This window comes from Glycomyces sp. L485, assembly GCF_022548875.1.
GTDB lineage: Bacteria > Actinomycetota > Actinomycetes > Mycobacteriales > Micromonosporaceae > Glycomyces.
Genome location: NZ_JAKZEW010000001.1, coordinates 264 through 56,237, shown reverse-complemented (window position 1 = coordinate 56,237; position 55,974 = coordinate 264). Strand labels below are relative to the sequence as shown.

Sequence of the window (55,974 nt, the reverse complement as noted above, 5' to 3'; positions counted from 1 at the left end):
CGCTGGATGTGGATGCGGTCGGCCACCTCGAACACCTGGGGCATGTCGTGCGAGATCAGAATGACCGGGACGCCGCGGTCACGCAGGCCCGCGATCATTTCGAGGACCTGGCGCGATTCGCGCACTCCCAGCGCAGCGGTCGGCTCGTCGAGCACGACGACTTTGGAGCCGAAGGCGGCCGCCCGGGCGACCGCGACGGCCTGCCGCTGGCCGCCCGAGAGATTCTCTACCGGGACGGTCACGTCTTGGAGAGTGCTGATGCCCAGGTTGGACAGCTCCTCCTTCGCCTGCCGACGCATCCGCTTCTTGTCGAGCGCGCGCAGGACCGTGCCCAACGGTCCGGGCTTGCGCAGTTCACGGCCCAGGAACAAGTTGGCGGCCACGTCGAGCGCGGGAGCGACGGCGAGGGTCTGGTACACCGTCTCAATGCCGTGCGCTCGGGAGTCTTGGGGACGCTTGAAGTGGACCCGCCGCCCCTCCAGCCGGATCTCGCCCTCATCGGGGACCTCCGCGCCGGTGAGGCATTTGATCAGGGTCGACTTGCCGGCGCCGTTGTCGCCGATGACTGCCAGCACCTCGCCGGGGTACAGCTCGAGGCTCGCCCCGTCGAGGCCGACGACCCGGCCGAAAGTCTTGACCAGGCTGGTCGCCTCCAGGATCGGTGCGTCGCGGCTGGTGCTGTCGGTGCTCATTTGCGCCCCTTCCGGATCCACTGGTCGACTGAGACGGCGACGATGATGAGGACGCCGACCGCGAAGGTCTGCCACAGCACGTCGACCCCGGCCAGGGACAGCCCGTTGCGGAACACGCCGACGATGAGCGCTCCCAGGAGCGTGCCCCAGACGGTGCCGCGCCCGCCGAACAGGCTCGTCCCGCCGATCACGACCGCGGTGATCGAGTCGAGGTTCAGGTCGATGCCGATGTTCGGCGAAGCGGCGTTGGACCGCCCGATCTGGATCCACGCCGCAACGGCGAGGATCGCCCCGGCCGTGAGGTAGACGCTCGCCAGGACCCGCTTAACGCTGATGCCCGCCAGACGAGCCGCCTCCGGGTCGTCCCCGGCGGCGTACACATGCCGACCCCACGCCGTCCCCTGGAGGATCACGGCCAGCGCGACGTAGAGGACCAGCATCATCACCACCCCGACGGTGATGTTCACTCCGCCGACGGCGAAAGTCTCGCCGGTCAGCGTCAGCAGGCCCGGCATGTCCCCGCCGCGCACGGTCGCGCCACCGGAATACAGCAGCGTCAGCGCGAGGAAGACGTTGAGCGAGCCGAGCGTGACGATGAACGGCGGCAGGTTCAACCGGGTGACCAGGAAACCGTTCACCGCGCCCGCGCCGAGCCCGATGGCCAGGCCGAGCCCGATCCCGACCGGCGCCGGAAGTCCGTTCTGGACGGTCGCCTGCGCGATGACCATGGAGCTGAGCACCATGACCGCACCGACCGACAGGTCGATCCCGGCGGTCAGGATGATGAGGGTCTGGGCCAGTGCGAGCGTGCCGACCACCGCGACCTGCTGGCTCACCAGTGACAGGTTCGATGGTTCCAGGAAGCGGTCGTTGAGGCTGCCGAAGACGGCGATGGCCGCGATCAGGACGATGGCGGGGCTGATAGCCGGATAGCGGTGCAGAAGGTAGCGGATCGTGCTCAGCGGAGTGGAGCGGTCGAGGAACTCCTCGGCCAGGTCGTGCTCCGCCGCCGGCGCATTGGCTTGCTTACTCATGTGTGCTCCGTTGTTGTCGAATCGCCCGGGGACTAGCCCCAGCAGACGTCGGCCGCTTCACTCGAGGTGATCGAATCGATGCCTTCGTGCGGCTGGTCGGTGACCAGTTCGACGCCGGTGTTGAAGAAGTCGAGTCCTTCCGAGGTCTCCGGAGCCTCGCCGGTGGCGACCAACTGCGCGATCGCTTCGACTCCGAGTTCTGCCATGCGGACCGGGTACTGCTGGCTCGTCGCCGAAATGATCCCGTCGGACACCGCGTCGATGCCGGCGCAGCCGCCGTCGACCGACACCATGATGAGGTCATCGGTGGCGCCGGCGGCGTCGAAGGCCTCGTACGCGCCGTATGCGGCCGGTTCGTTGATCGTGTAGACGACGTTGATGTCGGGGTTGATCGACAGCAGGTTCTCGGCGGCGATGCGGCCGCCGTCCTCGGCTCCTTGGGAGGCCTGATGGCCGACGATCTCGTATTCGCCGCCGGAGTACTGGCCGATGACGGCCTCGTCGCCGTATTGGTCGGGGTCGGCCAGGTCGATGCCCATGCCGTCGAGGAAGCCCTGGTCGCGTTGGACGTCGACCGAGACGATCTTGTCGTCGAACAGGTCGATCATGGCGATGACGGCGCGTTCGCCGTCGAGCTGGGCGGCGGCCCATTCGCCGATGCGCTGGCCGGCCAGGAAGTTGTCCGTGGCGAAGGTGATGTCGACCGACTCGGGATCGGACGGTGGAGTGTCGAGGGCGATGACGTACAGTCCCGCGTCCCTTGCCCGGATGAGCGCGTCTTCCACGCCCGGCCCGTTGGGGGTGATGAGAATGCCTTCGTCGCCGCGCGAGATGGCGTTCTCGATCGCCTGGATCTGGGAGTCCTCGTCGCCGTCCTGGCGGCCCGCCGCGAGAGTCAGCTCGACTCCGGACTCCTCGGCGGCGGTCTCGGCGCCCTCCTGCATGGACACGAAGAAGGGGTTGGTGTTGGTCTTGACGATCAGCGTGACGCCGACGGTGTCCTCGTCGGATCCGCCGCCGGAGTCGCACCCGGTCAGTGCGAAGGTCGCGCTCGTGGCGAGCGCGCTTGCGGCCACGAGGGACCGGCGGAGGGCGCGGTTGCGATTCATCGGTGAATCTCCTCTGAAGGGTCGGATATCGCCGCCGATTGACAACGATGTCACGACTATCTTTAGAGGATATGAACGCAAAGATTCAAGTTAAACCAACCGTGGAGACCAAATCGTGACATCGTTGTCAAAGCCTGATCCGGGCACCAGCGCCCGCCCCACCATGCGCCAGGTCGCGGAACTCGCGGGAGTCGCGGTCAAGACCGTCTCAAGGGTCATCAACGGTGAACCGAACGTCGCTCCCGCGACCGCCCGTCGGGTGCTCGACGCTGCTCGATCCCTCGACTACCAGCCGGACCTGCACGCCGGGAACCTGCGCCGCTCCGACCGTCGCACCAGGACACTCGGCCTGCTCGTCAGCAGTGTGGACAACCCCTTCGCCGGGGCCGTCCACCGAGCGATCGAGGACGCCGCGGTCGGGCGCGGGGTGGCGGTGTTCGCTTCCAGCCTCGACGACGATCCTGACCGCGAACGCGAGGCGGTTGCCGCGTTCCTGCGGCGGCGGGTCGACGGGCTCATCCTCACCACCGCGTCCGCGAACCAGGCCTACCTGGAGCCGGAACTGCGTCGCGGCACCCCGATCGTGTTCATCGACCGGGAGCCGTCGGGAGTCGAGGCCGACTCGGTGGCCAGCGACAACTTCGGGGGTGCCGCTCGGGCGGCCGAGCATCTGCTGGCCCGCGGCCACCGACGCTTCGCCTACCTGGGCGACCTCCACAGCATCCAGACCGCCCGCGAGCGCCGCCGCGGATTCCTCGATACGCTCGGAGGCAACGGCATCCCCGTCGACGACGTCCCGGCGATACAGGACCTCCACGACCCTGAACGCGCCCGCCAAGCGCTGCTGCGGCTGCTCGACGGCCCGAACCCGCCCACAGCCGTGTTCAGTTCTCAAAATCGCGTCACCGTCGGCGCGCTGCACGCCCTGCGCCAGCGCGGACACCATCGAGACACCGCCCTGGTCGGCTTCGACGACGTCGAATTGGCCGACCTACTGGAACCCGGGGTGACCGTGGTGGCCCAGCATCCAGAGGACATCGGCCGCATCGCCGCCGAACGAGTGTTCGCGAAACTGGACGGCGACGCCTCCCCTCCCCAGCGCGTCGTCGTGAGCACAACACTCATCACGCGCGGCAGCGGCGAAATCCCGCCTCCAGCGGTGTAAGAAAGATTCGGCAGAAGTGGGTGCCAAGCGAAAAGACCTGCCTGTCGGTGACGACCGAGCACTCTTCGCGCTCAGCCAGGGACGGTGCTATCGCCCTGGATGCAGAGTTCGAACCTTCCAGAAAGTAAACGGGCCTTTGGAACATCAGCCCCGGCAACCTGATGTCCGGCCCCGAACTGGCCGACGCCCTCCGGCACCTGGAAGACACCCACTCGGACCGGACGCGAGGGGGCACGGACCAGCCCGCACCCGTTGCCCTTGACCTACTTGGACCCCGCCCCGGCGACGTGGCCCAGCAGGGTCAGGCGTCTGTTCCGCGGGGGGTGCGGATGATCGTTGTTGCGGGTGCGATGAGGGCGACGTATCGGCGAGCGGACACCCAGTCCTTCCAAGGGCGTGGAGCGTGCGCTCCAACGGTCTCTCCCTGCAACAGTTCCAAGATCCATTCCCGTTTTATCACGGGCACAGCCAACACAGTGAACACCGCGCGGTAGTTCTGGAACCTTCCGTCTCGGGAGCAGATTCGCGTTGGTACATGAGCGGATGAAACTTGAAGCCACCCTCACAGATCGGAACGGTTGCCACCATGCCCGAGCGGGAGCTCGTGATCGCCGCTACGAGAGCGATGACGCAGGCCTCGATCATCCCGTACGCAGTCAGCATCGGCGACGGCACCTAGACCCAACCTGCCAGGTTTTAGGTGACTTAGGACACATGGCAATGCACAGAGCTGACGATTATCGTCAGGAATTGACGTGGCGTCCCACGGACGAACCACGGACGAAATTGGATCTTGGAGTGTTCCAGGCCAGAGGCTGAGCCTCTGACCTGAAGATTTGGTCGGGTTGACAGGATTTGAACCTGCGACCCCCTCGTCCCGAACGAGGTGCGCTACCAAGCTGCGCCACAACCCGATATTCAATTGGGCGCGAACGCACCGAAGCGTTCACACCGAGATGAAATGCTACCCGAGTTCAGAGAGCTGTGTCGAACGGGGTCCGGCCGTGCCGGGCCCCGTCACAGTCGGCGTCTAGAACTCGGCCGGAATGAACGTCAGCAGGCTCGCCTCGGGCGCACAGGCGAAGCGCACCGGCGCGTACGGGGACGTGCCCAACCCCGCCGAGACGTGAAACCACATGTCGTCCCACGGGTGCAGGCCCTTGACCCGCTTGCGGTCGATCCCGCAGTTGGTCACCAGGGCTCCGACCCCGGGCACGCACACCTGTCCGCCATGGGTGTGACCAGCGGCCACGAAGTCGTAGCCGTCGCGCGCGAAGTCGTCCAGCACGCGCGGCTCCGGCGAGTGCGTCAGGCCGATCGACAGGTCGGCGCTCTTCGGAACCGCGCCGGCGACCAGTTCGTAGTCGTCGAGGTCGAAGTGCGGGTCGTCGACGCCCGCGAAGTGGATGTTCAGGCCCGAGACCACCGCGTCGGCCGAGGCGTTGTTCAGGTCGGTCCACCCGCCGTCGACGAGGACCTTGCGCAGCTCCTCGGTCGGCAGCGGCTCGCCGTACTTGTGCTCGTGGTTCGGGTTGAAGTACTGCATCGGGTTCTTGAACACCGGCGCGTAGTAGTCGTTCGAGCCGAACACGAACGCTCCCGGGGCCTTGAACAGGGGCCGCAGCGTGCGCGACACCAGGTCCAGGGCCTCCGGGTGGGCGATGTTGTCCCCGGTCAGCAGGACGAGGTCCGGATCGAGCGCGGCCAGTGACGCCACCCAGTGCGCCTTCCTGAACTGCCCCGGCGTCATGTGGAGGTCGGAGATGTGCAGGACTCGGATCGGTTCGGCCTCTGGCGGCAGCACCGGCACGGCGAAGTGGCGGAGCGTGTACTGGACCCGCTCATAAAGGGACGCGTACGCGAGCGCCAGCGCACCGGCGCCAACGCCGATTCCGGCTGCTGCGGCAAGGCCACGGCTGATCTTCATACCCCAACGGTAGATTGTCGAGATATGAGTGAGGTAAAGACCCAGTTGGAAACTGATATGCGAGTCGCTCTCAAGGCGCGGGACAAGGTGACGCTGGGCACGTTGAGGATGGTCCTGGCAGCGATCCGCAACGAGGAGCTCGCCGGCAAATCCGCGCGCGAACTCGACGACGCCGAGGTCCTCAAAGTGCTCGTCAAGCAGGCGAAACAGCGCCGCGAGGCCGCCGAGGCGTTCCGCGAGGGCGGCCGCGAGGAGTCGGCGGAGGCCGAGCTGGCGGAAGAGGCCGTCATCAAGCGCTATCTTCCCGAAGAGCTCAGTGAGGCCGAACTCACTGAAATCGTGCGGGCGGCGATCGCCGAGGGCGGCCACTCCGGCCCGAAGGACATGGGCAAGGTCATGAAGGCGGTACAGCCCAAGGTGGCGGGCCGTGCCGACGGGAAGGTCGTGGCCGGGGTCGTGAAGGCTGAATTGGCCGGGTAAGGGGGAAACACGCTCCTGCCCGGGGGGTGAAGCGTGGCGCCCGGGCCCTCGGGCTTCGGGCGGGTGCCAGGCGTGCGGCGCGCACGGCGCCCGTTCGGGTGCGTCTCGGAACGCCGGTGGTGTCATTCACGGCTATCGTTGAGCGTCGGGCCCGATCCGATCTCGTCACATCCTTGAGGAATGCATGTCCAGCCAAATCACGGCCGAATCCGCTCGCCGTCGCACCTTCGCGGTCATCTCCCACCCCGACGCCGGCAAGTCGACCATCACCGAGGCACTCGCCCTCCACGGCCAGGCCATCTCCTCGGCCGGCGCCGTCCACGGCAAGGGCGGCCGCAAGGGCGTCGTGTCCGACTGGATGTCCATGGAGCAGGACCGCGGCATCTCGATCACTTCGGCTGCGCTTCAGTTCGAGTACCGGGACTGCATCGTCAACCTGCTCGACACGCCCGGCCACGCCGACTTCTCCGAGGACACCTACCGGGTCCTGACGGCCGTCGACGCCGCCGTCATGCTCCTCGACGCCGCGAAAGGCCTCGAACCGCAGACGCTGAAGCTCTTCGAGGTCTGCCGGGCTCGCCGGATCCCCGTCATCACGTTCATCAACAAGTGGGACCGGCCGGCGAAAGACGCCCTCGAGCTCCTCGAGGAGATCGAGAACCGCATCGGCATCAAACCCACTCCCGTGACCTGGCCGGTCGGCATCGGCGGCGAGTTCCGCGGCGTCATCGAGCGCATCGCCATCGACGGCAAGCAGGCCGAGGGCATGGTCCGCTACGAGCGCTCCCCCGGCGGGCAGCAGTTGGCCGTCACCGAAGTCCTCGCCACCGACGAGGCCGAATCGCAGTTCGGTGAGGACTTCACCCGGGCCCTGGAGGAGTCGGAGCTGCTCGGCGAGGTCGAGGCCGACTTCGACCAGAAGTCCTTCGAGGCCGGGCAGACCACCCCGACGCTGTTCGGCGCCGCGCTGGTCCACTTCGGCATCGGTCAGCTGCTCGACCTCCTCGTCGACATCGCCCCCTCGCCGTTCGCCCGCGAGGACGTCGGCGGCGAGCCCCGCGAGATCGAATCGGGCTTCTCAGGCTTCGTCTTCAAGTCCCAGGCGAACATGAACGCCTCGCACCGCGACCAGCTCGCCTTCGTCCGAGTCTGCTCCGGCCGCTTCGAGCGCGGCATGCAGGTCACTCAGGCCCAGGGCGGGCGCACCATGTCCACCAAGTACGCGCAGACCATGTTCGGCGCCTCGCGCGACACGGTCGAGGAGGCCTGGCCGGGCGACATCGTCGGCCTGGTCAACGCCTCAGGCCTGGCCGTCGGCGACACCATCTACGCCGGCAAGTCCGTCGAGTTCCCGCCGCTCCCGGCGTTCGCACCCGAGCACTTCGGCGCCCTGCGGATGCACGACACCTCCAAGGCCAAGCGGTTCCGGCGCGGCATCTCCCAGCTCGACGCCGAGGGCGTCGTCCAGGTCCTCTACTCCGAGCGCCGCGGCGAGGCGACGCCGGTCATGGCCGCGGTCGGTCCGCTCCAGTTCGAGGTCACGCTCGCGCGCCTCGCCGCCGAGTTCGACGTCCCGGCCACCATCGACCACCTGCCGTACCAGTTGGCGCGTCTGACCGACGCCGACGGCGCCAGAAAGCTCCTCACCGCCCCCGGCATCGAGGTGTTCACGCGCCCCCGCGACGGCGCCCACCTGGTCGCCCTGCCGAACAAGTACCGCATCCAGACCCTCGCCAACGACTACCCGGGCCTCAAGCTCGAACCCCTCCTGGCCGGAGGACAAGGCTGACATGGCCCGACTGCTGACCTCGGGCGACATCCGGACGCTCACGAAAGGCCTGGGCATCCAGCCCACGAAGAAGTGGGGCCAGAACTTCGTCGTCGACGCCAACACCGTGCGCCGCATCGCCGCGACGGCCGGGCTCGACGCCGACGACGTGGTGATGGAGGTCGGCCCCGGGCTGGGTTCGCTCACGCTCGCGCTCATCGAGACCGCCCGCCGCGTCATCGCCGTCGAGATCGACCCGAAGCTCGCCCTCGCCCTGCCCACGACGGTCGAGCACCGCGCCCCGGAGGAGCACGGGCGCCTCACGGTCGTCGAGACCGACGCCGCCCGCCTGAAGGCCGACGACCTGCCCGAGCCGCCCACCGCGCTCGTCGCGAACCTGCCCTACAACGTCGCCGTCCCGGTCGTGCTCAACTCCCTGGAGACCTTCCCGACGCTCCGGAAGGGCCTGGTGATGGTCCAGAAGGAGGTCGCCGACCGGCTCACCGCCTCACCGGGGTCCAAGATCTACGGCGCCCCCAGCGTCAAGATGGCCTGGTACACCAAGGCCAGACGCGCCGGCTCGGTCTCACCCAACGTGTTCTGGCCCGTGCCCAACGTCGCCAGCGGCCTGGTCGCCTTCGAGCGCGTCGAGTCCCCGGAGGCGAACCGCACTCAAGTCTTTGCCGCCGTGGACGCCGCGTTCGGCCAGCGCCGCAAGATGCTCCGGCAGGCCCTCAAGGGCTGGGCCGGCTCGGTCGCCGCGGCCGAGGAGATCATGAAGCGCGCGGGGATCGAACCCACCAGGCGTGGTGAATCGTTGGACATCGCAGAGTTCATCGCTCTCGCCGACGCCAAGGAGGCCGCCCATGAATGAGTCCGGCAGTGGACAGACCGCGCCCGCCGCACGCAGCACGTCCGTCTCGGTCGACGTGCCCGCCAAGATCAACCCGCACCTGGGCGTGGGAGATGCCCGCGCCGACGGCTTTCACGCGCTCTCGACGGTCTACCAGGCGATATCGCTGTACGACACGGTCACCGCAGAACGCGGCGACGAGTCCGGCGTCAAGCTGACGATCTCCGGCGAGGGCGCTGGCGTCCTGCCCACCGGCGAGGACAACCTGGCCGTCAAGGCCGCCAAGCTCGTCGCGATATATGGAGGTGTGGAACCAGACGTCCGCATCCACCTGAACAAGCGCATCCCGATCGCGGGCGGACTGGCGGGCGGCTCGGCCGACGCCGCGGGGACGCTCGTGGCGTGCGCACGCCTGTGGGAGGTCGAGATCGGCGATGCCGAGCTGCACCGGCTCGCCGCCGGGCTCGGCTCGGACGTCCCGTTCTGCCTCAAGGGCGGCACGGCGGTCGGCTCCGGGCGGGGTGAGGAGTTGACGCGCGTCGCGGCGAAGGGCCCCTGGCACTGGGTCGTCGCCACCACGGACACGCAGATCTCGACCCCCGAGTGCTTCAAGGAGGTCGACCGGCTTCGCGAGGACGGCATCGGACGGTTCTCATCCGATGTGGATGCGATCGTGAGGGCGTTCGAGTCAGGTGTCGGCGCCGACAAGTTGGCGCACCTGCTGGTCAACGACATGGAGGCCGCGGCCGTCAGCCTGCGCCCGCAGCTGGCGTCGCTCATGCACGGGGGCCTGGAGGAAGGTGCGCTCGCCGCGCACGTCTCCGGTTCGGGCCCGACGGTGCTGTTCCTCGCCTCCGACGTCAAGCACGCGGTGGCGCTGGCACGGCGCATCCGGATGCGGGGCGGCGCGCGGAGCGTGCACATCGCCGAGGGGCCGGTGGCCGGACCGGCCGCCTGATCGAGTCGGCGGGGGCCTTGCTCGCTCAGGCGTTGCGGTCGAAGATCATCCTCAGGCCGTGGAGGGTCAGGTTCGGCTCGTAGTGCGTCACCGTCTCGCACTGCTCGATGACCACCGGGGCGAGGCCACCGGTGGCGACGACGGCTGTGGGGTCGGCGTCGAGCTCGGCGGTGATGCGGCGGACGAGGCCGTCGACCTGCGCCGCCGTGCCGTACACCATGCCCGACTGGAGGCACTCCACCGTGTTCTTACCGATCACACTGCGCGGCTTGACCAGTGGGATCTTCAGCAGGTTCGCGGCGCGCGAGGCGAGCGCGTCGATCGAGATCTCGATGCCCGGCGCGAAGGCCCCGCCGAGGAAGTCGCCGTGTTCGGAGATCACGTCGATGTTCGTCGACGTCCCGAAGTCGACGGTGATGCACGGCCCGCCGTAGAGGTGGAAGGCCGCATGCGTGTTCGCGATGCGGTCCGGACCGGCCTCCTTCGGGTTGTCGATGCTCAGCCGCACCCCGGTGCGCACTCCCGGTGCGATGGCCACGAAGTGCGCGTGCGGGTAGTACCGCTGCGCCATCTTCCCGATCTCCGCTGCCTGCTGGGGCACGGTGGAGGACAGGGCGATCCCGGTCAGGTCGACGCCGTCGCCGTCGAGCAGCGCCCGGAACGTGATCCGCAGTTCGTCGGCGGTGGCGTGCGGGTCGGTCCTGATGCGCCATGAGTGCTTCAGGTGCTCGCCTTCGAAGACGGCGAGGACGGTGTTGGTGTTGCCGATGTCGACGCACAGAAGCACGTGCTACTCCTCGAAGTCCAGCCCGATGTCCAGAATGGGCGATGAGTGCGTCAGGGCGCCCACGGAGACGAAGTCGACTCCGGTGGCGGCGTATTCGACGGCGTTGGCCAAGGTGATGTTCCCGGTCGCCTCCAGTTGGGCGCGGTCGCCGACAGCGTCGACCACTTCGGACAGTTCCTTCGGGCTCATGTTGTCGCACAGCAGGAACGTCGCACCAGCGGCGACGGCCTCCATGGCCTCGTCGATCGTCTCGACCTCGACCTGTATGTCGACCTCGGGTTCGGCCGATCGGACCGCGTGGAACGCGGCGGAGACCGACCCGGCCGCCTCCTTGTGGTTGTCCTTGATCATGGCGACGTCGTAGAGCCCGAACCGCTTGTTCTCGCCGCCGCCGACGCGCACCGCGTACTTCTCCAGGGCCCGCAGGCCCGGCGTGGTCTTGCGGGTGTCGAGGACGGCCGTGTTCCAGTCGGCGAGCAGGTCGGCGAAGCGCCGCGTGTGCGTGGCGATGCCGCAAAGGCGGCACAGGAGGTTGAGCGCGGTGCGCTCGGCGGCGAGCAGGTCGCGGGTCTTCCCGGCGACGCGCGCGAGCACCTGGCCTTCGCGGATGCGCGCGCCCTCCCCGGCGAGGTAGGTGAACTCGATGTCGCCGGGCATGGCCTCGAAGACGGTGTGGGCCACCGGGAGCCCGGCCAAGACGCCGTCCGCGCGGGCGGCGATGACGACGACGGAGCCGTGCTCGGGCCCGAAGATCGACTCGGAGGTCACGTCGCGCCGATCGGACGAGAGGTCCTCGTCGAGGTAGTCCTCGACGGCGGCGAACACGTATTGCGGGTCGAGGCCGCCGGCCACGAGCCTCGCGGCGGCGTTCCAGTCCTCGCTCATGCGGACTCCCAGGTGGTGTCGAGCTCCCCGTCGGGGCTGATGGAAAGGTGGAGGTGGCCGAGCCATTCGTCGGACGCCTCGGGGAAGTCCTCGCGCCAGTGGCTGCCCCGGGTCTCGCGGCGGCGATGGGCCGCGGCGGTCAAGGCGGTGGCGACGGTCAGGAGGTTCGTGGCCTCCCAGGTGGCCGGGCGGGGTCGTCCGGACACATTGTCCCCCAAGGCGGTGAGCGCCTCGGCGGTGGCTTCGAGGCTGTCGGCCGAGCGCAGCACGCCGGCGCCGGCGGTCATCGCCTCCTGGAGGGGGGTGCGGGAGGTCGTCGAGCACACCCGGCCTTCGGACTCGGGCGCCTCGGCGATCCCGGGGCTCGGCTTGTTCTCGGCCAGGTCGGCGGCGATGCGGTGGGTGAACACGAGCGCTTCGAGCAGCGAGTTCGAGGCGAGCCGGTTGGCGCCGTGCAGGCCGGTGCAGGCGGCCTCCCCCGCGGCGTACAGGCCGGGGACGGTGGTGCGGCCGCGCAGGTCGGTGCGGACGCCGCCGGAGGCGTAGTGCGCGGCGGGAGCGACGGGGATGAGGTCGGTGACCGGGTCGATGCCGACCGACCGGCACGAGCCGGTGACAGTAGGGAAGCGCTCTTCGAGCATGGTGCGCCCCAGGTGGCGGGCGTCGAGCCACACGTGCGACTCGCCCTCGGCGCGCATCCGCGCGGTGGCGGCCTTCGCGACGACGTCGCGCGGCGCGAGTTCGGCGAGCTCGTGGAACCCGACCATGAACCGTTCCCCGCCGTGGTCGAGCAGGTGAGCCCCTTCGCCGCGTATCGCCTCGGTGACCAAGGGCTGTCGGTCCCCCTCGTTGCCGTTCAGGTACATCGCGGTCGGGTGGAACTGCACGAATTCGAGATCGGTGACGTCGGCTCCGGCGCGCAGCGCCAAGGCCACACCGTCGCCGATCGACACCGAAGGGTTGGTGGTCGACTGGAAGATCTGTCCCATGCCGCCGGTGGCGAGCACCACCGCGCGGGCCTCGACACCGCCGACGCCGTGCTCCACGCCCTCGCCGAGGACGTGGAGACTCACCCCGGCCGCGTGGCCGGAGGCGTCGGTCAGCAGGTCGAGGACCATGGCGTTCTCGATGATGCGAATCCACGGGTCCCGCAGCACTGCTTGGTGAAGCGCGCGCTGAATCTCGGCGCCTGTGGCATCGCCTCCCGCATGGACGATGCGGCGCGCGCGGTGACCGCCCTCGCGGGTGAGCTGGAGCGAACCGTCGGGGTGCCGGTCGAACTCGGTGCCGGCGTGGATGAGGTCGGCGATGCGATCGGGGCCTTCGGTGACGGTCACCTCGACCGCGGCCGGGTCGCACAGGCCCACGCCCGCGATCTGAGTGTCGCGGGCGTGCGCCTCGGGCGAGTCGAGCGGGTCGAGCACGGCGGCCACGCCGCCCTGCGCCCACCGCGTCGAGCCGTCGTCGATGTGGACCTTCGTGACCACTGTGACGTGGAATCCGGCATGGCGGAGGTTGAGGGCGCAGGTCAGGCCCGCGACGCCGGAGCCGATGACGCACACGTCGGTGGTCTCGGTCCAGGACGGGGCCTCGGCCCGCAGCCGCCGAGGAAGCCTCGGCAGCTGCGGCAGCGGCGCGGTCTGCGGTGTCACCGGTTCGATGCTCTCCCTACGAAGTCGGCCAGGTCGGCCGACTGCTGGACGCGCGAAGGCTCGTGCACGTACATCATGTGCCCGGCCGGGTAGCTCTTGGTCTCGATCCGCTCGCGCGCTTCGAGCGGGATCTCCAAGTGGTCGAGCGTGTACTCGATCGCCTCGATCGGGACGCCGCCGTCGTAGCGGCCCATCGCGACGTGGACCTGGAGCGCCTGGTTGACGCGCATGGCGTTGCCGAGCTTGTCGATGACGTCCACCGCCTTGCCCTCGAACTCCTTGAACGACCAGTTCTCGATGACTCTCGAAATGGTCTCGTAGACGGCGTCGTTCTCGTATTCGAGCTCGGCGTGCAGGTAGTACTGGAGGGCGGCCGTGTAGGGGCCGCCGATGGCCGGCATGAACGGGTCGTACGGCATCTGCTCGTGGATGTGGTGGTCGGCGGGCCCGGTGAAGCGGGTGTCGAGGCGGCCGGTCACGAGCTTCTTGTGCCGCAGCAGCTCGGCGTAGTACCGGGTGTGTTCCAGACGCAGGTTCGCGCGGTCGACGTACTCCTCGCTGACGCCGGCGAGCGAGGCGATCTTCGCGACCGCGGCCGCCCGCTCCTCGGGTGCCAGGTTCTGCCCCTTGGCGAGGACCGAACGGTACTCGTCGGTGTAGTCGCGGGCCTCTGCGACGAGCTCGTCGAGTTCGCGGCCCTCCTGGAGGCCGTGGTAGTGCGAGGTGGCCGCGTACGTCGGCAGAAACAGCGGGTCCGGCACGTCGGAGCGCTTGGCGAGGTACAGCGCCTCGAGGTTGAACGCCGGTGCGATGAACATGACCCCGTTGAGGAACATGCCGTAGCGGTTCTGAAGGTAGTCGGCCAGGCCCGCGCCGCGGGTGCCGCCGTAGGACTCGCCGATGATGAACTTCGGCGACAGCCAGCGGTTGTGCCGTGTCGTCCACAGCCGGATGATCTCGGCGACGGACTCGATGTCGCCGGTGAAGCCGTGGTAGTCCTTCGCCTTCTCGCCCTCCACGGCGCGCGAGTAGCCGGTCGAGACCGGGTCGATGAAGACCAGGTCGGAGTGCCGCAGGAGCGTCTCCTCGTTGTCGAGCAGCCCGTACGGCGGCGGGGTGGGGTTCCCGGCGTCGCCGGAGTCGACGCGGCGGGGCCCGAGCAGGCCCATGTGCAGCCAGACCGAGGACGATCCGGGGCCGCCGTTGAAGGCGAACGTCACCGGCCGGGAGGTGACGTCGGCGCCGTCGAGGACGTAGTAGGTGACGGAGACCTCGGCCTTGGGCTTGCGGCCGTTGTACTTCTCTTCCTCCGTGACCTCCTCGCGCAGGACGATCCGCCCCGTGGTGGCGGTGTAGGAGAGGTCACCGAGGGTGTGGTGGGTGGTCTTGAGGTCGTCCGAGGGTTCGGGTTTGTCGCCCTGCTTGCCCTCGTCGGCGGCCTCGTTCTTCTTTTCTTCGGTCATGCTCAAGAAACTTACCGCTCGGCTAGTGGGGATGCCACCGCGTTGCCCGCCGTCCCCGGCGCGGGCGCGGCCTTGTCGCCGTTCACCTCGATGATCGCATTGCGCTCGTCCACGTGGACCACACGAGGCGTGAACGCCTTCGCCTCGGCGTCTTCCATCTGGGCGTAAGAGATGAGGATCACCAGGTCGCCGGGGTTCACCAGGTGCGCGGCGGCCCCGTTGATGCCGATGACGCCGCTGCCGCGCTCACCGGCGATCGTGTACGTCTCCAGGCGTGCGCCGTTGGTGATGTCGACGATCGCGACCTGCTCGCCGTCGAGGATGTCGGCGGCGTCGAGCAGGTCTGCGTCGACGGTCACCGAGCCGACGTAATGGAGGTCGGCCTGCGTGATCGTGGCGCGGTGGATCTTGGACTTGAACATGTTCCTAAGCATCGGGGTCTCCGATCTGCACGGGGGCGTTGTCGATCAGGCGGGTGGCGCCGGCGTTGGCGGCGATGAGGAGTCGAGCTGGGCCCGAGTCGGGGGCCTCGCCGAGGTCGCCCGCGCGGACCGTCACGTAGTCCACGGCCAGGCCCGGCTCGGCGGCGAGCACCTTCTCTGCCGCCGCGAGCGGGTCGGGCGAGTCCTGGGCCGCGCGGACGGCGTGCGGGATCGCGAGCGCGGCGGCCCGCTCGATCTCCGAGAGGTAGACGTTCCGGCTCGACAGGGCGAGCCCGTCGTCCTCGCGTACGGTCTCGACGGCGGCGATCTCGATGCCGAAGTCCAGGTCCCGGACCATGCGGCGGACCAGGGCGAGCTGCTGGAAGTCCTTCTCGCCGAAGCAGGCGACGTCGGGCCGGGTGAGGTGGAACAGCTTGGCGACGACGGTGAGGACGCCGGTGAAGAACCCGGGCCGCGAGGCCCCTTCGAGGATCTCGCCGTCAGGTCCTGCGTGGACGGTGGAGAGTCCGGTGCGGCCGTTCGGGTACAGCTCGGATTCGACGGGCGCGAAGACGACGTCGACGCCTTCGGACTCGCAGATCGCGACGTCGGCCTCGAGGGTGCGCGGATAGCGGTCGAGGTCCTCGCCGGGCCCGAACTGAAGCGGGTTGACGAAGACGGTGGCGATCACCGAGTCGGCGACCTCCTTGGCACGCTTGAAGTTGGCGCGGTGGCCGTCGTGGAGGGCCCCCATGGTGGTGACGACGGCGACCCGGCCGGGCAAGGCGGCGCGGGCCCTGGCGAGGTCGGCGCGGGTATGAACGAGCTGGCTCATTCGGTGGTCTCCTCCTTGGGGTGGGCGAGGGCGTCGAGCAGTCCTTCGGCGTCGCCGGGCCCCAGCCGCCCCGAATCGAGGGCGCGCTCGGCGGTGCGCCGGGCCAAGGCGCGGTAGGCGTCGGCGATGCCGGTGCCCGCCAGGGCCTCCAGGTGGCGGGAGACGGTCCCGGCGTCGCCGCGGGAGACCGGGCCGGTGAGGCCGGCGTCGCCGTGGCGCAGCGCATTGTCGAGCGACGCGGAGACCAGTGGGGACAAGAGCCGCTCGGGGGCGGCGACGCCGATGTCGCGCAGCTGGTCGACGGCGTCGTTGACCAATGTGGTGAGGTGGTTGGCGGCGTAGACGAGCGCGGCGTGGTAGCGGGCGCGGTCGGCCTCGTCGACATGCTCGGGCTCGCCGCCCATCTCCAGCACGAGTGCCTCGCCGACGTAGCGCGCGTCGGCCTCGCCGGTGACTGCCCACGAGACGCCGTCGAGCCGGTCGAGGTCCTCGGGCCGGCCGGTGAAGGTCATGGCGGGGGCGAGGGCGATGGTGAGCGCCCCGGCCCCGTGGGCGGGGGCGAGTGCGGCGGTGCCGTGGGCGCCGGATGTGTGGACGACGATCTGTCCGGGCCTGATCGGCAGGGACTCGGCCAGGGGCGCGATGGCGTCGTCGGGGACGGCGATGACGAGGAGCTCGGCCGAGGCGGCGACGTCGGGCGGCGGGAGGATCTCGGCGCCGGGGAAGTGGCGGGAGGCGCGGGCCTTCGAGGCGTCCGAGACGGCCGAGGCGGCGACGACGCGGTGCCCGGCTCGCTGGAGCGCGGCACCGACGATGGAGCCGACCCGCCCGGCGGACACGACGCCCACCGCGAGGCGGCTGGCCGCGTTGCCGGGGCCCTGCCTGGCGCCTGAGAGATCCATGATGCTGATCCAGTCCTGTTCGAGGTACCGGTCGTTGCTTACGGGTTAATTGTGCTTCGCCCGATCGCCGACGCCAGCCCGGGCGGCCCGGAGTGGCAGGATTCACGCCAGCTAGGGTCTGGAGATGACGCAGTTCACGCGTTGGAGCGACGCAATGGAGCGCGCGCTGTACGGGCCGGGCGGTTTCTACCGCCGGGAGGTCCCTTACTACCATTTTTCGACCAGTGCGCAGGCTCCGGTGTTCGCCGAGGCGATCGCGCGGCTGGCCGAGCAGGTCGATGTGGCGCTGGGCCGTCCGGCGACGTTCGACGTGGTGGACGTGGGCGCGGGGAACGGCGAACTGCTGGGGCACCTGGCGGCGATGCTGGACGACCGGGTGCGGCTGGTCGCCGTCGAGCGGCGCCCGCGGCCATCGGACCTGCCGGACCGGGTGCGGTGGGAGACGAAGATCCCGCAGGTCGTGACGGGTCTGCTGATCGCATGCGAGCTGCTCGACAACGTTCCGTGCGACGTTGCGGTCGTCGACACGTCCGGCGAGCTGCGCTACGAGGAGGTCGACGAGACCGGCGCGACCCGGCCGGGCGCGCCGGTGGGTGACGCCGACGCGAAGTGGCTGGCGCAATGGTGGCCGCTGAGCGTGCCGGGGCAGCGGGCCGAGATCGGCCTGTCGCGCGAGGCCATGTGGCGGAAACTGACCGGCCGCCTGGCGGCGGGCACGGCCCTGGCGATCGACTACGGCCACGAGAGGTCGAACCGGCCTCCGGCAGGCTCGATGGCGGGGTTCCTCAACGGACGGCAAGTGCGGCCGGTCCCGGACGGGACGTGCGACATCACGGCGCATGTGGCGGTGGACGCGATCCCGTGCGAACGGACGCAGCGCCAGCGGGAGGCGTTGAAGGCGCTGGGGCTGCCGATCGAGCGTCCGCAGCTGGCGCAGGCATACCGGGACCCGACCGGGTACGCGATGGACCTGGCGCGCGCCAGCGCAGCGGGTCGGCTGACCGACCCGACGGGTCTGGGCGCCCACTGGTGGATGCTGCACTCGACCTGGCGGCGCCGTTCGGGGTAGGTACCTACAAAGGTCGTCTCCGAGCTTGTGGCCAGGCGTCGCCGCTGCGATCCCGGCCTCCAACGCGCGGGCGGCGGTGTCGATGAGATTGAGGTCTTCGTCACGGGCTGCCGACGACGAGGATCGGCGGCTTCATCGAGATCGACGCGGGGCCGAAGGGGCACAAGGCGGCCGTCGGCCGTTGCGCCTGCATTCGGTAGGGGATCGATGCGCCCCTTGGGCGCGATCAACCGTTCGCCGGACTGGGACGAGTCCGGCGTTGCAGGATTCGATTGCGGCTCAGGCTACTTCGCTGAGCCAGTTGATTCCGGCCGTCAGGGCGATCACGCCTACGGCCACGAAGATGGTCAGTTCAACCCATTCGTTCGGGGTCATGTCGCGAAGGAAGCCTTTCCGACGCTCCCCGTTGTCGGTCACTTTGCTCATGTTCTCAGGATAAATCGTCACAACGAGGTCACGGTCAACCCAAATGCCTTTGACGTCCAGCACACACCCGCTGACAATCGCCGCATGGGTTTCGTGGATCTCTCAGGCGTCGGCTACCGCCTCACCGACGGGACGGCATTGTTCTCGGACGTGTCGTTCCGGGTCGGCGAGGGGGCGAAGGTCGCCCTTATCGGCGCGAACGGCGCGGGGAAGACCACGCTGCTCAATATCGTCACCGGCGCCCTGGCGCCCGACTCGGGGACCGTCTCGCACGGCGGCGGGCTCGGTGTCATGCGCCAGCTCGTCGGCATGAGGGAGGGCGTCCGTCCGCTGCGGAGCCTCGCCGTGTCCCTCGCGCCGCCCGAGCTCAGGGCCGTCGCCGAGCGCACGGCCGAGACCGAGCGGCGCATGGCCGCCGACGCCTCGGAGAAGACGCAGCTGGCGTACGCCCAGGCGCTCGCCGACTGGGGCGAGTCGGGCGGCTACGAGTTCGACGTCCTGTGCGACACCGTCTCAGTCTCGGTGCTCGGCCTCCCTTGGGAGGAGACGAAGGACCGTCCGCTGCGGACGCTCTCGGGCGGCGAGCAGAAACGGTTCGCCCTGGAGCTGCTGCTGCGCGGCCGCGAGGAGGTGCTCGTGCTCGACGAGCCCGACAACTTCCTCGACGTGCCCGCGAAGCGCGAGCTGGAGCGGATGATCCGCGAGTCGGACAAGTCGATCCTGTTCGTCTCCCACGACCGGGAGGTGCTCGCCAACAGCGCCGGATCGATCGTGACGTTGGAGGCCGGCACCACGTGGACGCACGGCGGCGGCTTCGCGACCTGGCACGACGCGCGCGCCGCCCGCCACGAGCGGTTCGAGGAGCTGCGCCGCCGCTGGGACGAGGAGCACCACAAGCTTCGCGAACTCATGCTCATGTACAAGAACAAGGCCGCGTTCAACTCGGATATGGCCTCGCGTTACCGCGCCGCGCAGACGCGGTTGCGGAAGTTCGAGGAGGCCGGGCCGCCGCCCGCGCCCCCGCGCGAGCAGAAGATCAAGGTCAAGCTCGAAGGGGGCCGCACCGGCAAGCGCGCCGTGATCTGCGAGCGGTTGGAGCTGGAGGACCTGACGTTCCCGTTCGACCTGGAGGTCTGGTACGGCGACCGCGTCGCCGTCTTGGGTGCCAACGGCACCGGGAAGAGCCACTTCCTGCGCCTGCTCGCTCAGGGCGGTTCGGAGCCGGACGGCGGCCTGGCCGCGAAGCGCGGACTCGGTCCGGTGGCGCACGAGGGCACCGCCCGGCTCGGTGCCCGCGTCCACCCGGGGCACTTCTCGCAGACGCACGAGCATCCCGAGTTCGTCGGGCGCACCCTCCGCGAGATCCTCTGGGAGGGCGACGAAGACCGCCCGTCGCTGGACCGGCAGCGGGCGATGAGCGCGCTCAACCGCTACGAGCTCACCTCGCGGTCCGAGCAGGACTTCAAGACGCTGTCGGGCGGCCAGCAGGCGCGGTTCATGGTGCTGGTGCTGGAGCTGTCGGGGGCGACGTGTCTCCTGCTCGACGAGCCGACCGACAACCTCGACCTGGCCGGCGCCGAGGCCCTGGAGACGGGCCTGCGATCGTTCGACGGGACCGTGGTCGCGGTGACCCACGACCGCTGGTTCGCTCGCGGCTTCGACCGCTACCTGGTGTTTCAGAACGACGGCGAGGTCGTCGAGACGGACGAGCCGGTCTGGGACGTGCGCTGAGGCTAGACCGACTCGGGTACGGGCCCGCGCGACCGGATGTCGTTGCAGGCCTCGCAGACCGCCTCGGGGATCAGCCCCATCCTGGTGAGCAGGGCGAACATCTTGCAGCCCAGGCAGAAGGCGAAGGCGGCCTCCAGCGCGGCGGCGATCGTCAGAGCGCCGAGCACGATCCAGGCCGCCAGGTCGGCGCCGAAGCCGAACAGCAGGACCGTCGAGGCCAGTGAGAAGACCGCGCCGATGCCCTGGGCGAACCGCTTGGGAGGTCCGGGCACCGGCTTGGCCGCCACGGGCAGCCTGGGGGTGATGATCTTGGTCACCAACTGGCCGAGGACGCTGAACGTCGGTCCGGCGGCGACGCGGGCGATGAAGCCGAGGGCGATGATCGCCACGAGCCATTCGAGCCGGAAGACGATCGCGATGACGCTCATGAGCACGACACCGGCGGCGACCAGGCGCGCCGAGACCTCGTTGACCGGGTTGGGGAACTGGAACAGGTGGCTCACGGGTGGATCCTCGGGACTTCGACTTCACCGCTGGGCGGAGGACGCTCCATCTTAGCGTTTAAGCAGGTTATCGTCGAATCTCGCTCTTTCGGCGGCCCGGTTCGCGGCTCGGTCGCGGGTCGGATGAGGAGCAGCGGCGCGGCGTCGGGGTCGTGGTCATCCGCTTCGGCGGCGACGGTCTACGCGATATGCGCAGAACCTCTGCCCCGGAGACGGCGAGAGCCGCCCCCTGTCGAGGCGGCCGGCGATGCCATTGCGGCTTAGAGCAGGTCGAGCAGGTACTCGAGGTACTGGGCCACGCCGTCGTCGTCGTTGTGGGCCGGGGCGAGCTCGTCGGCCACGTGCTTGACCCACGGGTGGGCGTTCGGCATCGCGACGGCGTGCCCGGCACTGCGCAGCATCGGCAGGTCGTTCGTGGCGTCGCCGAAGACGAGGACGTCGGACCAGTCGATGTCGAACTTGTCGAGGACGACCTGGAGACCGGCGGCCTTGTTCACGCCCACGGGACAGACCTCGAGGATGCCGACGCCGGACTCTGTGACGGCGACCTTCTCCACGTCGACGACCTCTTGGGCGGCGAGCAGCAGCTCGGGACCGTCCATCGTGTCCGAAACGAAGTAGCCCTTGACCATCGGGCCGGTGAAAGCCTCCTCGCGCGGTGCGACCTTGAGGGTGACGGCGGGCCAGGGCCAGTCGGGCATGGCGTCGCCGGCGATGAGGCGCTCCGGGTGGGCCGGCTCGGCCAGGGCGCGCAGCGGACCGACCTCGTTCTCGATGAGCCGCAGGGCCTCGTGCAGGATCTCGCCGTCGACCGACCGGTTCGACATCTCGACGATGGTGTCGTCGTAACGGCACTCGTAGACGAACGCGCCCTGGCCGAGGACGAGGAAGTCCGCGGCGGGGACGTCGTTGCGGCACAGGTCGAGCAGTCGCGGGCCGCGGCCCGTGGCGCCGACGACGATGACTCCCGAGGCGGCCAGGCGCTTGAGCGCGGCCATGCTTCTGGGCGAAACGGACTCGTCCGAGCGGACGAGTGTGCCGTCAAGATCCGTAGCGACGAGCCGGGGAGCCTTCGACAGGTTGATCATGCGTCCTCCTTGATTGTCGAGCTTCGATCCGCCGCTCCAGATCGCTTGGCGCGGTTGTCAGAACCACCGCTGCAGTACTCGCGCGACGCCGTCCTCCCAGACCGCGGGGGCGACTTCGTCTGCTGCGGCGCGCACCTCGGGCGCGGCCTGTCCCATCGCGACCGCGTACCCGGCCCATTCGAACATGGTCAGATCGTTGTGGGCGTCGCCGAACACGACGGTGTCGGCCGATGATACGCCGTAGTACTCCGCGATACGCGCAAGTCCGGAGGCCTTACTCACTCCGGGCGGACCGACGTCGATCCAACCGTTGAATCCGACCTCCATGTGGTAGTCGGCAGTGTCGAGGGCGGCGCTCTCAGCCAGGCGCATCGCGTTCGGACAGCGAATGCCCGCGCCGTATGGGGTATCCGAGGCGACGCGTGCGACCAGGCGGCCGGTGGGGCGCTCCAGCAGGTCGTCGATCGTGATGGTGCCGCCCCATTTAGCGTGGAAGTCCCGCTTGAAGCCCTTCGTGTGGTACCACCCTTCGAGGTCCCATTCGACGGCGAACTCGACCGAGTCGTCGACGGCGACGAATCGCTCTACGGCGGTGCGCGTGTCGACGGTCTGCCGGTGGGAGATCTCGCGGAGCGCCAGGTCGTATTCGCCGGCGCCGTGCGAGGAGGAGGCGAAGCCGTCGTCGAGGCCCAGGTCGTCGGCGGTGCGGACCGCTCCCCAGATCGCCCGGCCGGTGACCACCGCGACCGGCACGCCGGCCGTGCGGACGGACCGGATCGCGTCGATAACGGCCTTCGAGGGCTCAGTGGCCTGCCCGTGGTGGTAATCGACGACCGTGCCGTCGAGGTCGACGGCGACGAGTTGGGGAGGAACTTCTCGAATCGATGACGGGGCGTTGTCTGACACTCAACTACCGTAGCGCCGACGCGATGAACGGCAGGGGGCCGAGCGGCTTAACTCAGGGCGACGCAGATCAGACCAAAATTACCCATCGGGAGCGGCGGCGGCCTACGGTTCGTTTATGGCCGACATCACGATTCAGCGCGTCTACGAGTACCGCGACGATCCCGCGCGCAGCGGGACGGTGTTCCTGGTCGACCGGCTGTGGCCCCGAGGCGTCAGCAAGGAGGACCTGGAGGCGGTCACCTGGGTGCCCGACGCGGCGCCGTCGCCGAACCTGCGCATCTGGTTCGGGCACATCGCCGAGCGATTCAAGGAGTTCGCCGGCAGGTACCGCTCCGAACTCGATGCGCGCCCCGAGCACGCCGAGCCGATCGTCGAGGCGGCCCGCACCGGGCCGGTGACGCTGCTGTACGCAGCAAAAGACCCCGAAGTGAACCACGCCCTGGTCCTCAAGGCGTGGTGCGAGGACGAACTCGGAGAGTGAGGCAACGCCATGGCGTATCGCCGAGTGCGGTACGCCGTACAGCGATAACCCACGGACGCGAGTTCCGCCCGATCGTGGATCCTATATCCTATAGGATCTACGATCGGGTCACTTCGCTTCGATGACGTCCTTGCCCACGAACGGTTGGAGCGCCTTCGGCACCGCCACCGACCCGTCGGGCCTCTGGTGGTTCTCCAGAATCGCCACCAGCCAGCGCGTCGTGGCCAGCGTGCCGTTCAAGGTCGCGGCGACCGCGTTGCGGCCCGACTCGTCGCGATACTTGATGTTCAAGCGCCTCGCCTGGAACGTCGTGCAGTTCGACGTCGAGGTCAGCTCGCGGTAGCGGCCCTGGCTGGGCACCCACGCCTCGCAGTCGAACTTGCGGGCCGCCGAGGTGCCGAGGTCGCCCGCGGCGACGTCGATGACCCGGTAGGGCAGCTCCATCTTCTGCAGCATCTGCTCCTCGTAGGCGAGGAACCGCTCGTGCTCGGCCTCGGCGTCCTCGGGTCGGCAGAACGCGAACATCTCGACCTTGTCGAACTGGTGGACGCGGATGATCCCGCGCGTGTCCTTGCCGTACGAGCCGGCCTCGCGGCGGAAGCAGGACGACCAGGCGGCGTAGCGTCTCGGCGTCGACAGCTCGCCGAGGTTCTCGCCCGAGTGGTACGAGGCGAGCGGCACCTCCGAGGTGCCGACCAGGTACATCTCGTCGCGTTCGAGGTAGTAGACCTCTTCGGCGTGCTCGCCGAGGAAGCCGGTGCCCTCCATGGCCTCCGGGCGCACCAGCACCGGCGGGATCATCGGCGTGAAGCCGGTCTCGGCCGCCTGCTGCACGGCCAGGTTGAGCATGGCCAGTTGGAGCATCGCGCCGTCGCCGGTCAGGTAGTAGAAGCGCGCGCCCGAGGTCTTCGCGCCGCGCTCGGTGTCGAGCAGCCCCAGGCCGGTCCCGATCTCCAGGTGGTCGCGGACGTCCTCCGAAGCGGTCTTCTCGCCGACCTCGCGCAGCACGATGTAGTCGTCCTCGCCGCCGGCCGGGGCCTCGTCCGCGACCAGGTTCGGGATGGCTCGGCCCGCAGCCTCGAACGCGGCGGCGGTCGAGGTCACGCGCGCCTCGGCGCCCTTGACCTCCTCGGCGAGGGTCTTGGTGCGCTCCAGGAGCGCCCGCTTCTGCTCGGGGGCGGCCTTCGCGATCTGCTTGCCCAGGCCCTTCTGCTCGGCGCGGAGGGTCTCGAACGACTGCAGGGCGCTGCGGTGCTCGGCGTCGGCGGACAGGAGCGCGTCGACGGCGTCAGGGGAGTCGCCGCGCTTGCGCTGGCTGTCGCGGAAGGCGTCCGGGTTGTCTCGCAGTGCACGCAGATCAATCACGCCCACCAGGTTACCGGCCTGATCGTCGGCGCCGTCAAAGCCATATCGGGGACGTGGGGCGGTCTGCAGCGATGGCGGGCGCCACGGCGAGGAGCCCGAGCGGTGGACCCACCGGGGCCGACCGGCCGGCCGCCGACGCCATATCGTGGGCGTGTGGCGGTTGAAATGAGCGAGAAGGACTTCGAAGCGGCGGTCTCGGCGGCCCTCGACGAGGTGCCGCAGGAGCTGATGGCGATGCTCGACAACGTGGTCATCCTGGTCGAGGAGGAGCCTGACGGGCCTGACAGGGATCTGCTCGGGCTCTACCAGGGGACGGCGCTGACCGACCGGGGCTGGGAGTACGGCGGGGTCCTGCCCGACACCATCACCGTCTATCGGGGCCCGACATTGCGTATGTGTTCTACTGTGGAACAGGTGATCGAGGAGGTGGCGGTGACCGTGGTCCACGAGATCGCCCACCACTTCGGCATCGAGGAGCACCGGCTCCACGAGCTGGGTTGGGGCTAGACATACACTTCGCAAGTGCAGCGAAACTCGGGCTTTCTCCTCGCAGATGCTACCGGTAGACTGCATTTTGTGACGCAGTTTCGAATCAGTGAAACCGCCGAGCTGCTCGGCGTCAGCGCCGACACCGCCCGTCGCTGGATCGACGGCGGCAAGCTCGCGGCCTCCCGCGACGACCACGGCCACCGGGTCGTGGACGGCGTGGATCTGGCCGACTTCGCGCGCTCGCGCGCGGCGGCGCCCGAGCCCGGCTCCGGGGGCTCCTCGGCACGGAACCGCCTGCGGGGCATCGTCACCAGCGTCGTCAAGGACGCGGTCATGGCCCAGGTCGATATCCAGGTGGGACCGTTCCGGGTCGTCTCGCTCATGAGCCGCGAGGCCGTCGACGAACTCGACCTCCAGGTCGGGTCGGTGGCCGTCGCCGTGGTCAAGTCGACCACCGTCGTCGTCGAACGGAGCGAGCCGTGAGAGCCGCCGCCCTCGCCTGCGCCGCGGTGCTCGGCCTCACCGCCTGCGGCTCCGCCGGAGACGACGACGCCTCCGGCCACCTGACCGTCTTCGCCGCCGCCTCCCTCACCGAGGCGTTCACCCAGATCGGCGAGGACTTCGAGGACGCCAACCCAGGCGTCGAGGTCGTCTTCAGCTTCGCCGGCAGCGCTTCGCTCGCCTCCCAGATCGCCCAGGGCGCTCCGGCCGACGTGTTCGCCTCCGCCGCCCCCGCCAATATGGACTCCGTCGTCCGGTCCGGATACGCCGCCGACCCCGAGACGTTCGCGCGAAACCGACTCGTCATCGCCGTCCCCGAAGGCGATCCCGACGGCATCACCGGCCTCGCCGACCTGGCCGACCCCGGTCTCAAAGTCGCTCTTTGCGCTGAGGAGGTCCCCTGCGGGGCCGCCGCCCGCACCGCGCTCGACGCCGCCGGGGTGCGGCTCACTCCGGTCACCTACGAGACCGACGTCAAGGCCGCGCTCTCCAAGCTCGGACTCGGCGAAGTCGACGCCGCCCTCGTATACCGCACCGACACGGAGGCGGCCGGCGGCGCCGTACACGGCGTCGAGTTCCCCGAGTCCGACTCCGCGATCAACGACTACCCGATCGCGGCGCTCGACGACGCGCCGAATCCCGCCGTCGCCGAAGCCTTCGTCGACTACATCCGCACCGACGAAGCGCTCGAAGTGCTCACCGCCCACGGATTCCAGGCCCCGTGAACCCGCCATGACCGCCAAGACCAGCGCACCGGCCCGCCGCCAGCGAATCCCCGCGGCGCTGCTCATCCCGGCGCTGCTGGGGCTGGCCTTCCTGACCCTCCCCCTGGCGGGGCTGCTCATCCGCGCCCCGTGGTCGACCATGCCGCAGCGCCTGGCCGAGCCCGAAGTCCTCGACGCCCTGCGCCTCTCGCTGGTCACCGCCACCGCCTCGACCGGACTCTGCCTGCTGTTCGGCATTCCGATCGCCTGGCTGCTCGCCCGCGTCGAATTCCGGGGCCGAAGCCTCGTGCGGGCCCTGGTCACCGTGCCGCTGGTCCTGCCGCCCGTGGTCGGCGGCGTGGCGCTGCTGCTCGTCTTCGGCCGAGGCGGCCTCGTCGGCGCCTGGCTCGACGAGGCGTTCGGCATCACCCTGCCGTTCTCCACCGCCGGCGTGGTGCTCGCGATGACGTTCGTGGCGATGCCGTTCCTCGTCGTCTCCGTCGAAGGGGCGCTGCGAGGCGCGGACATCCGCTACGAGGAGGCCGCCGCGACGCTCGGCGCCGGACGCTGGACGGTCTTCACCCGCGTCACGCTTCCGCTGGTGGCGCCCGGGATCGCCGCCGGTGCCGTCCTGTGCTGGGCCCGCGCGCTCGGCGAGTTCGGCGCCACGATCACCTTCGCCGGGAACTTCCCAGGCCGCACCCAGACCATGCCCCTGGCCGTCTACCTCGCGCTTGAGACCGACCTGGAGGCCGCGATCGTGCTCAGCCTCATCCTGCTCGCCGCCTCGGTCACCGTCCTGGCGTGCCTGCGCGAACGCTGGACGGCGACGCCGTGACCCCGGTCCTCGACGCGCACCTCGTGGCCGACCGCGGCGATTTCAGGCTCGACCTGCCGCTCCACGTCGAAGCAGGGGAGACCGTGGCGCTGCTTGGGCCCAACGGCGCGGGCAAGACAACCGCCCTGCGGGCCCTCGCCGGGCTCCAGGGGCTCTCCGAAGGCCATGTCGCCCTTGAAGGACGCGACCTCGACCGGCCCGCGCAGCGGCACTGGACGGCACCGGAGCGGCGCGGCATCGGCGTGGTCTTCCAGGACTACCTGCTGTTCCCGCACCTGAGCGCGCTCGACAACGTGGCCTTCGGGCCCCGCAGACGGGGCGTCGGCCGCACCGCGGCCCGCGAGCGGGCCGCCCGCTGGCTCGCCCGGGTCGGCCTGGAGGAACTCGCCGGTCGCAAACCGCGGCAGCTGTCGGGCGGCCAGGCCCAGCGAGTGGCGCTCGCGCGGGCGCTCGCCGTCGAGCCGACCCTGCTGCTGCTCGACGAGCCGCTCGCGGCGCTCGACGCCCGCACCCGGCTCGACACGCGGGCCGAGCTGCACCACCATCTCTCGCGGCACGCCGGGGCGTCCGTCCTGGTCACACACGATCCGGTCGACGCCCTGGTCTTGGCCGACCGCCTCGTCGTCATCGAGGACGGCGCGATCGTGCAGGAGGGCGACGCCGAGACCGTGACCGCGAGGCCGCGCAGCGACTACGTCGCCCGGCTCGTGGGACTCAACCTCTACCGCGGTCGTTCCGAAGGCAGGAACGTCCGCCTCGACGGCGGCACCGTCCTGACCGTCGCCGACCCGCTCGACGGCGACGCCTTCGCCGCGTTCAAGCCGAGCGCGGTCGCCCTGCACGCGGGCCGGCCCGACGGCAGCCCGCGCAACGTCTGGGAGGCGACCGTGACCGGCGTCCACCGGCACGGCGACAACCTGCGCGTGCAACTCGACGGGCCGCTGCGCGCCGCCGCCGACGTCACCCCGGCCGCCGCCGCGCAACTGGGGCTGCGGTCCGGGCAGAGGGTGTGGGCGGCGGTCAAGGCCACCGAGATCAGGACCTACCCCGACTAGCGCCTTCACGCCGCGACCAGTACCGGTTCCTCCCCGTCCTTGACGTCGGCCTCCTCGGCACGGACACCGCGGCGCACCAACGGCAGGCACGCGATGACGATGGCGACCGAGATCAGTCCGACGAGCACGAACGACGTCCGCACCTCCAGGACCGTCTCGAGCACACCCCCGGCCGCGAAGCCGATGAGCGTGGACGCGTTGACCACGGCGTTGACGCGGGCGGTGGCCCGGCCGCGGAAGCGCTCGGGCACCCGGCGGGCCACCGCGATCTGCATGCAGGAGTTCTCGGCCGCATTGAGGATCCCACCGAAGAGGTAGAGCGGAATGAGGAGCGCCACGGTCGGCAGCGGCAGGCCCAACGCGATCACGACGATGCCGGTACAGGCCAGGCAGCCCATGAGCAGCATCGCGATCTGACCGCCATCGTTGACGCGCCTGAAGATCTCGGCGGCGACCCACGCCCCGACCACCATGCCGCCGGTCCAGCAAGCGTTGATGAGGCCGTAGACGCCCTCGGAGGCGCCGTAGACCTCGCGGACCAGGAAGACCTCGAGAACGTTGACGGCGCACAGGGCACCGATCACGGCAGCGGCCCCTATGACCATGACGAGCAGGATCACGTCGCGGCGCAGAAGCCAGGACCGTCCGCCGTTTTCGAGCCGAGCGGTGTGCGCGCCCCGGCGTATTCCACCCCGGCGGGTGCGGATGTCGCAGCTGAGCAGGGCCGCAGTCAACGCGCAGAGCGCCGCGGAGGTCAGCGCGGCGCCGGTGCCGCCGGCGGCGATGATGAATCCGGCGCCGGCCGGGCCGGCGGTCATGCCGAGGAGCATGCCGGTCTGGACCGTCGCCACTGCTCGCGGGAGGTCCTCCTCGGTGGCCATGGTCGGGACGAGGGCGCTGAGGGCCGGGCGGAGCGCCGCGTTGGCCGAGGCGTTGACGAAGACCAGTGCGAGCAGCACGGGGAGCCCGTCCGCGAACGACATGGCGGCGATGGCCGCGCATTGAGTGACGCCGGCGCCGGCCATGACCGCGCGGCTGTCGAAGCGATCGGCCATGCGGCCGGTGACGGGGGAGAGCAGCACGAGCGGCAGGATCGCGCAGGTGATGAGGGCGGCTATCGCGACGCCGCCGTAGCCGGTGGACTGGAGGCGCAGCACGAGGGTGAAGTCGGCGGTGAACATCGCCGTGCCGGTGAGGAACGAGCAGACGGCGGCGGCATGGATGTCGGACCAGCGGGTGCCGTCGAAAGAGTATGTGAAAGACATACTTCGAAAATACTCTTTCATATCTAAGTATGAAAGAGATTTTTCAGATTTTTTCGAGAATCTTCGTCGCTATGTGTAAGGGAAGAGACGGAAGAGATAGGTGAAAACCATAGAGTCGTCGCCGTCCGAATCCGCCTCCACCCGCTTGCGGGTCAACTCCGCGTACTCCATCTGCAGCTTGTGGAACCGAGTCTGGAACTCCTTGGCCTCGGCGGTAGTGAGCCGCAGCCGCCCCTGCGACATGCCCGACGCGTCCCTGACCTCGGGGTCCATCTCGCCCTTGCTCTCGATCCAGCGCCTGAAGCCGCGTTCGTCCTGCTCGGCGAACGCGTGCGCCATGGCTCGTTCGGCCGCCCGGTCACCCTCGGGGGCGCCCTCCTCCGCCTGGATCGAGAAGCTGTGGAGCGCGAGCCGCCAAAGGCGCTCGCGCGCGTCGCCCCGGCTCGGGGCCTCCTCGATGAATCCGGCCTTCGCCAACGTTCGCAGGTGGTAACTCATGGCGCTCGGCGTCATGCCCGCCACCTCGGCCATCTCCGTCGCCGTCGCTCCGTCGTAGCCCTGGACGCGGCGGGCGGCGAGGTAGTCGAACACCGCGATCCGCGCCGGATGGGCCAGCGCCTTCATCCGCTCCGGATCGGTGATCCTTACTCGTTCGGGATCGGTGACCTCGACCGGCCGAGCCGGAGGCTTGGGTGGATCGGGCAGGTCCGGGTCGGCATTCGAAGCAGAGGTTTCAGGCATGTCTCTAGCTAACCACGGCTACCGCGACCTGCGGCAAGGCCTGCGTCAGCCGCTCTGGGCCGAACCCGCGCTCGCCGCCGCCACCATGACCGCCGCCATGACCGCGGACTGCGTGGCCTCCACCGCCTTGCGAGTCGCGTCCCCGGCCCACGAGCCGTCGGCGATGGCCTTGAGTGACTTGCGCACTTCACGGTGGCTGCGCGCCGGGAACACGATCGCGTGCATCTTCAGCGCGTAGACCAACGAGGCGAGCGCGGCGGTGCGAGCGTCCGAGGCGGCCTCGGCATCGACAGCGGCGACCAGGCGGGCGCGGGCGTCGGCCTCCACGGCAGGGTCGTCCGGCAGGTAGCGGTGGAACGGGAAGACACCGAGGAGCTTGTCGCGCTTGAACTGCAGTACGCCGCGGGAGACCAGGTCGTCGAGCACGGGCTGCGTCATACCCTTCCCGGCGCGCTGGACGACCGCGGCCGGCTTGCGGGGGCGGTCGTCGGCGACTCGCCGCAAGACCTCGTCGAGCAGCCTGTCGCCGACGGGGGTCGCGTCGACGACCTGGATCTTCTTGTTCACGACGTCGATGCGCTCGGCCATCGTCAGCTCCAGCACGACCGCGCCCCCGAGACCGAGCTCCAGGTGGTGGGCCCGGTTGCGGCCGGAGACGTCGTCGTAGGCGAGCAAGACCAGTTCGTCGACCAGAGAGACCATGCCCCCACCCTAAGCGGGACGCGCACGCGGCGCCGGTCAGCGCCGCTTCCCGCCCTCGCGGAGGCTCTTGAGCCAGGCGGCGGCGTCGGCGAAGTCGGCGTCACTCAGGCCCGGCGGCGGGGGCACGGGTGCGTCCGAGTGGTCGCGGCGATAGGAGCCTAGGTAGCGGACGTCGGCGCAGATGCGGCGCAGGCCCGTGAGGGCCTCGCCCATGCGGGCATCGGCCAGGTGGCCGGTGCAATCGAGGAAGAACGCGTAGCGGCCGAGTCCCTCACCGGTGGGGCGCGACTCGATGCGGGTGAGGTTGATGCCGCGGATGGCGAACTCGGTGAGGACCGCGAGGAGCGCTCCGACCCGGTCGTGGTCGATGTAGACGGCCAGGGAGGTGATGTCGTTGCCGGAAGGCTCCGGCGGCGGGCAGGGCCTGACCACGTGGACGAAGCGGGTCTCGGCGTCGGGGTAGTCGCCGATGTCGTAGGCGAGCACGGGAAGTCCGGCGGCCTCGGCGGCGAAAGGAGCGCAGACGCAGGCGTCGACGTCACCGGCCGCGACGCGCTCGGCGGCGTCGGCGGTCGACAGGGCGTTGACGATCTGGGCGTCGGGGAGCTCGCGGCGAAGGAAGCGGCGCACCTGGGCGAGGGCGTGCGAGTACGAGGCGACGGAGGTGATCTCGTCCATGCTCTTGTTCGTTGCGAGGACGAAGGTGACCGGGAGGACTACCTCGCCGGCGATGACCAGTGGATCGCCGCCCACGAGTTCGTCGACGGTGACGGTGACGGTGCCCTCCTGGGAGTTCTCGAGCGGGACGAAGCCGGCGTCGACGTCGCCTCGCCGGACCGCGTCGAGGACCTCGGCGATCGAGGACAGCGGCGTGGTCCGGGCGCCCTTGGCGGCGGGCAGTCGGCGGAGGGCGGCCTCGGTGAAGGTGCCGCGCGGACCGAAATAGGCGAACTCCATGCGCCAACGCTAGCAAGGCCCACCTGAGACGGCGGTCTCACCGGAGCCCCGCCGTGGACGCGCCCTCCGCAGTCACGTATGCTTGTCGAGCCCAAGCGGAGTTCCGCGGTGGTAAGCACAGCGAAAACGAGATGCGGCACAACGTGTCACATGTCAAACTCGGTGAGCGCCCCCATCGTCTAGAGGCCTAGGACGCCGCCCTTTCAAGGCGGTAACACGGGTTCGAATCCCGTTGGGGGTACGGCCAGACGCGATACCGGTCACCCGGAGCCGTTTGGTATAAATTAAGAGGTCTAACGACCTTGAGGGATTTCGATCCGAACTCAAGGTCCCGTGGAGCAGTCAGGAGTGCTCGCCGCCCTGTCAAGGCGGAGGTCGCGGGTTCAAATCCCGTCGGGACCGCAGAGAAGACCCGCTGGTTTACCAGCGGGTTCTTTGCTTTCCCGGGTCTTCTATGAGTCCACTTTGCTTAGTTGGATCATGCAGGGTAGTCAGAAGGGTAGTTTGAGGGCCGCGCCGAGTGGCGCGGCCCCATCCTTCATCGGTCCTCGAACGCCTTCTCGATGAGGTCGGCACCCGTCGTGATGACCGGCCTCGACTGGTGCCGGTAGACCGTCCTGGTCGTGCTGGTCTTGGCATGGCCGACCAGGTCGGCAATGACTGACCGGGTTGAGGTGGGTGTGCCTCCACTCCAGCGGGCGGGCTTCCTCGCGCCGCACTCCGGTGAGGTTCGAGAGCACGAGATAGGCGTGAATCCACGTGTCTTCGCTGGCCTTGAAAACCCTTCGGGTTCGTTCTCAGCGCCAGTCGTCGGGCCCGGGTTCCTGATCGCGGTCCTCGTCCAGGGCCTCGTCGTCGGTCGGGTCCGGCGGCGGGCCCTCCTCCCAGGACTCGCGGAGCGATTCGGCGCGCTCGCGATCGTCCTCGGTGATATGGATATCGCTCTGATCGGTGCCTGCCGCAGGGGACTCCTCGGCCCAGACGGCCTCCTGGTCGTGGAGCTCCCCAGCCTGCGGGTCCGGGCCGCCTTCCCACTCGTCCGTCACCGACTCGGCCGGCTCGTCCGGCTCCTCTTCGGCCAGGCCCTCGTCGAGAGGCACGCCCAGCTGCTCTTCGGCCGGGGTCGTGCCATAGCGGTCGGCGCCCTGGTAGTCCTCCGCGTCGAGAATCTCGTCTTCGAGGGACTCCTCGGACTCTTCCTCGTCGTCGATGTAGCCGAACGTCTCCTTCTCATCGTCGGAGTACGGCTTGCGGTCGTCGCGCATGGCTCCTCCTTCGCCTCCGGGGTTACCCGTGCCGGCGGCGAGGTAATCCGGTGGCTTCCGCCGGGTGGACGCGGCTGGCCTCGGCCGATGACTTGGACCGCACCAGAAATCGACCGACCCGAGTACTGGTGGTTCCGCGAATCGAACGCCACGCGGCCGGGCACGAGATCGACCACGTCACCGAGCACCCGCAGGCCAGCAGGTGCGGCCTTCGCCGGATCTACCTGCACATGATCGAGGAGTACGCCCGCCACAACGGCCACGCCGACCTCATCAGGGAGCGCATCGGCGGGAGAACCGGGGAACAGTCACAGGTCCCCGATAATGTGAGGGCATGAGCCAACTCCCGTCCGACGTCGAACGCCAGCGCCCCGTCCTGCTCGCCGACGAGCGCGCCATGCTTGAGAGCTTCCTCAACTTCCACCGCGACACCTTGCTCGTGAAGTGCTCCGGGCTCGCCGAGGAGCAGCTGAAGCACCCGTCTGCCGAGCCGTCGAACCTGACCCTGCTCGGGCTGGTGCGGCACATGACCGACGTCGAGTACTGGTGGTTCTGCGACAACCTCGACGGCCAGAGCGACTATCCGCGCTACATCGCCGAGGACGACATCGACGCCTGCTTCAACGAAGCGGCCTCGGCCGACCCCGATGAGGCGTTCGAACGCTACCGCGTCGCCGTGGACGCCGCCCGCACCGCGGTCGCCGACCGCAACCTAGACGACACCTTCACGCACCCGAGCGGGCAAACGGCTTCCGTGCGCTGGATCTACCTGCACATGATCGAGGAGTACGCCCGCCACAACGGCCACGCCGACCTCATCAGGGAGCGCATCGACGGCGCGACGGGGCCGTGAGCGGCGATGATCAAGTCCATTGTCGACATGCGTTGTGATCTCGTGAACGCGTAGGGATTTCAAAACTGATTCACCAGAAGTTCACGTTCTTCGTTAATATTGTGATGTATGACGAATAGTGAGTCCGTTCCCCTCGTAGGTGCCGATCTGCCACCGGACCGGTTCCTCGACCGTGAGGAGAGCTGGCTGCGCTTCAACGGCAGGGTCCTGCGTCTGGCCCAGTCCCCCGAGCTGCCCCTGCTCGAACGGGTTCGCTTCCTGTCCATCTTCTCGAACAACCTCGACGAGTTCTTCATGGTCCGCGTCGCCGGCCTCATGCGTCGGCTCGCCACCGGTCTGCCCGTGCGAACCTCCTCGGGACGCCAGCCCCAGAGCGTCCTCAGACGCATCACCGGCCTCTCCCACCAGCTCAGCCTCGAACACGCCAGGACCTTCAGCGAGGAGATCGCCCCGCTGCTGGCGAAGCAGGGGATCGAGATCCTGCGCTGGGACGAGCTCGCCGAGTCCGAGCGCCGGCTCATGCACGAGCTGTTCCGCACCCGCATCTACCCGGTGCTCACCCCGCTCGTCGTCGACCCCGCGCACCCCTTCCCGTACATCTCCGGGCAGTCCCTCAACCTCGCCGTCCAGGTCCGCGACCCGAACAAGGGCGCGATGCGATTCGCGCGCGTGAAGGTCCCGCCGCTGCTGCCGCGCTTCATGGCCGTGGCCCCCGGCCGCTTCGTGCCGCTGGAAGACGTCATCGCCTCGCATCTCAACCAGCTGTTCCCCGGCATGGACGTCGTCGCGCACCACACCTTCCGCGTCACGCGCAACCAGGACCTGGAGATCGACGAGGACATCACCGAGAACCTCCTCCAGACCCTTGAGCGCGAGCTGCTGCGCCGCCGCTTCGGGCCCGTCGTGCGCCTCGAAGTGGAGGACACCATCGACCCGGTCGTCCTCGATCGGCTCACCGCCGAGCTCGGCATCGACGACGAGGTCGTCAACAAGCTCCCCGGCCCGCTCGACCTGTCCGGCCTCGGCGCCATCGCCGACCTGGAGCGGCCCGAACTGAAGTACCCGCCGTTCCGGCCCTCCGAGGCGGTGCTGCCGCCCGACGCAGACCTGTTCGCCGTCATGCGCGAGCAGGACCTGCTGGTCCACCACCCCTACGACTCGTTCACCGCCTCGGTCGAGCGGCTCATCGAGGAGGCCGCGGGCGACCCGCAGGTCCTGGCGATCAAGCAGACGCTGTACCGCACCAGCGGCAAGTCTCCTATCGTCGATGCGCTCATCAGCGCCGCCGACGCGGGCAAGCAGGTCGTGGTCGTCGTCGAGATCAAGGCCCGTTTCGACGAGCAGGCCAACATCGACTGGGCCCAGAAGCTGGAGCAGGCCGGCTGCCACGTCATGTACGGCATAGTCGGCCTCAAGACCCACTGCAAGCTGGCGCTGGTGGTAAGACAGGAGAACGACGGGAGCCTCTTGCGGTACAGCCACATCGGCACCGGCAACTACCACCCGAAGACCGCCAGGCTGTATGAGGACTTCGGGTTGCTCACGACCGACCAGGCGGTCGGCGAGGACGTCAACGCGGTCTTCAATCACCTCACCGGGTACTCGCGGTCGGAGGACTACCAGCGGCTCCTGGTCGCGCCGCACTCGCTGCGCCCGGGCCTGATCGAGCGCATCCAGCGCGAGATCGACAACCACGAGGCGGGTCTGCCCGCACGCATCCGCTTCAAGTGCAACTCGCTGACCGACGAGGAGATGATCGACGCTCTCTACCGCGCCAGCCGGGCCGGCGTGCCCGTCGACCTGTTCATTCGCGGCATCTGCGCGCTCCGGCCGGGTGTGCCCGGCTTGTCAGAGACCATCCGGGTCCGCTCGGTCCTCGGCCGGTTCCTCGAACACTCGCGGGTGTACGTGTTCGAGAACGCCGGCGATCCGGAAGTATGGTTGGGCTCGGCGGACCTGATGCACCGCAACCTCGATCGGCGCGTCGAAGTGCTGCTCCAGGTGACCGGCGATGCCCACCGGGCACAGCTCATCTCGATGCTCGACCGCGGCATGCGCGACGACACGAGGACGTGGAAACTCGGCCCGCTCGGCCTGTGGTCCCGCCTGCGCGGCGGCATCGACCTTCAGGAAGAACTGATGCAGGAGCACTCTTGAACGAACCGGAGATCTTCGCCGCCGGCGCCGTCCTGTGGCGTCAGGGCGCGAAAGAACCCGAGCTCGCGCTCATCCACCGCCCGAAGTACGGCGACTGGTCGTTTCCGAAGGGCAAGCTCAAGAAGGGCGAGCACCTTCTGGCGGCGGCGCAGCGGGAGGTGTTCGAGGAGACCGGCATCCGGCCCGTTCTCGGTCGGCCCCTCGCGCCGTCGTTTTACGACAAGGAGGGCCGCCTCAAGCGGGTCGACTACTGGTGCGCCACCCCGGCGGCCGAGGCGGTCGACGAGGCGGTGGACCCGCGGGAGGTCGACGGCATGGAGTGGGTGCCGCTGGGCGAGGCCTCGGAGCGGCTGACGCACGAGCGCGACCAGCCGGTCCTGGCCGATTTCGCCGAGACCGTCGTGCGGGAGACCGTCCCGTTCATCTTCGTGCGCCATGCGATCGCTCTGTCGAAAGCGGACTGGTTCGATCAGGACGAGCTACGGCCGCTCAACCAGCGCGGCCGCGAGCGCGCCTCCCAACTGGAGGTGCTGCTGTCGAGCTATCCGACTCCGGTGGCCTACAGCGCCACGAGCGCCCGGTGCCTGGAGACGCTGCTGCCGTTCTGCGCCGGCGAGGGCATCCCGGTCACGGGGCTGCCCGAGTTCACCTCCGGCACCGCCAAGCCGGGCCAGGCGATGACGCGGATGGACCAGCTCATCGCCGAGGCGCGCCCGGTCGTCATCTGCGGCCACGGCGAGACGATCGACGAGCTCGCGCGGCACTTCTGTCACAAGCTGGGATCGACGCCGCCGACCGAGACGCCGCTGGCGAAGGGCTCGTTCCTGGTCTTCCACACCGGGGACGGCGAGATCGTCGCCACAGAACGCCACGGCTGAGATCCTATAGGAAATATTATATTTCCTATAGGATCTGAGAGCGGGCGTTCGCGCGTTCCGGCGCCAGCGGCGGCGGCCGAATCGCTACTGGTCCCGCATGGTCAAGCGGCCGGTCGTGGCGAACTCAGTCGCCCAGGCTTCGAACTGGCGGAGGTCACTGCACTGCTCTACCTGCTCGCGAAGCTCGGACTCGACCGGCGTGGGAGAGGCATCCAGCAAGGTGAGCAGGATCTTTCGTGCTTCCAGCACGCCGCCTTCTTCCCGGCCTTCTTCGCGGCCCTCCTTGCGGAGTCGGTCGCTGTAGGCCGAGTGGTACGGCTGAGACTTGGTCTCCATGATGGTCTCCAGCAAGGTTCCGACGTCTTTCTTGAGCAGTCCGAGCAAATACATGGTGTAGTCGGCCGCGCGCTGCGGCTCAATCGTACCGAGAGCCTCGTCAAGAGTCGAGGCGAACAACTCCGCCTCATACGGTGAGTGCAGCGCATCGGCCGCTCCGAGCGCCGCCGACAGGATCGCGATCGCCGGTTCGGGCGGGTTGTAGGGATCGGTCAGGCTCGGGAAGTCCGCCGGGCCGAGGGTCCGGATCGCGATCCTGTTGCCCGGCCCGAGATCGATCCCGTTCCTGAACCGACGCGCCACCGCATCGGTCCCGCCGATCAGCAGCAGTTCGACCGGAAGTCGGTAGTCCTCGAAAGCCCGGGCCATATATCCGGGGAGTCGGTAGTACTTCTCCTGCTTCCAGGTGTTCTGCACTTCGACGATGACGATTCTCGAAAATCCGCCCTCGAAGGTCAGCTTCACCACGCCGTCGGCACGCCGTTCCACCGGGCCGGGCGAACCGACCGCGCAAGAACGCGTCTCCGCGCCGCTGCATCGCAATCCGTGTTCCTCGCCATCGGCGAGTCCGATCAGGTTCGCCGCGATCTCCGGCTGGTCCTGGACGAGCTTCACGATCACTTCGTGGAGCGTTCCTGGCATCTTCTCTCACTTTCCATCAGGGGATCCGAATGGAGAACGAGACTCGGTCCGATGGGAAACGGAACTGTCCGATACACGACATCACGGACCGGGCCGCGGCCCACGTGATGCGGGCCGCGGCCGGGTGATCAGCGGCGCAGGCGGATCGAGTCCACGTAGATGCCGCCGGTCCGGAATCGCAGGTACAGGTTCTCGACGCCTTCGGCGCCCTCCAGCGGGGCCTCGACGTCCTCGAACCTCTGGAGGTCGCCGGTGATCGGGACCGTGACGGCGGCGAGGAGCGGCCCGTCCGGTTCGGACGAACGGACCTCGATGACCGGGTCGGACAGGTCGGCCCAGTCGGCGACGGTCGTCGCGGTGCGCAACTCGATCGCGGTGGCGCCCTCGAGCACCGCCTTGGTGAAGCCCACGTGGTCGCCCCCGCGGCGCGAGCCCACCGAGTGGTAGCCGCCCCGGCGCGCGACCGTGTTGCGCTTGGAGACCTCCCAGTAGGTCACGCCCTGGCTGATCGTCGCCGCCTCCCAGACGTTGCGGGTCTCGGAGAGGTCGAGCGGGTCGATCGTCTCGCCCTGGATGCGGACGATCGCCTCCGGGCCGTCCGAGTCGGATCCGATGAAGAAGGCGTAGCGGCCGGTCTCCACGATCCGCCTGCCGCTCACCGCGTCCCACACGAACAGGTCGCCAGGGTCCACCTCGATCTCGACGCGGCGGGTCGCGCCTGGCGCGATGTCCTTGGCGCGCTTGAATCCCGCCAGTTGCAGCCGCGGTACCCGGTCGCCGTAGACCGAATCGAGCGAGCTCGCGAAGACCAGCGCCACCTCGTCCGAGGTGCGCCCGCCGGTGTTGGTGAGGTCGATCGACACGGTGAACGGCTCGTCGGAGGGGACCTCTCCGGGGATCTCCAGAGCGCTGTACTCGAAGGTCGTGTACGTCAGGCCGTGCCCGAAGCCGTAGAGCGGCTCGACCGCCGAGTAGCGGTAGGTGAGTCCTGCGGATATGACGTCGTATTCGAGCATGTCGACGTCGCTGACGCGGAACTCCTCGGTCTTCGGCCCCGGCTTCGGCAGCGAGTCGACGTCGGCGAGCCAGGTGGAGGTGAGCCGCCCTGCCGGGGAGCAGTCGCCGAAGAGCGCCTCGGCCAGCGCTGTCCCTGCGGCCTGGCCGGCGTGGGAGGTGTAGAGGATCGCGGCCACGTTCGGGTCGGCGGCGATGTCGCCGATGGCGAGCGGGTAGGACGAGACGACCACGACGACGGTGCGGCCGGGCTTGGCGGCGGCCACCTCCCGCACGAGGTCGGCCTGGCGCGGGGCCAGGTCGAGTCCGGGGCGGTCGAAGCATTCGCGGGCGTTCATGAGCGGGTGGTTGCCGACTACGACAACGGCGTAGTCGGCTTCGACCGCGACGGCGGCGGCCGCTTCGGGGCCGTCCGAGACGAGGGTCTCGGTGAGCGGCGTGCCCGGCCGTCCCTTGGCGAGCGGCAGCGTGCCGTCCTCGGCGACGCCGACGTGGAAGGCGTCGGCGGCGCTGATGTCGGCCTCGACGTGGTTGAGCCCGAACATCGCGACATTCCTCAGCGACGCTTGCGGAGCCGTGAATTCGGCAGTTTCGCCCACCGGGCGGTAGTGGAAGTTCTGGAAGGTGAACCAGGCGTTCGCGTCTACCATCTGCTCGTCGATCGCGCGCAGGTGCGGCCCGGCGCCGGCGCCGCTCGCACCGATCTGGTTGGTGAAGGTCGCCGGGCCGTCGTCGTGCTGGAGGATGTCGGCGCTGACGAACCTGCCCGAACCGTTGTGGCGGAACATGTACTGGTCGTGTGCCCAGTCGTAGACCTCGAAGGTCTCGTCGTCGCCGATCGCCTCGGCCCCGGCGGCGAGCGCGCCGCTGTCCGCGACGTTGACGTAGCGGCCGCCGGCGGCCCAGGCCACGGTGTCGTTGCCGGTGTGGTGGAGGACGTTTCCTTCGCCGAGGCGCTCGGTGATCGCCTGGAGCGGGGTGACGCGGTCCTCGTCGGGGACCAGCGGGCTGTAGTAGTCGCGCAGGTTTCGGTCGGCGAGCGGGCCGACGACGGCCACGCGCGGCGACTCCGGCAGCGGCAGCAGGTCCTCGTTCTTGAGCAGCACGAGCTGCTCGCGGGCGGCCTGGAGCGCGAGCGCCTTCGACTCGGGACGCTCCTGCGGGCTGTCGCTCGGTTCGATCCGGTTGTACGGGCAGTCCTCGCCGTCGAGGCGCCCGGCGCTGACGAGGAAGTGGAGCCAGTCGCGGACGACCTGCTCGGCGTCGGCCATGGTCAGCCCGAACAGGCCGCGCCTGACCGCTTCGGCGGCGGCTTCGCCGAGCGGCAGTTCCGAGCCGTCGCGGAAGTTCGTCTGGCCGGCCTTGAGCATGAGACCGGAGGCGTAGACGAGGATCTCCTCGCGGTCGATCTGGCGGCCCTCCTCGGCCGCTAGAGCCTTCGGGTACGGCACGTCGCGGCCCTCGGGGGTCTCCCAGGTGTCGAAGGGGGCGCCCTTGGTGGAGTTGAGGTTGACGGCGTCCCAGCCGTCGGGCAGGAACATGAACGCGCCCGGTGCCCATTCGCGCCGGAGGGTGTCCATGAGCGGGCTCGCGATCGAGGGGACCCCGTTGACGAGGTTGTAGGCGGTCATCGCGCCGAGCACGGCGCCGGCCTCGACCGGCTTGCGGTAGGGGAAGGCCTGGTACTCGTGGAGCGCGCGGGCGCTCATCGACGCCGAGGTGCGGTGCCGGTGCCATTCGTGGTCGTAACCCAGGAAGTGCTTCATCTGCGGCAGTACCCGGACGTATTCGGGGTGGCGTCCGCGCAGGCCGTGGGCGTACGCGGTGACCATGGCGCCGACGTGCAGCGGGTCTTCGCCGAAGCCCTCCTCGAAGCGGCCGGCGAGGGGGTTGGAGCGGATGTCGGCGACGGGTCCGAAGGCGGCCAGGACGTTCTGGTCGCGGGAGCGCATCTCGTAGGCGACGGTCTCGCCGATCTGTTCGAGCAGTTCGGTGTCCCAGGTGGCACCAAGGCCGATCGCCTGGGGGAACAGCGTCGCGTTCGGGTGGTGGCCCGAGCCGTGGAGCACCTCGGCGAACCGGTTGTCGAGCGCGGGCAGGGTGCGGCCGTCGGCGAGGGTCAGTCCTTTGGGGATTCCGCCGAAGCAGCCGAGCTTCTGCTCGTCGGTCATGAGGGCGAGGATGGCTTCGACGCGTTCGGCCACCGGCCGGGAGGCGTCGAGGTAAGCGGGTGCTGCCATTGGTTTCCGATCACCGGGTGTTGGAGTACCGCCATTACGACGTATGACCATACTAATTCAAGGAGTCAAGGCTCACTCCCGGCAGTTCGTTACGATCGCTCCATGAGCCGCCCCTTGCTCCCCGGACCCTCGCTCGGCATCGACTTCGGCACCTCGCACACCATCGCCGTGGTCCGCCGTCCCGACGGGAGCGTCCGGCCGCTGCTGTTCGACGGCGCGCCGCTGATGCCCTCGGCGGTGTGCGTCGACTCGAGCGGCGCTCTGCTGGTCGGCCGCGACGCGGTCTACAGCGGACGGCGCTACCCCGAGCGGTTCGAGCCCAACCCGAAGCGGCACCTCGACCGAGGATCGGTCCTCCTGGGCGACAGGGAGTTCCCCATCACGGACCTCGTAGCCGCGGTCCTGCGGGCCGTCGCCGAGGAGTGCCGCCGCGTGGTGGGCGCCCCGCGGCACGTCACCATCACCGTCCCGGCGGAATGGGGTCCGGCCAGGCGCCGGATCGTCGAAGACGCGGCGGCGCGGAGCGGGCTCGGCCGAGTGCGGCTCGTGCCCGAACCGGTCGCGGCCGCCACCTATTTCGCGGAGACCCTCAGACACCACATCGCAGTCGGTTCGTCCATCGTGGTCTACGACCTCGGCGCGGGAACCTTCGACGCGAGCGTGGTCCGGCGCACCGAGCACGGCTTCGAGACCGTCGCGCTCGACGGCCGAGGCGACCTCGGCGGCCTCGACATCGACGCCGCGATCATCGACCACTTCGCCCGGACCTACGGCGGGCACGACGCCTGGCGGCGGCTCACCAACCCGTCCACCGCCGAGGACCGGCGGCACTTCCGCGACTTCCAGGAGGAGATCCGCGGTGCAAAGGAGCGCCTGTCGCGCCACCAGCAGGCCGACTTCGCGATCCCCCTGCTCGACCGCGAGGCGCACCTGACCCGCACCGAGCTGGAGAAGATCGCCGCCCCGCACCTGGAGCAGACGGTCGGCGTGACGCAGGGCGTCCTCCGCGCCGCCGGGCTCGACCCGGCCCGCAGCGCCGGCGTGTTCCTCGTCGGCGGCGCGAGCCGGATGCCGCTGGTCGCGACCATGCTGCACCGCGCACTCGGCGTCGCCCCGACCGTGCTGGACCAACCCGAAGTCGTCGTCGGAGAAGGCAGCGTGCTGTGGTCCGAGCCGGCGCGGCCGGCCCTCACGCCGCAGGCGAGGCCCGCACCGGCGACACCGCAATTTCCGCCGCAGCGGCCTGGGCCGATGACACCGCAGGCAACCTCCGTCCCGCAGCCGCGATCCGACATCAAGTCGCCCCCGACGCAGGCCACGCCGCCCCAGCCCCCGCCACTGGCGGACGCCGAGCCTGTCAAGAAGAAGGGCCGCGCAAAGAAGGTCATCGCAGCCGTCGTCGTCATCGACGTCTTGATCGTGGCTGCTCTGATCTTCATCTTCCGCCAGAACGACATCGGAGGCGACGAGGCGACCGGACTGAGCGCGTCCCTTCCCGATGCCGCGACCTTCGAGCAGGCCGGCCCTGTCATCGACGCCCACGCGGGCAAAGTGACCTCCATGGCGATCGCCCCGACCGAGGACGGCGAAGCGCTCTTCACCTCGGGAGCCGACAAGACCATCAAGAAATGGGACCTGGAGACCGGCGACCTCATCGAGGAACTGCCCCTCACCCATTTCACCGAGATACTCGGCGTGACCGAGTTCTCGGACGGCCGCACCATGGTCGTCGCGATGGACACCCTGTTCGGCTTCTACGCCTGGGAACCCGAAACGTTCGACCGCGAGATCCTCAGCGAGGGCGCCGGCTACTCCGACACCTCGGACATCGACCGGCACGCCCTCGGCACCAACGCCGGAGCCGCCACATACGCAGTCATGTTCCCGGACTACTCGTACTTGTGGGACCTCGAACAGGAGACCCGGGTGACCGGCGACATCACGCTGAACCAGGACCAGCTCAACAGCATCCGGCACTTCGCCGTCTTCGACGACCGCATCAGCATGGTGACGGTGAACGCCGAAGGCGAACTTCGCCTGTTCGACACGGAGACAGGTTTGGACACCGGCCTGTCGTTCGAGACCGCCGACGGATGGAGCGACAGCGACACCGCGAAGTCGCTGAGAATCGTCTATACCGACGGGGCCCCGCACGCGATGGTCCTCAGCCAGGAGCGGTACTACATCTGGGACCTGGCCTCGGGCACCTTCGAAGGATCCACGGCATGGGACGGCGACCTCGACGCCAACTTCGTCCACCAGGCCGTGACCGTCGACGGCGCCGACGCGCTGTTCGCCTTCGACGACGACGCCCAAGGCGCACTGCTCAACCTGTACAGCGGTGAGCAACTGACGGTCTTCGAAGACGAGGACGACACCTCCAACCTGCTCACCGATGCGACCGCCACCGTCGTCGACGGGTATACGATCGCGGTCACCGGCTTCGCGGACGGCACCGTCCGCCTCTGGAACCTCGGGAAAGGCTAGATCTTGATACTCCTGATCATCCTCGCGGTCGTCGTCGCGGCGGTCGCGGGTTACAGCGTGTGGGCGCTGCGCCAGGATCGCCGAATCGAGACCACCGCCCGCATCGACGCGCCTGCCCACGAAGTCTGGGCGGTGCTCACCGATTTCCCGGCATACGGCGAATGGAACCCCTTCATCACCGCGATCAGCGGCCAGCTCGCCGAATACGAGCGCCTCGACGTGACCTTCACGCAGTCGAACGGCAAGACGCAGCGCGTCCGGCCCAGGGTCCTCAGGGTCTCCCCCGCTCGGCAGATCCGCTGGCTCGGCAGGCTCGGCCCCGGAGGGCTCTTCGACGGCGAGCACTTTTTCGTCCTCGAACCGCAGGAGGACGGCGCCACCGTCCTCACTCACGGCGAACGCTTCACCGGCGTCCTGGTACCCGCCATGAGCGGCCTGCTCGACGACACCGCCAAGAGCTTCGAGGCGGTGAACACCGCCCTCGCCGAGCGCGTCGAGTCCGGCAGGTAACGATCGCGCACGGCCGCGCCGCGGCAGGGAAGTGCCGCGGCGCGATCCGATCTCTTCGCGGTGCTCTAGAGCAGACCCGCGCCGGCCGCCTCGGGGAGGCCGCCGACCGTGCCGGTGGCCGTGGAGGCAACGTCTTCGGGAGTCACGTTGTCTCCGAGACCGCCGACGATCGGCAACCCGCCGGCCACGCCGCCGGCGGCGGCGGTCACGGTGTCGAGACCGGGAACGCCGCCGGAGGGCAGGTGCTCCTCGCTCAAGTCGGCGTCGGCCGCCTCGGCGTCCGAGGACTCCGTGTAGCCGGCCTTCTTGTGGCTCTGGTGGTCGGGCTCGTCGATGTCGGCGTCCGAGCCGCCCTCGCAGTACGCGTCGGCGGTGCCGAGGATCGCGATGGCGTTGCCGCACACGTTGATCGGGGCCTGGATCGGGGCGTACAGCTGGTTGCCGTCGCCCAGTCCGACATTGTCCTTGCTGATCAGGTCGCCGCCGGGACCGTTGTAATCGGCCTCCGCGCCGCCCTCGCAGCCCGCATCGGCAGTGCCGCCGATCGCGACCGCGTTCCCGCAGGCGTTGATCGGGGCCTGGATCGGAGCGAGCAGCTGGTTGCCCGACAGCGCGCCGACATTGCGCTTGCTGGTCACCTGGCCGGACTCGGCGTGGCGGCCGGACTCGGCGTGGCGGCCGGACTCGGCGATCGAGGCGCTCGAGGCGCCGGTCGACCACGCGTCGGAGGTCCCGCCGACGGCTGCGGCGATGCCGCTGACCTCGGTGGGAACCTGGACCGGCGCATACGCCTGGTTGCCGTTGACCAAACCGACGTTGTCGCGGGTCCGCAGGTCGCCCGCGGGACCGTGGAAGGCGGCTTCGGCGCCGCCCTCGCAACCCGCGTTCGCGGTCCCGAGCGCGGCGGCGGCCACACCGCAGATGTTGACGGGCGCCTGGACGGGCGCGACCACCTGGTTGCCCGACACCGCCCCCACGTTGTCATGCGTCTTGATGTCGGGACCGGCGGCGTGAGCCGCGCCGGCGCCGGCCACGAGGACCGCCCCCGCTGCGATTGCGCCGGTGCTTGCAGTCTTACGTACCCATGAGTTGTTCACGAACCGTCACCTTTCAGGGAAATCGTTCTCGTTGTTCCATCACGTATCCCCCGTGAAGCTCCGTGGGCTCCAATGACTTGTGCGCGTTCATGGAGGCGGGCCACGCCCGCCGGAACGCAGTGCGATTGAAACCGGGAGAGTTGTGTTCGGTCGGCGGGCCGTCCGGGACCAGGCCCTGGCTCCGTACGCGCCCGCCGACCGAGAAGCGCTCGCCGAGCGACGATTCGCCCGCGGCCGAGCATCGGCCGACTGGTTCGGCGAACGCCTTAGAACGGCAGCGGGGCCGGAAGTCCACCGCCCAGATTGCCGAGCAGTTCGTCAGCCGGCGTGGCCGTCTCGGGAGCGGCGAGCTGGCCCCTGTCGACCTGGGTGTCGGTCTGGTCGACCGTCTGGTCGACCCTGTGGCCGGTCCTGTTGACGGTGTTGTCGACCTCGTTGTCGAGCGCCGGCGCCGGCAGGGCCTGCGGCGGCACCACCGAGTTCAGCCCCGGAGCGGCGTCGGTCGGGATCGGAAGTCCACCGAGCATCTCGGGAGTCGACTGCACGGCGTCGGTGCCGGCATCGTCGACGTCCACTTCGGCGGCCTGAGCGGCCGTACCCGTGAGTAGCAGAGCCCCCGTGGCGATGCCTCCGACGAGGGTCGCCTTACGCATGGTGCGCGTCTTCATCTGCTTGATTGCCTTTCTTATGGCCGCACGGACGTGGCGGTGCGACTGAGAACAGCGCAGCACGAACCGCCGTGAGGACCAAGTTGTCGGTGTTGTCGGTCGTTGTCCAGCGAGCCGGAGCGGGAACGCTCGGCGCCCACCTCCGGTGAGGCCCTCAGCCGCGACCTCGCCGACCGGATGTCTGCGGGTCGAGGGCCATCGCGCTGTCTCTGGCTAGCCGGTGACACTTCCGGCCGCTGGCCGCAGACCTGTCGGCGTGCAGCCACCCTGATTAACTGCGAGAGCGGGCCCGCGGTTACGCCCAGACGCGAAGAAACTCGAAAGAATTGCCGCCTTGCCGCCCCTGCCGCACCCGGCGACACATCAGTCCTGGCCTGCGACCTTCTTGTGCTGCTTCGACTCCCAGATCATCGCGATGAGCACCACCGCCGCGCCGAGGATCACCAGAAGGAGCGGGCCGACGATGGGGCCGCTCGGCGCCTGGAGGGCGTTCTCCTCGCTCTGCCAGGGCCACAGCGACCGCAGCGAGCCCGCCATGAGCCCGGCGAGCACGGCCATGGTGGCCTGCCGGCGTCGGTGCAGCAGCCATTGGAGCAGCTTGACGAACGAGCCGAGGCCGACCATCGCGCCGAGCGCGAAGACGCCGATGAAGGCGAGGTTGCGCTCGTCGAGCGCGTGTTCCACATGCACGTACAGGCCCATGGCAAGCAGCAGGAACGAACCCGACACGCCCGGCAGCACCAGTGCGTTGATGGCGATGGCGGCGGCGAGGAACACCAGCCACAGCGGCGGGTCGGCCAGCTCCGAGGGCGGAAGGCCCGTCAAGAAGAAGGCCGCCGCGGCGGAGGCGAGGAGCAGCACGATGTCGAGGACCCGGAACCGCTGCGGCATCATGCGCACCGGTACGGCGATCGAGACGGCGATCATGCCGAAGAACAGCGCCTTGGTCGGCACCGGGTGCGACTCCAGCAGCGGCGCCACCGTCTTGATCGTCAACAGCAGCACGGCGGCCATGCCGATGAGGACCGGCACGAGCAGCGGCCAGTCGATGGATTTGAGCGCCCGCAGGCCCTCGCCGGCCCCGCGGCGCCGCGCGACACCGGAGACGAGGCCCCGGGCGGCGTGCAGCAAGTCGCTTGCGGCGTCGATGAGCCGGTCGTACAGGCCGACCACCAGGGCGATGGTCCCGCCCGAGACGCCGGGGACTCCCTCGGCGGCGCCGATCATGCCGCCCCTGATCGCGTTGAACGGGGCGGTTCTCCACGGGGTCTTCGGCCGCGGCGCACCGTCCGGCGAGGCGGGGTCGAGGGGGACCGGTCCGTCTTCGGTGCTGCGGTAGATCGTCACGCTCCCAGCGTAGTCGGCCCTGCTCGGAGCCCGCCTCGGTCGTCCGGCCGAAGTCGCTCCGAGCAGGGGCCACCTTGTGTCGGGGGGCGTGCGGAGACGGGCCATACTTAGTGGTGATTCGCACTGTGGGAGGGAGGGTCTCGATGAGTCGCACGGTCGGGCCGTACAACGATGTCTCGACCGCTCGAGTCGAAGGGGCCTACGAACTGTGCGAGGGCGCCGACGCGACGGGGCGCCCGGTCCAGATCCTCACACTCGGCTCGGCCTCGTCCAAGGACCCGGCCAGACGGGGGCTCCTATCGGACACGGTCGCCTGGGCGTACGCCACGGCCGGGCCGGAGGACGCCCCGATCCTGGTGGCCGACCTCGAAGCCGAGCAGCCGTACGTGGTGGTGCTTCACGATGCGCGCCTGCGGGGCGCCGACCGGATCATGGACCGCCTCTTGGCGCTCGGCCCGGCCACCGGGCCGCTGCCGGTGGGACCGGGTGCGGCCTCACACCGCCCGCAGTCCCCGGCCTCCCCCGCCGGTCCGCCGTCGGCTCCGCCGATGTCGCCGCCGACGGTGGTGATCGCCCCGCCCAAGCGCCGCTCGCAGCTCCTGCCGATCCTCATCGGCGTCTTGAGCGTCATCGTGATCGTGGCGCTGCTGGTGCTGGGCGGCTGGCTCATCCGCTCGACGGTCGCCTCGGGCGACGACGCGAGCGGCTCGGCCCCGGCCGACGCCGACACTTCGTTCGGAGAGGCGGAGGAGGCGCCCGAGGGCGCGGCCGAGGAGGGCCAGGAGGCGGTGCCGCAGTGGATCGAGGGCGCCTCCGACCTGTCGGTGGCGGGCACGCTGTTCGGCCCCGACGACGACACGAACGTCGTGGCCCTCAAGGGTTGGCCGCTCGCCTTCCGAGTCCCCGCCGAATACCGGTGCGAACCGGCCGACCGGTCGATCGTGTGCACCGCGCCGGACGGGAGCTCGACGGTGGAGGTGGCCTGGGAGGTCTGCCAAGCCCCGTGCGACGACGCCGCCAGGGAGTCGCTGCAGGAGGCGCTGCCGTACCAGCCGCTGCAGGCCTACGAGAACGGCGACATCGGGTTCGCGGTGCGCGAGCCGTTCGGGAAGTGGAAGGCGTCGTTGAGCGTGTTCGTGGACAACGCGGGCACGATTTTGCACGTCAGCGCAGTTGCGGATGTGGCGACGGAGCTGGCCGAGGACGCGCAGCCGATCCTCAACGACGTGCTCAACCAGGCTAAGTCGCTGGAGGAGTAGGAATCCCAGGCGGCGAGCACGGACTCGACGGCCGAGTCGCTGCGGTTTGGCGGCTGGGGGACGCCCGGGCCGAAGTCGGCCGCGGTGAGCAGCTCTGCGTAGTCGGGGCTGCCGTAGGAGCGCAGCAGGTTCGAGGCGGCCTCGCGGCGGTCGTCGTCGAGGTCGGCGGCGATGAGCATCGGGTACTCGAACTGGCCCACCTGGACGTTGCCGCTCGGCGACTGGAGCCCGGCGCCCTCCTCGGCGTTGGCGCGCGCGACCTCGGGGGCGGACATGACCGGGAACTCGCCCTCGGCGCCGGAGACGGTGTCCTCGTCGACCCCGAACAGCACGATCCACATCAGGCTCGCGGCGTCCTGGCGCGGGTCGCCGAGGGCCACGTCGGCGGTCTCCGGCGCGATCGACACGGGGTCGGTGCCCTCGGGCAGCGCGAGGCCGATCGCGCCGGAGGCGGTGGAGGCGTCGTAGACCTCCCAACGCTCGGCCAGATCGGTCCCGGGTATGTCGAGGAGGAGATCGGTCTCGGGGATCCACACGTCGGCGTCGACTCCGGCGATATCGCTGCTGGGCACGGCGTTGACAGTGATGTCGGCGCATACGTCAGAGCCGCGCGAGGGCGCGCCGCCGCCTGCGGCGACGAAGTCCTGGAGGACGGGGGCCAGCTCCGGGGCCGCGGCCACGGCGAGCGTGGTCTCGGTTCCGCATGACTGCACGTGGGCGATGGCCGCGTTCAACGTGTACACGGTCACCGGAGCGAAGACGGCCAGCAGCGCGGCACCGCCGAGGAGGCGTCGACCCTCTTTGGAGAGTCGTCGCGGTCTGCGGTGTCGGCCCGTCATGTGACAAGTGTATGACCCGACACAGTTCCAGTCGAGCTCCCGTTTTTCAGTTATCTACTCACGACACAGGGTCATCCCAGGTGGGAGGACCCGCCGGTCGCGGCCCTCTAGCGGCGGCGACGGCGCTTCGGCGGCGTCAGCAGGTCGGCGACGATCCGCATCGTCTCGGGGACGAGGCGGAAGTAGGCCCACACCCCGCGCTTGTCGCGCTGGACGACCCCGGCCTCGGCCAGGATGCGGAGGTGGTGGCTGACGGTCGGCTGAGACAGGCCCAGCGGTTCGGTCAGGTCGGCCACGCAGGCCTCCTGCTCGGGCGAGGCCTGGATCAGGCTGATGAGCTGGAGGCGGTTCGGATCGGCAAGTGCTTTGAGGACACCTGCGATGCGTTCTGCGTCGGCCTTGGAGATCGTCTCGCCACTCACTGGCGACACGGGCGTCTCGGCCTCGACGGTGACTCGCACCATGATCGTGTTCCTTCCGGATTGGTTCCAGGTCGGTGCTGGACACGGCCGCGCTGCCATTAATCCAGTTCCAACCCTGAATATGCCTTCGCGGTGTAGCCGGGCGGTAACGACGACGCTTCCGGCACGCAAAGGCTTCGGTTCCTTGTATCTGGATGAGGAGCTGCACCACGGCTCCCACCAGATCTAATGCCGAGAGTACGCCGCTCGTACCAACCGGGCTAGCGCCGTTGAACGATCAGCCGGCGAACCGCGAACATTCTCGACAAGTCGAGGGGCGACTACCAGGTGTTATATCCATGTACGCCTATATTTAATCGTTTGCCATTTTCAGCGTGAGATTTACGTCACCCTCTGTAGGTGACGAACGTCTCATTATCTAGAACCGGACAAGCCACTGGCATACGCCCGGGAACAACGAATCCTATAGGATATATCCTATAGGCGATACCGCTTTCTGGCGGCATGACCTTAGCAAGGACCACCCGCCACCTTCTGGCGGACTATCCGAAAGTTGCTCGGATCGCACGAAATCCGGCCTCGCGATACGCCGCCGGCACCGCAAGGCCCGGTCCGGGACGAGCGCGGCTACTTCTCGCGCGGCGCGGCGGTGGACTCGCGCTCGATGAGCTCGGTCATGATCGACAGCTCCTCGGGGAAGTCCCCGTCCTCAAGCGCCGCCTCCAGCGCCTTGATGCCCATCTCGTGGAGCGGCAGCGCGACGGTCGTCAGCGACGGCGTCAGGTCCCGCACCACCGGGATGTCGTCGAAGCCGGCCACCGAGACCTCTTCGGGGATCTTCACGCCGCCCTCGCGCAGCGCCGTGCACAGACCCGTGGCCTGGACGTCGCCGGTGACGAACACCGCGGTCGGCAACTTGCTGCGCTCCAGAAGATCGAGTCCGGCCTGATAGCCGCCATCGCGGCTGAACTCCGAGCGCACGTGGACGACGTTCGCGTCGGCCGGGAGCGCGCCGACGAAGCCGTCGCGCCGCTCGCGCACCACCTGGAGCTGCTCGGGTCCGGCCACGACCGCGAACTCGCGGTGGCCCAGCTCGACCAGGAAGCGCGCCAGCGCCCCCGCGCCCTCGCGGTTCGCCGGGCGAACCACCCGGCCCGGCAGTCCCGGCTGCCCGACGCTGACGACCGTCGCGCCGAGTTCAAGGAGGTCCGACAGGTGGTCGGCGAGCCTGGCCTCGGCCGCCTCGTCGGTGGTCCGCGAACCGGCCACGATGACCGCGCGGGGCCGGTAGCCGCGCAGGGAGTCGAGGTGCTGGACCTCGGAGTCCGGGTCGATGCCGGTGTCGGCGATGAGGACGCGCACGTTGCGCCGAGCCGCCTCGGCCAGCACGCCGCCGGCGATCTGCCCGAAGTACGGGTCGGTCACGTCGTGCAGCAGCAACGCGACTGTCTGCGAGGTGGAGCGGGCCAGGACTTGGGCTCCGACGTTCGGGGCGTATCGCAACCGGCGAGCCGCCTCGCGCACCCGCTCGCTCAGCTGGTCGCTCACCCGATGCGGGGAGCCGTTGAGGACGCGGGAGGCGGTTGCCACCGAGACACCGGCGGCTCGTGCGACGTCGGCCAGTCTGGCCGGTTGTTTGCGTTCCATTTCGCTGAGGCTACCCACCTTGGGAAAGCGCTGCTCAGGCGGTCCTGAGGCGACGGTCCCTCCACACTCGCCAAACCACATACGCCGCAGCCGCCACGCCGATCCCGGCGGCGGCGTACTTCAAACGGGTCGGACCGGACATCGCAGGGCGCAGTGCGACCGGGCGCCGGAAGGTCAACTGCGGCCAGCCCTGTTCGATCGCGAGGCGCCGCAGACCGCGGTCGGGGTTGACCGCGCGCGGGAAGCCGACGCTGCGCAGCATCGGCTCGTCGGTGATCGAGTCGGAGTACGCGAACGACGACCCCAGGTCGATCCCGCGCTCCGAGGCGAAGTCCTTGATCGCATCGGCCTTGGACCGGCCGGCCGCGAAGAACCCGATCTCGCCTGTGAAGCGGCCCTCAGCATCGACGACCATGCGGGTGGCGATGACGTCGGTGACGCCGAGCATGCGGCCGATCGGCGCGACCATCTCCTCGCCCGAGGCGCTGACCAGGACGACCGCTCGGCCGGCGGCGCGGTGTGCCTCGATGAGCGCTGCGGCCTCGGCATAGACGAACGGGTCGATGAGCTCGTGCAGCGTCTCCTCGACGATGTCGCGGACCTGCTCGGCGGGCCAGCCGCGCGAGAGCTGCGCCACGTAGTCGCGGGTGCGGGCCAACTGCTCCTCGTCGGAGGAGCCTCCGAGCCGGAACACGAGGGCGGAGTAGGCGACCTTGAGGACATCGCGGCGGCCGAGGAGGCCGCCCTTGTACAGGGGCCGTCCGAACGCCAGCGTGCTCGCCTTCGCGATGACGGTCTTGTCCAGGTCGAAGAAGACCGCTCCATTGGTGGAGAGTGCCGGTGAGCCGTTGGTCGGCTCCTCTGAGTCCATGCCGCCAGTGTAGGCACACAAGCCGACATCGGCTTGCGCTTATGTGTCGGTGGAGGCCCGTAGGCTTGCGCCATGCCGAAAGCCCAGCGGATCTCTTATGCATGCGCCGCCTGCGGACACCGCGTCCCCAAATGGGTCGGGCAGTGCCCTGACTGCGGGGAGTGGGGATCCATGGAGGAGTCGGCCGCGCCCCCGAGGCAGATGGCCGGGCCCGCGTCGGCCGCGTCCGCCGCACGCCGGCCGGCCTCCCCGGCACGGAGGATCGGCACCGTCTCGGCCGAGCAGGCCGCGAGCCTGCCCACGGGCATCGGCGAGTTCGACCGCGTCATGGGCGGCGGCCTCGTCCCCGGCGGCGTCAGCCTCATCTCCGGCGAGCCCGGCGTCGGCAAGTCCACGCTGCTCCTCGAAGTGGCCCACCGCTTCGGCGAGTCCGGCTACGGGCGCGCGCTAGTGGCCACCGGCGAGGAGTCCGCCTCGCAGGTGCGCCGCCGCGCCGACCGCACCGGATGCCTCTCCGAGGAGCTCTACCTGGCCGCCGAGACCGACCTCGGCGCGGTCCTGGGCCACATCGAGGACGTCGGGCCCGGCCTGGTGATCCTCGACAGCGTCCAGACGGTCGTCGCGGGCAACGCCGACGGCGTCCCCGGCGGCGTCACGCAGGTCAAGTCGGTGGCCAGCGCGGTCATCGCCGCGGCCAAGGCGCGCGACATGGCTGTGATCCTCGTCGGGCACGTCACCAAGGACGGCGGGATCGCCGGGCCGAGGGCCCTGGAGCACCTGGTCGACACGGTGATGCACTTCGAGGGCGACCGGCACTCGATGCTGCGGCTGCTGCGCGGGGTGAAGAACCGGTTCGGGCCGGCCGACGAGGTCGGCTGCTTCGAGATGACCGAGGACGGGATCGTGTCGCTCGCGGACCCTTCGGGCCTGTTCCTCGACGACGCCCCCACCGAGCCGACGCCGGGCACGTGCGTCACGGTGACGATGGAGGGCCGCCGGGCGGTGCCGGTCGAGATCCAGGCACTCCTCGGGAAGTCCATCAAGGACGGCGCGGTGCCGCGCCACACGGTCTCGGGTCTCGACCAGGCCCGCCTGAACATGGTCCTGGCGGTGCTGACGCGGCGCGGGGGGATGCGGCTGCTCGACCGCGAGGTGTACGCGACGACGATCGGCGGCATCCGGATCCGCGAGCCCGCCTCGGATTTGGCGCTCGCGCTGGCGCTGGTGAGCGCCGAGCAGGAGATCGCAGTCAGCGCCGATCTCGTCGCGATCGGGGAGGTGTCGCTGACCGGGCAGGTGCGCCGGACGGTGAACGCCGACCGGCGCTTGAGCGAGTCGGCGCGGTTGGGTTTCAAGACGGCGATCGTGCCGAGGGGATCGGTCTCGGAGCGGCACACAGGGATCGAGGTCATCGAGGTGGAGACCATCAACGACGCGAAGCAGGCCGCCGCCCGCACCTGGGCCCGCCGCGGATAGCCGTGCCGGCGGGCTGCTCACGGCTCGGCCTCCTTTTCTCGGCACAAAGGATTGTGCGCTCGACATGTTGTCGATAACATTTATAAATCGTTATTTATCGATTTAAAGGAGTCGGGTGGTCGGCACATGAGTCGAAAACGGGCCGCAATGGACGGCGACTGGTCACATCCGCAAGGGCACCTCACCCCCTGTTCCCCCCGGAGTCCCGAATGAACCTGCTTTCACGCAAACGCGCCCGAACCGTCATAGCCGGCGTCCTCGCCGCCGCCATGTCCGTCCTGGGCCTGGTCGCCGCGTCCGGCGCTCCGGCGCACGCCTCGGTCACCCCCGGCGTCTGGTATTCCATCACCAGTGCGCACTCGGACCTCGCGCTCGACATCGACGGCGCCTCCACCGCGCCTGGCGCCGAGCTCATCCAGTGGAACGTCGGCACCGGCTCCAACCAGCAGTTCCGCTTCGTCGACGCCGGAGACGGCTACTACCGGATCGAGGCGAGGCACTCGGGCCACGTGCTCGACGTCTACGAGTGGAACCCCGACAACGGGGCCACCATCGCCCAGTGGACCGACCTGGGCGGCACCAACCAGCAGTGGTCGGTAACCGAGCACGACGACGGCTCCTACTCCTTCATCAACCGCTTCTCCGACAAGGCCCTCGACCTGTGGAACGGGTCGACCGAGCCCGGCGCCCGGATCTCGCAGTACACCTACACCGGCGGGACCACGCAGCGGTGGAACCTCGACGAGGCCCCCACCGGCGGCACCCTCACCAACCCGATCCGCTCCAACGGCGCCGACCCGTGGATCGAGTACTGGGACGGCTACTACTACCTGTCGACGACCACTTGGGACTCCACGGTGGTCATGCGCCGGTCCACCACCCTCGAAGGCCTCAAGACCGCTTCCGGCACGGTGGTCTGGGACGACTCGGGCACGGCCAGTCGCTGCTGCAAGCACTGGGCTCCGGAGTTCCACCGCATCGACGGCACCTGGTACCTGATGTACACCTCCGGCGTCGCCGCCGATTACGACGGACAGCGCCTGCACGTCCTTCGGTCCACTGGGGATACACCCATGGGGCCCTATGAGTTCATGAACACCCCGATTCCCGACCGGTGGAACATCGACGGCTCCTACCTGGAGCTGAACGGCGAGCTCTACATGCTGTGGTCCGAGTGGCTCGGTGACGACCAATCGATCTGGATCGCGGAGATGACCAACCCATGGACGCTCGTGCCCGGGACCGAGGCGGCGATCTCACGGCCCGAATACGACTGGGAGACAGTCGAACTCCGCGTCAATGAGGCTGCGGCCGTGTTGCAGCATGATGGACAGACGTTCATCACCTACTCCGCCTCGTACTGCGGCACCCCGGACTACAAACTGGGCATGCTGACCTACGCCGGCGGCGACCCGCTGTCGCCATCGTCGTGGACCAAGCGGCCGACTCCGGTATTCGAGCAGGGCAACGGCGTCTACGGACCGGCGCACAACGGCTTCTTCACCTCGCCCGACGGGACGGAGCACTGGCTGGTCTACCACGGCAACACCTCGCCCGACGACGGATGCGGCACCACCCGGCAGACCCGCGTGCAGCCGTTCACCTTCAACGCCGACGGCACCCCGGACTTCGGCGAGCCCGTCCCGAGCGGCGCCGCACTCCCGCCACCTTCGGGAGAGTGAGCCAATGAGCCGGGAGGGACCTGCCCTCCCGGCTCTCGCAGTTTCTGCCCGGTCGACGGAACCGGACGCTTTCGGACACTCGGCATGTCGCTGCTTGAGTCCACCGTCGAACGTGTGTGACGCGTTCTAACACGTGCTGTGCGCGCCTTCTCAGAAGAATCCAATACGAAGCGGCGGGCCGCCCCACAAACCCGCAAACGCCAACCGCCTGAGGAGACCGGAAATGGTCATTGTCGAGTTGGCGTGGTGCTGGCGCGTGGATAAGTCCTTGTGCGCCAAGGGCGGCGGCGACGGGGAGGTGGAGGGATGTTCAGGGTGCGTTGCGGGGGTCGGGTGCGCGCCGGGTGGCTCTGGCGGGTGAGCTCTGCTCGTGTTGTGTTGCGCGGAAGGCGGTCCGGGCCCGAACATGAGGGGTTTCCCACCGATCGGGTGATGATTTCTGCTGGTCAGGCCCGTATCATTGAAGTATAGGACGAACAATCGGAAACAGGGAGATTGTTCGAAGGCTTGGATGACGGAGGGGGTGTGCGA

General features: G+C 69.2%; 51 protein-coding genes and 3 tRNA genes (1 of these 54 cut by a window edge). 24 read left to right on the top strand and 30 right to left on the bottom strand.

Going from position 1 to position 55,974, the window contains the following annotated elements; genetic code table 11:
- The 3 genes in view from L0U85_RS00270 to L0U85_RS00260 are tightly spaced (at most 32 nt apart) and all read right to left on the bottom strand, a layout consistent with a single transcriptional unit that may run on beyond the window.
- Nucleotides 1–692: the 5' portion of an ATP-binding cassette domain-containing protein gene (locus L0U85_RS00270; protein WP_241375608.1), read on the bottom strand. 97 nt of this gene lie to the left of the window's left edge; 692 of the gene's 789 nt are visible here — the first part of the coding sequence; its start codon is at nucleotides 690–692; the stop codon falls past the left edge of the window.
- Nucleotides 689–1,726: an ABC transporter permease gene (locus L0U85_RS00265; protein ID WP_241375607.1), complete on the bottom strand. Its 1,038-nt coding sequence runs from the start codon at nucleotides 1,724–1,726 to the stop codon at nucleotides 689–691. Before L0U85_RS00265 ends, L0U85_RS00270 begins: the two co-directional genes overlap by 4 nt.
- Before the next feature lie 32 nt (nucleotides 1,727–1,758).
- Nucleotides 1,759–2,835 (bottom strand): substrate-binding domain-containing protein, encoded by a 1,077-nt coding sequence (locus tag L0U85_RS00260; RefSeq protein WP_241375606.1) that lies wholly within the window; start codon nucleotides 2,833–2,835, stop codon nucleotides 1,759–1,761.
- Between the two features lie 115 nt (nucleotides 2,836–2,950).
- Here L0U85_RS00260 and L0U85_RS00255 point away from each other — a divergent pair, with 115 nt between their 5' ends.
- Complete coding sequence (locus L0U85_RS00255; protein WP_241375605.1) at nucleotides 2,951–4,000, top strand: LacI family DNA-binding transcriptional regulator; 1,050 nt, start codon at nucleotides 2,951–2,953, stop codon at nucleotides 3,998–4,000.
- A gap of 837 nt (nucleotides 4,001–4,837) precedes the next feature.
- Here the strand turns inward: L0U85_RS00255 and L0U85_RS00250 are convergent.
- Both L0U85_RS00250 and L0U85_RS00245 read right to left on the bottom strand, forming a co-directional pair.
- Nucleotides 4,838–4,914: transfer RNA gene (locus tag L0U85_RS00250), tRNA-Pro, on the bottom strand.
- Between the two features lie 116 nt (nucleotides 4,915–5,030).
- Complete coding sequence (locus tag L0U85_RS00245; protein ID WP_241375604.1) at nucleotides 5,031–5,927, bottom strand: metallophosphoesterase; 897 nt, start codon at nucleotides 5,925–5,927, stop codon at nucleotides 5,031–5,033.
- Nucleotides 5,928–5,951: 24 nt separating this feature from the next.
- On the opposite strand from L0U85_RS00245, the gene L0U85_RS00240 reads away from it, so the two are divergent.
- The 4 genes from L0U85_RS00240 (at nucleotide 5,952) to L0U85_RS00225 (ending at nucleotide 9,986) form a co-directional block, all read left to right on the top strand.
- The gene (locus tag L0U85_RS00240; protein WP_277605189.1) at nucleotides 5,952–6,407 is read left to right on the top strand and encodes a GatB/YqeY domain-containing protein; all 456 of its coding nucleotides are present in this window, start codon (nucleotides 5,952–5,954) and stop codon (nucleotides 6,405–6,407) included.
- Between the two features lie 184 nt (nucleotides 6,408–6,591).
- Entirely contained in the window at nucleotides 6,592–8,196 is a 1,605-nt protein-coding gene (locus tag L0U85_RS00235) for a peptide chain release factor 3 (protein WP_241375602.1), read from the top strand.
- Between the two features lies 1 nt (nucleotide 8,197).
- On the top strand, nucleotides 8,198–9,049 hold the full coding sequence (gene rsmA / locus L0U85_RS00230; RefSeq protein WP_241375601.1) for a 16S rRNA (adenine(1518)-N(6)/adenine(1519)-N(6))-dimethyltransferase RsmA: 852 nt from the start codon (nucleotides 8,198–8,200) through the stop codon (nucleotides 9,047–9,049).
- Nucleotides 9,042–9,986 (top strand): 4-(cytidine 5'-diphospho)-2-C-methyl-D-erythritol kinase, encoded by a 945-nt coding sequence (locus L0U85_RS00225; protein ID WP_241375600.1) that lies wholly within the window; start codon nucleotides 9,042–9,044, stop codon nucleotides 9,984–9,986. Before rsmA ends, L0U85_RS00225 begins: the two co-directional genes overlap by 8 nt.
- Before the next feature lie 25 nt (nucleotides 9,987–10,011).
- Here the strand turns inward: L0U85_RS00225 and L0U85_RS00220 are convergent, their stop codons facing one another.
- The 7 genes from L0U85_RS00220 to L0U85_RS00190 are packed head-to-tail and all read right to left on the bottom strand — an operon-like array spanning nucleotide 10,012 to nucleotide 16,932.
- Nucleotides 10,012–10,773: a type III pantothenate kinase gene (locus L0U85_RS00220; RefSeq protein ID WP_241375599.1), complete on the bottom strand. Its 762-nt coding sequence runs from the start codon at nucleotides 10,771–10,773 to the stop codon at nucleotides 10,012–10,014.
- A 3-nt stretch (nucleotides 10,774–10,776) separates the two neighbouring features.
- The gene (gene nadC / locus L0U85_RS00215; protein WP_241375598.1) at nucleotides 10,777–11,658 is read right to left on the bottom strand and encodes a carboxylating nicotinate-nucleotide diphosphorylase; all 882 of its coding nucleotides are present in this window, start codon (nucleotides 11,656–11,658) and stop codon (nucleotides 10,777–10,779) included.
- Nucleotides 11,655–13,310 (bottom strand): L-aspartate oxidase, encoded by a 1,656-nt coding sequence (locus tag L0U85_RS00210; protein ID WP_241375597.1) that lies wholly within the window; start codon nucleotides 13,308–13,310, stop codon nucleotides 11,655–11,657. Before L0U85_RS00210 ends, nadC begins: the two co-directional genes overlap by 4 nt.
- Complete coding sequence (locus L0U85_RS00205; RefSeq protein WP_241375596.1) at nucleotides 13,307–14,773, bottom strand: peptidase S10; 1,467 nt, start codon at nucleotides 14,771–14,773, stop codon at nucleotides 13,307–13,309. Before L0U85_RS00205 ends, L0U85_RS00210 begins: the two co-directional genes overlap by 4 nt.
- An 11-nt stretch (nucleotides 14,774–14,784) precedes the next feature.
- Nucleotides 14,785–15,207 (bottom strand): aspartate 1-decarboxylase, encoded by a 423-nt coding sequence (gene panD / locus L0U85_RS00200; protein WP_241375595.1) that lies wholly within the window; start codon nucleotides 15,205–15,207, stop codon nucleotides 14,785–14,787.
- Complete coding sequence (panC, locus tag L0U85_RS00195) at nucleotides 15,200–16,030, bottom strand: pantoate--beta-alanine ligase (protein ID WP_241375594.1); 831 nt, start codon at nucleotides 16,028–16,030, stop codon at nucleotides 15,200–15,202. Before panC ends, panD begins: the two co-directional genes overlap by 8 nt.
- Nucleotides 16,027–16,932: a DUF2520 domain-containing protein gene (locus L0U85_RS00190; RefSeq protein WP_241375593.1), complete on the bottom strand. Its 906-nt coding sequence runs from the start codon at nucleotides 16,930–16,932 to the stop codon at nucleotides 16,027–16,029. Before L0U85_RS00190 ends, panC begins: the two co-directional genes overlap by 4 nt.
- A gap of 124 nt (nucleotides 16,933–17,056) precedes the next feature.
- On the opposite strand from L0U85_RS00190, the gene L0U85_RS00185 reads away from it, so the two are divergent.
- Entirely contained in the window at nucleotides 17,057–18,001 is a 945-nt protein-coding gene (locus tag L0U85_RS00185; RefSeq protein WP_241375592.1) for an SAM-dependent methyltransferase, read from the top strand.
- A gap of 279 nt (nucleotides 18,002–18,280) precedes the next feature.
- Here L0U85_RS00185 and L0U85_RS00180 read toward each other — a convergent pair whose 3' ends face one another.
- Nucleotides 18,281–18,427, bottom strand: a complete 147-nt coding sequence (locus L0U85_RS00180) for a hypothetical protein (RefSeq protein WP_241375591.1) — start codon at nucleotides 18,425–18,427, stop codon at nucleotides 18,281–18,283.
- An 84-nt stretch (nucleotides 18,428–18,511) separates the two neighbouring features.
- Here L0U85_RS00180 and L0U85_RS00175 point away from each other — a divergent pair, with 84 nt between their 5' ends.
- Nucleotides 18,512–20,158, top strand: a complete 1,647-nt coding sequence (locus L0U85_RS00175) for an ATP-binding cassette domain-containing protein (protein ID WP_241375590.1) — start codon at nucleotides 18,512–18,514, stop codon at nucleotides 20,156–20,158.
- 2 nt (nucleotides 20,159–20,160) lie between these two features.
- On the opposite strand, the gene L0U85_RS00170 is transcribed toward L0U85_RS00175, so the two are convergent.
- From L0U85_RS00170 to L0U85_RS00160, 3 genes are all read right to left on the bottom strand, one after another.
- Entirely contained in the window at nucleotides 20,161–20,661 is a 501-nt protein-coding gene (locus L0U85_RS00170) for a DUF4395 domain-containing protein (protein ID WP_241375589.1), read from the bottom strand.
- 260 nt (nucleotides 20,662–20,921) lie between these two features.
- Nucleotides 20,922–21,749: an HAD-IIB family hydrolase gene (locus tag L0U85_RS00165; protein ID WP_241375588.1), complete on the bottom strand. Its 828-nt coding sequence runs from the start codon at nucleotides 21,747–21,749 to the stop codon at nucleotides 20,922–20,924.
- A gap of 57 nt (nucleotides 21,750–21,806) precedes the next feature.
- On the bottom strand, nucleotides 21,807–22,655 hold the full coding sequence (locus L0U85_RS00160; protein ID WP_241375587.1) for an HAD family hydrolase: 849 nt from the start codon (nucleotides 22,653–22,655) through the stop codon (nucleotides 21,807–21,809).
- A 115-nt stretch (nucleotides 22,656–22,770) separates the two neighbouring features.
- Between L0U85_RS00160 and L0U85_RS00155 the strand changes: the two genes are divergently transcribed.
- Nucleotides 22,771–23,136 carry a DUF488 family protein gene (locus L0U85_RS00155; protein ID WP_241375586.1) on the top strand — a complete coding sequence of 122 codons (366 nt, stop codon included), beginning with the start codon at nucleotides 22,771–22,773 and terminating at the stop codon, nucleotides 23,134–23,136.
- 108 nt (nucleotides 23,137–23,244) lie between these two features.
- Here the strand turns inward: L0U85_RS00155 and serS are convergent, their stop codons facing one another.
- On the bottom strand, nucleotides 23,245–24,501 hold the full coding sequence (gene serS, locus L0U85_RS00150) for a serine--tRNA ligase (RefSeq protein ID WP_241375585.1): 1,257 nt from the start codon (nucleotides 24,499–24,501) through the stop codon (nucleotides 23,245–23,247).
- A 165-nt stretch (nucleotides 24,502–24,666) separates the two neighbouring features.
- On the opposite strand from serS, the gene L0U85_RS00145 reads away from it, so the two are divergent.
- From L0U85_RS00145 to L0U85_RS00125, 5 genes are all read left to right on the top strand, one after another.
- Entirely contained in the window at nucleotides 24,667–25,008 is a 342-nt protein-coding gene (locus L0U85_RS00145) for a metallopeptidase family protein (RefSeq protein WP_241375584.1), read from the top strand.
- Between the two features lie 69 nt (nucleotides 25,009–25,077).
- The gene (locus L0U85_RS00140) at nucleotides 25,078–25,473 is read left to right on the top strand and encodes a TOBE domain-containing protein (RefSeq protein WP_241375583.1); all 396 of its coding nucleotides are present in this window, start codon (nucleotides 25,078–25,080) and stop codon (nucleotides 25,471–25,473) included.
- A gap of 26 nt (nucleotides 25,474–25,499) precedes the next feature.
- Nucleotides 25,500–26,216, top strand: a complete 717-nt coding sequence (gene modA, locus L0U85_RS00135) for a molybdate ABC transporter substrate-binding protein (protein ID WP_347177319.1) — start codon at nucleotides 25,500–25,502, stop codon at nucleotides 26,214–26,216.
- A gap of 7 nt (nucleotides 26,217–26,223) precedes the next feature.
- Nucleotides 26,224–27,033, top strand: a complete 810-nt coding sequence (locus tag L0U85_RS00130; protein WP_241375581.1) for an ABC transporter permease — start codon at nucleotides 26,224–26,226, stop codon at nucleotides 27,031–27,033.
- The gene (locus tag L0U85_RS00125; protein ID WP_347177318.1) at nucleotides 27,015–28,088 is read left to right on the top strand and encodes an ABC transporter ATP-binding protein; all 1,074 of its coding nucleotides are present in this window, start codon (nucleotides 27,015–27,017) and stop codon (nucleotides 28,086–28,088) included. The genes L0U85_RS00130 and L0U85_RS00125 overlap by 19 nt, the downstream gene beginning before the upstream one ends.
- Nucleotides 28,089–28,093: 5 nt before the next feature.
- Here L0U85_RS00125 and L0U85_RS00120 read toward each other — a convergent pair whose 3' ends face one another.
- The 4 genes from L0U85_RS00120 to pheA all read right to left on the bottom strand — a co-directional run bounded on the left by L0U85_RS00120 (nucleotide 28,094) and on the right by pheA (nucleotide 31,753).
- Nucleotides 28,094–29,353, bottom strand: a complete 1,260-nt coding sequence (locus L0U85_RS00120) for an MFS transporter (protein ID WP_241375579.1) — start codon at nucleotides 29,351–29,353, stop codon at nucleotides 28,094–28,096.
- 69 nt (nucleotides 29,354–29,422) lie between these two features.
- Nucleotides 29,423–30,094, bottom strand: coding sequence for a metalloregulator ArsR/SmtB family transcription factor (locus tag L0U85_RS00115; RefSeq protein ID WP_241375578.1), 672 nt, complete (start codon nucleotides 30,092–30,094; stop codon nucleotides 29,423–29,425).
- Nucleotides 30,095–30,139: 45 nt separating this feature from the next.
- Nucleotides 30,140–30,796 carry a GPP34 family phosphoprotein gene (locus L0U85_RS00110; RefSeq protein ID WP_241375577.1) on the bottom strand — a complete coding sequence of 219 codons (657 nt, stop codon included), beginning with the start codon at nucleotides 30,794–30,796 and terminating at the stop codon, nucleotides 30,140–30,142.
- Between the two features lie 36 nt (nucleotides 30,797–30,832).
- On the bottom strand, nucleotides 30,833–31,753 hold the full coding sequence (gene pheA / locus L0U85_RS00105; RefSeq protein WP_241375576.1) for a prephenate dehydratase: 921 nt from the start codon (nucleotides 31,751–31,753) through the stop codon (nucleotides 30,833–30,835).
- 168 nt (nucleotides 31,754–31,921) lie between these two features.
- On the opposite strand from pheA, the gene L0U85_RS00100 reads away from it, so the two are divergent.
- Both L0U85_RS00100 and L0U85_RS00095 read left to right on the top strand, forming a co-directional pair.
- Nucleotides 31,922–31,994 (top strand) — tRNA-Glu (locus L0U85_RS00100).
- Between the two features lie 86 nt (nucleotides 31,995–32,080).
- Nucleotides 32,081–32,155: transfer RNA gene (locus tag L0U85_RS00095), tRNA-Asp, on the top strand.
- 395 nt (nucleotides 32,156–32,550) lie between these two features.
- On the opposite strand, the gene L0U85_RS00090 is transcribed toward L0U85_RS00095, so the two are convergent.
- Nucleotides 32,551–33,018, bottom strand: a complete 468-nt coding sequence (locus L0U85_RS00090; protein WP_241375575.1) for a hypothetical protein — start codon at nucleotides 33,016–33,018, stop codon at nucleotides 32,551–32,553.
- 140 nt (nucleotides 33,019–33,158) lie between these two features.
- Between L0U85_RS00090 and L0U85_RS00085 the strand changes: the two genes are divergently transcribed.
- The 4 genes from L0U85_RS00085 (at nucleotide 33,159) to L0U85_RS00070 (ending at nucleotide 36,906) form a co-directional block, all read left to right on the top strand.
- Entirely contained in the window at nucleotides 33,159–33,356 is a 198-nt protein-coding gene (locus L0U85_RS00085) for a DUF664 domain-containing protein (RefSeq protein WP_347177317.1), read from the top strand.
- Nucleotides 33,353–33,871, top strand: a complete 519-nt coding sequence (locus tag L0U85_RS00080) for a DinB family protein (protein WP_241375573.1) — start codon at nucleotides 33,353–33,355, stop codon at nucleotides 33,869–33,871. Before L0U85_RS00085 ends, L0U85_RS00080 begins: the two co-directional genes overlap by 4 nt.
- Before the next feature lie 108 nt (nucleotides 33,872–33,979).
- Nucleotides 33,980–36,028: an RNA degradosome polyphosphate kinase gene (locus tag L0U85_RS00075; protein WP_241375572.1), complete on the top strand. Its 2,049-nt coding sequence runs from the start codon at nucleotides 33,980–33,982 to the stop codon at nucleotides 36,026–36,028.
- Nucleotides 36,025–36,906 carry an NUDIX domain-containing protein gene (locus L0U85_RS00070; RefSeq protein WP_241375571.1) on the top strand — a complete coding sequence of 294 codons (882 nt, stop codon included), beginning with the start codon at nucleotides 36,025–36,027 and terminating at the stop codon, nucleotides 36,904–36,906. The genes L0U85_RS00075 and L0U85_RS00070 overlap by 4 nt, the downstream gene beginning before the upstream one ends.
- A gap of 84 nt (nucleotides 36,907–36,990) precedes the next feature.
- Here the strand turns inward: L0U85_RS00070 and L0U85_RS00065 are convergent, their stop codons facing one another.
- Nucleotides 36,991–37,863, bottom strand: a complete 873-nt coding sequence (locus tag L0U85_RS00065; protein WP_241375570.1) for a hypothetical protein — start codon at nucleotides 37,861–37,863, stop codon at nucleotides 36,991–36,993.
- A gap of 149 nt (nucleotides 37,864–38,012) precedes the next feature.
- Complete coding sequence (locus L0U85_RS00060; RefSeq protein WP_241375569.1) at nucleotides 38,013–41,138, bottom strand: glycoside hydrolase family 3 protein; 3,126 nt, start codon at nucleotides 41,136–41,138, stop codon at nucleotides 38,013–38,015.
- Between the two features lie 102 nt (nucleotides 41,139–41,240).
- Between L0U85_RS00060 and L0U85_RS00055 the strand changes: the two genes are divergently transcribed.
- Together L0U85_RS00055 and L0U85_RS00050 are read left to right on the top strand one after the other, a co-directional pair.
- Nucleotides 41,241–43,625 (top strand): Hsp70 family protein, encoded by a 2,385-nt coding sequence (locus tag L0U85_RS00055; RefSeq protein ID WP_241375568.1) that lies wholly within the window; start codon nucleotides 41,241–41,243, stop codon nucleotides 43,623–43,625.
- Between the two features lie 3 nt (nucleotides 43,626–43,628).
- Nucleotides 43,629–44,135, top strand: coding sequence for an SRPBCC domain-containing protein (locus L0U85_RS00050; RefSeq protein ID WP_241375567.1), 507 nt, complete (start codon nucleotides 43,629–43,631; stop codon nucleotides 44,133–44,135).
- A gap of 65 nt (nucleotides 44,136–44,200) precedes the next feature.
- Here the strand turns inward: L0U85_RS00050 and L0U85_RS20965 are convergent, their stop codons facing one another.
- The 3 genes from L0U85_RS20965 to L0U85_RS00035 all read right to left on the bottom strand — a co-directional run bounded on the left by L0U85_RS20965 (nucleotide 44,201) and on the right by L0U85_RS00035 (nucleotide 47,247).
- Nucleotides 44,201–45,232, bottom strand: a complete 1,032-nt coding sequence (locus L0U85_RS20965) for a chaplin family protein (RefSeq protein WP_241375566.1) — start codon at nucleotides 45,230–45,232, stop codon at nucleotides 44,201–44,203.
- A gap of 266 nt (nucleotides 45,233–45,498) precedes the next feature.
- Nucleotides 45,499–45,885, bottom strand: a complete 387-nt coding sequence (locus L0U85_RS00040; protein WP_241375565.1) for a hypothetical protein — start codon at nucleotides 45,883–45,885, stop codon at nucleotides 45,499–45,501.
- A gap of 378 nt (nucleotides 45,886–46,263) precedes the next feature.
- On the bottom strand, nucleotides 46,264–47,247 hold the full coding sequence (locus tag L0U85_RS00035; protein ID WP_241375564.1) for a DUF368 domain-containing protein: 984 nt from the start codon (nucleotides 47,245–47,247) through the stop codon (nucleotides 46,264–46,266).
- Between the two features lie 143 nt (nucleotides 47,248–47,390).
- Here L0U85_RS00035 and L0U85_RS00030 point away from each other — a divergent pair, with 143 nt between their 5' ends.
- Complete coding sequence (locus tag L0U85_RS00030) at nucleotides 47,391–48,506, top strand: hypothetical protein (protein ID WP_241375563.1); 1,116 nt, start codon at nucleotides 47,391–47,393, stop codon at nucleotides 48,504–48,506.
- A gap of 946 nt (nucleotides 48,507–49,452) precedes the next feature.
- Here the strand turns inward: L0U85_RS00030 and L0U85_RS00025 are convergent.
- From L0U85_RS00025 to L0U85_RS00015, 3 genes are all read right to left on the bottom strand, one after another.
- Entirely contained in the window at nucleotides 49,453–49,809 is a 357-nt protein-coding gene (locus L0U85_RS00025; RefSeq protein WP_241375562.1) for a metalloregulator ArsR/SmtB family transcription factor, read from the bottom strand.
- Nucleotides 49,810–50,394: 585 nt separating this feature from the next.
- A complete protein-coding gene (locus L0U85_RS00020) occupies nucleotides 50,395–51,414 on the bottom strand; it encodes a LacI family DNA-binding transcriptional regulator (RefSeq protein ID WP_241375561.1) in 1,020 nt (339 codons plus the stop codon).
- 34 nt (nucleotides 51,415–51,448) lie between these two features.
- Nucleotides 51,449–52,285, bottom strand: a complete 837-nt coding sequence (locus L0U85_RS00015; protein WP_241375560.1) for an HAD-IB family hydrolase — start codon at nucleotides 52,283–52,285, stop codon at nucleotides 51,449–51,451.
- A gap of 72 nt (nucleotides 52,286–52,357) precedes the next feature.
- Between L0U85_RS00015 and radA the strand changes: the two genes are divergently transcribed.
- On the top strand, nucleotides 52,358–53,761 hold the full coding sequence (radA, locus tag L0U85_RS00010) for a DNA repair protein RadA (RefSeq protein WP_241375559.1): 1,404 nt from the start codon (nucleotides 52,358–52,360) through the stop codon (nucleotides 53,759–53,761).
- Between the two features lie 209 nt (nucleotides 53,762–53,970).
- Complete coding sequence (locus L0U85_RS00005) at nucleotides 53,971–55,443, top strand: family 43 glycosylhydrolase (RefSeq protein WP_241375558.1); 1,473 nt, start codon at nucleotides 53,971–53,973, stop codon at nucleotides 55,441–55,443.
- Nucleotides 55,444–55,974: the final 531 nt, after the last annotated feature.

What these genes read in the sequence shown, in the direction of transcription:
- L0U85_RS00115 (WP_241375578.1), bottom strand. Translation starts at nt 30,094, where the DNA reads ATGCCTGAAACCTCTGCTTCGAATGCCGACCCGGACCTGCCCGATCCA.
- L0U85_RS00185 (WP_241375592.1), top strand. Translation starts at nt 17,057, where the DNA reads ATGACGCAGTTCACGCGTTGGAGCGACGCAATGGAGCGCGCGCTGTAC.
- nadC (WP_241375598.1), bottom strand. Translation starts at nt 11,658, where the DNA reads ATGAGCGAGGACTGGAACGCCGCCGCGAGGCTCGTGGCCGGCGGCCTC.
- pheA (WP_241375576.1), bottom strand. Translation starts at nt 31,753, where the DNA reads ATGGAGTTCGCCTATTTCGGTCCGCGCGGCACCTTCACCGAGGCCGCC.
- L0U85_RS00260 (WP_241375606.1), bottom strand. Translation starts at nt 2,835, where the DNA reads ATGAATCGCAACCGCGCCCTCCGCCGGTCCCTCGTGGCCGCAAGCGCG.
- L0U85_RS00020 (WP_241375561.1), bottom strand. Translation starts at nt 51,414, where the DNA reads ATGGAACGCAAACAACCGGCCAGACTGGCCGACGTCGCACGAGCCGCC.
- radA (WP_241375559.1), top strand. Translation starts at nt 52,358, where the DNA reads ATGCCGAAAGCCCAGCGGATCTCTTATGCATGCGCCGCCTGCGGACAC.
- L0U85_RS00130 (WP_241375581.1), top strand. Translation starts at nt 26,224, where the DNA reads ATGACCGCCAAGACCAGCGCACCGGCCCGCCGCCAGCGAATCCCCGCG.
- panD (WP_241375595.1), bottom strand. Translation starts at nt 15,207, where the DNA reads ATGCTTAGGAACATGTTCAAGTCCAAGATCCACCGCGCCACGATCACG.
- L0U85_RS00155 (WP_241375586.1), top strand. Translation starts at nt 22,771, where the DNA reads ATGGCCGACATCACGATTCAGCGCGTCTACGAGTACCGCGACGATCCC.
- L0U85_RS00025 (WP_241375562.1), bottom strand. Translation starts at nt 49,809, where the DNA reads ATGGTGCGAGTCACCGTCGAGGCCGAGACGCCCGTGTCGCCAGTGAGT.
- L0U85_RS00205 (WP_241375596.1), bottom strand. Translation starts at nt 14,773, where the DNA reads ATGACCGAAGAAAAGAAGAACGAGGCCGCCGACGAGGGCAAGCAGGGC.
- L0U85_RS00030 (WP_241375563.1), top strand. Translation starts at nt 47,391, where the DNA reads ATGAGTCGCACGGTCGGGCCGTACAACGATGTCTCGACCGCTCGAGTC.
- L0U85_RS00175 (WP_241375590.1), top strand. Translation starts at nt 18,512, where the DNA reads ATGGGTTTCGTGGATCTCTCAGGCGTCGGCTACCGCCTCACCGACGGG.
- L0U85_RS00015 (WP_241375560.1), bottom strand. Translation starts at nt 52,285, where the DNA reads ATGGACTCAGAGGAGCCGACCAACGGCTCACCGGCACTCTCCACCAAT.
- L0U85_RS00005 (WP_241375558.1), top strand. Translation starts at nt 53,971, where the DNA reads ATGAACCTGCTTTCACGCAAACGCGCCCGAACCGTCATAGCCGGCGTC.
- rsmA (WP_241375601.1), top strand. Translation starts at nt 8,198, where the DNA reads ATGGCCCGACTGCTGACCTCGGGCGACATCCGGACGCTCACGAAAGGC.
- L0U85_RS00110 (WP_241375577.1), bottom strand. Translation starts at nt 30,796, where the DNA reads ATGGTCTCTCTGGTCGACGAACTGGTCTTGCTCGCCTACGACGACGTC.
- panC (WP_241375594.1), bottom strand. Translation starts at nt 16,030, where the DNA reads ATGAGCCAGCTCGTTCATACCCGCGCCGACCTCGCCAGGGCCCGCGCC.
- L0U85_RS00225 (WP_241375600.1), top strand. Translation starts at nt 9,042, where the DNA reads ATGAATGAGTCCGGCAGTGGACAGACCGCGCCCGCCGCACGCAGCACG.
- L0U85_RS00075 (WP_241375572.1), top strand. Translation starts at nt 33,980, where the DNA reads ATGACGAATAGTGAGTCCGTTCCCCTCGTAGGTGCCGATCTGCCACCG.
- L0U85_RS00090 (WP_241375575.1), bottom strand. Translation starts at nt 33,018, where the DNA reads ATGCGCGACGACCGCAAGCCGTACTCCGACGATGAGAAGGAGACGTTC.
- L0U85_RS00120 (WP_241375579.1), bottom strand. Translation starts at nt 29,353, where the DNA reads ATGTCTTTCACATACTCTTTCGACGGCACCCGCTGGTCCGACATCCAT.
- L0U85_RS00080 (WP_241375573.1), top strand. Translation starts at nt 33,353, where the DNA reads ATGAGCCAACTCCCGTCCGACGTCGAACGCCAGCGCCCCGTCCTGCTC.
- L0U85_RS00055 (WP_241375568.1), top strand. Translation starts at nt 41,241, where the DNA reads ATGAGCCGCCCCTTGCTCCCCGGACCCTCGCTCGGCATCGACTTCGGC.
- L0U85_RS00245 (WP_241375604.1), bottom strand. Translation starts at nt 5,927, where the DNA reads ATGAAGATCAGCCGTGGCCTTGCCGCAGCAGCCGGAATCGGCGTTGGC.
- L0U85_RS00060 (WP_241375569.1), bottom strand. Translation starts at nt 41,138, where the DNA reads ATGGCAGCACCCGCTTACCTCGACGCCTCCCGGCCGGTGGCCGAACGC.
- L0U85_RS00145 (WP_241375584.1), top strand. Translation starts at nt 24,667, where the DNA reads ATGAGCGAGAAGGACTTCGAAGCGGCGGTCTCGGCGGCCCTCGACGAG.
- L0U85_RS00040 (WP_241375565.1), bottom strand. Translation starts at nt 45,885, where the DNA reads ATGCGTAAGGCGACCCTCGTCGGAGGCATCGCCACGGGGGCTCTGCTA.
- L0U85_RS00165 (WP_241375588.1), bottom strand. Translation starts at nt 21,749, where the DNA reads ATGATCAACCTGTCGAAGGCTCCCCGGCTCGTCGCTACGGATCTTGAC.
- L0U85_RS00240 (WP_277605189.1), top strand. Translation starts at nt 5,952, where the DNA reads ATGAGTGAGGTAAAGACCCAGTTGGAAACTGATATGCGAGTCGCTCTC.
- L0U85_RS00235 (WP_241375602.1), top strand. Translation starts at nt 6,592, where the DNA reads ATGTCCAGCCAAATCACGGCCGAATCCGCTCGCCGTCGCACCTTCGCG.
- L0U85_RS00265 (WP_241375607.1), bottom strand. Translation starts at nt 1,726, where the DNA reads ATGAGTAAGCAAGCCAATGCGCCGGCGGCGGAGCACGACCTGGCCGAG.
- L0U85_RS00190 (WP_241375593.1), bottom strand. Translation starts at nt 16,932, where the DNA reads ATGGATCTCTCAGGCGCCAGGCAGGGCCCCGGCAACGCGGCCAGCCGC.
- L0U85_RS00180 (WP_241375591.1), bottom strand. Translation starts at nt 18,427, where the DNA reads ATGAGCAAAGTGACCGACAACGGGGAGCGTCGGAAAGGCTTCCTTCGC.